This window comes from Pseudomonas sp. NS1(2017) (assembly GCF_002269425.1).
GTDB lineage: Bacteria > Pseudomonadota > Gammaproteobacteria > Pseudomonadales > Pseudomonadaceae > Aquipseudomonas > Aquipseudomonas reactans.
In genome coordinates, this window is sequence record NZ_CP022960.1 from 218,031 (window position 1) to 274,928 (window position 56,898).

Below are 56,898 nucleotides of genomic sequence, written 5' to 3' on the forward strand. Positions count from 1 at the left end.
AAAACCGTGTCCGGGATGAGTTGACCACTACAGAGAGACTCCGCAGCCGCTGCAGATGGGATTGCCGGCGCTGGATGCCTTTCCGACCAAGTTATGGAACCGACTGGCTTACCGTGCTCTGCGCCACTCTCCCATCGACGGTTTGATTTACCCTGATGCGAGAGGACATGTTTCTTTGCGCAACGCAGTCGCGGGTTATCTGGGTGTTTCGCGCGGAATTAGCTGTTCACCTGGACAGGTTTTCATTGTCGCGGGCTACCGAGCTTGCCTCGATTTGATCTGTAGAAGCCTGCTACACAGTGGAGATAGCTGCTGGGTCGAAGACCCCGGTTACTTTGCGACCCACCATTTCCTGCGCGAAGCTGGAGCAAACCTTGTTTCGGTTCCCGTCGATAATGAAGGGATGATTGTTCAGTCAGGTATACAACGAGGCAGCGACGCCCGTTTTGCAGTAGTAACCCCGACCCACCAAAGTCCGTTGTGTGTTCCAATGTCGATGCCTCGCCGGCAAAGTCTACTGGCTTGGGCCCACCACCAACAAAGCTGGATTATCGAAGATGACTATGACAGCGAATACCGCTATCTAGGCCGCCCCCTACCAGCCTTAAAAAGCCTGGATACCTACGATCGAGTCTTGTATTGCGGCACCTTCAGTAAAGTGCTGTTGCCGAGTCTGCGTCTCGCCTACCTAGTGGTACCAGAAAATCTTGTTTCCCGATTCGCTCAGATCGCGGACACCATGCATAGTCATTGCCCTCAGCTATGGCAGGTCACCACAGCCAACTTCATCAATGAAGGCCACTTCGCACGTCATTTGAAGAAAATGCGCGACCTTTATTCAACTCGACGAGGCTTGCTCGTGGATGCGTTGACCAGCGTCCTTGGCTCACGCCTATCGATCGACCATCAAGTCGGAGGGATGCACTTGGTGACACGTCTGGCTGAAGGCAAGGATGATCGTGCCATAATCGCTAAAGCAAAAAGCGCTGGATTGAGTGTTCACGCGCTCACTAACTGGTACTTAGACGCGCCATCTGAGTCGGGCTTGCTGTTAGGTTTCACCAACGTGAAAGACAGGGAGCAAGCCTTATTCTTGGCCACAAAGCTTGGCCAAACGATAGAAAACTGACTAAATTGTTCCAGTAGACGCCCCTCCCCTAAAACTACCTTTTGGGAATTTTATCAAGGGATCTTGTGGACCGGATTTGTAGCCCGAGAATCGGCCACAATCGCACTGAAAACACAGCGTTTAACGTGAGTAGAGCACCAAAAATCAAGTTGGCATCAACCTCTCTGTCTCTAAATCTGATCATCGACCGCATCAGCGGTTTTGAATGAAGGCAGCCTGCTCGTTTCTTCGCGTAACCATACGGTGAACGAATGCGTGTAGAGATTTTATTCGAATATACTCTTGGCGGTTTCGCGAAGGCATTTTATGAAGTTTTTGCAAGCGGGATTAACATCTTTATCGGCGCGAATTGAGAACCCCACCTCACCAAAATTAGCACTCTTTGTTAAGTCGAGGACGACTATCAATCCAGCCTTGACGAATTGTAGTGCTGCTGCTCGAGGCATCAACGCAATCATATCAGTTTCCAACAGCAAGCCTATGTTGGTCAGAATAGATAGAGAATTGACATGATGCGGAGGCAGACCCAGTTTCGAATCACGAAAAAATTTTTCGACGGCATTGTAGGAGGGTGATTCCTGAAGTGGGAAGATCCACTCTTCAGTCATCAAGTCAGCGATGCTCAAACCTTTGCTGTCAGCCAGTGGGTGGTCGCATCCGACCACCGCACAAAAAGATTCATGGAACAAAACTTCGTGTTTGAGCGGGAACGCATGGGATAGAGGCAATTCCTGCTCAGGGAGGCGTCCTACGACGATATCTAGATCTCCTGTCGCCAGCGCCGGAAACATTTGCGCCGTTGTTCCTTCGCGAACCGTGATCAACACGCCAGGAGTGGCTTTGCGCAATGCCACGATTGCCCGAGGTAATAACTTAGCAGAGGCCGATATTAGCGTTCCGACAATCACATGCCCTGCTTCACCGGTCCTGAATGCGTTGACCTCCTCAGTCATATAACGCGTCTCGGCAATCAATGACTTGACTCGCCGTCCCAGCATAACACCGAACTCGGTGGGTGTTACTCCTCTATTAGACCGCTCAAACAACGGGCTGCCAAAAAACAACTCAAGATCGTATATAGCTTTTGTTATGGCCGGTTGCGTAAGACTCATTGCATTTGCAGCCCGCACGAATGATCCTGATTCCAGCACCAACTCAAATATCATCAGTTGGTGAAACTTCAATTTGCGGCTTAAGGTGATCGTCGATATAGGTGAAGTTTCCATAACCCTCCTCATGTGAGGTCGATGGTTGCGTCCACAGAACGCCTCAGCCGACAGTATAGCGTGTTCACTCACATCGTTCCTAGGACGATCTCCTCACCGGGAAAAGGTGCCGAAATTGATCGCAAACCCAAGAAATCGACCTGTTAGTGTGCAGGCAAACACCGACACCCTTACGCTTGCCGCTGGGGGCCAGGCGGGTTCGAATATCAATCGCACAGCCCTCACACACCTGTTGCAAAAAGCTCCGAGGTCAGGATGAGCCCCACCGAATGCTACTCGTCCTCTTACCTTTCTAGCTCCCTTTGTGCTGAGGTGAGGGAAGACTCATGACTAAGGGGCCTAATACGTCCGCTAAAGCATCCAGCTTGCTTCGCTAATCCTCATGATTCTGGCGCAGCTACGCAAAGAACGCGTTTGGCTTTCGGCGTAAAGCTCAAGTTCATTAAGCGTCTTCCTACCAAGCGCTGAGTGAAACTTTTTCTGATTTGAGTTTGCCGAATAGTGTGGTGGAGCATCGCCACCCAAATTGGACTGAAAAATCCCTGCTGCGCTTACAGGCAGAAAGTCCTCATAAACTATCGGTTCAAACCTGATCCAACCCTCATCAACAAGCTGATTCAAGCTTTTCATCTGCAAATTATTACCCGAAGCTTCCATTGCCCTTTCGGCTGGAAAATACCGGAAATATGCGAGTCCCAGCGAACGCATCTCCTCATAATTGTCGGGAAATGCTTGAAAAGCCTTTTCCAGAATACGAACGTATTCAGCAGCGTTTGCCTCGTTTGGAACCTCGCCCAACTCGTTCCGAGCAACGCTTAAACGCTCGTCATAGAGAGCTCGCCCCTTAGGCGTGAGAGCAACGCCACGTTGTTCAATTTCCCCGAAGCGAGCAGAGTGACTACCTGACTCTCCTACCTCTTGCCCCACAAAGCTGATGGATTCCTCAAGCGCCTTAAAACTGGTTTGACGTAGGAGGATCGGGCATTTCCTTCGAGGCGGACCTTCAATCACCGCTTTCGGAACAATTCCCTTCATAAACATACCTCGCTGAACGGCATCGATGTCCATAGTACGAGGGGTCAGGTGATTGATATGGGGGCCTTTGAAGGCGACGACATCGGCGATCAAACGGTGCTGAGCACTCAGTTTCATGTATTGGTCAAGAGAGACAGTAGCTATGTTATGCCAGCGGAAGGTTTCGAGAGCACGGTCAACAAACTCCGAAGCGTCCGCAGCAGATAGTCCGCCTGCAGCTTCGCATTGCTCAATTAGTTCTAAAGCTCGAGGAGTAAAAATCTTGCGCTGACAGAGCAAATGCTGAGCGATCGCTCGGAGCTCCGTATCGTCTATCAATTCGACTCTGAGCAGAGAAGTAAATACTCTGAACGGGCAAGTGTTGAGTGCAGCGTCTTCAATTGCCCGAAATGCTGTGGAATGAACAGGGACCCCAGCGGGGGCCAGATCGTAGTACCCGACAGGTTCCATTCCCATCACAGCAAACAACCTACACAACATTGACAACTCTGCATCTGTGCCTACACGAATTGCGCCGTGCCGCTCGTTATGTAAGCGGTGAATTTCACCAGTCTGCGCCAGTTTTTTGAACAGTTCGGGGTCTGCGCTTATGACTTCCCTATTCACCTCGGAAACCAGTTCCATCAAAATACCATAGAGAGGCACTTCATCCCTGTACATCTGTGACATTGCATGGGAAAACGCTGACCTAATCTCGTCCGTACTCGAAAAATTAGAAGCATTCATCGAATGTGTTCTCCTCACAAAATACAACTGCGACGTTAAACCTTGATGGCACCTCAACATGCCTCTCAGCCAGCGTTGGGTAGCAACAAAATACTAGAATCCAATGCCACACCGTAAGAAAGAAAAACTCGATAGGTCTATCGATGTGCATTTCGTAATCCCTTGCAAGAGCAGGTTTGTTATTGATGAAGACCTGTAAAGCACAGGCTGGCTTCATCGCCGACAAGCCCGCTCCTACGAGACTCATGATCCATAGTGGGAGCAGCCTTGCCGGTGAAGCCATGGAGTGCTTTAACTTCTTGTGGACTCCGCGGTACTAACACTGGTCTGGCGACCAGGTGTGCGCAGCGAAATTTTCCCCATCATGTGATCAACACCTTTCTCGGCAACGGCCATTGCTGTCGCGTTGGTGTTGGCGCTGATGATTATCGGCATCATTGAACAGTCAAACACACGAACGTTTTGCACGCCTTTGACCTTCAGATCGGGGGTCAGGACAGACATTGGATCGTCTTCCTGGCCCATCCGGCAAGTACCAACGGGGTGGTAGTTACTTTCCGTAGTCTGGTGGATGTAGTCCAGCAGTGCTTCGTCGGACTGTATCTGGTTGACCGGCGAGAAAATCTCATCGATGACCGAGGAAAACGGAGCTGTCGCGACGATCTCTCTCAGGTATTTGAGCGACTGCAACATGCGGCGACGGTCCGAAGGATCGCTAAGCCAGCGAAGATCAACTTCAGGATGGTCGGCAGGGTTTGCCGAACGCAGCTTCACCGTGCCCCGCGAAAGCGGCTTGACTAGGTTCGCCATCAGAGTCACGGCGTCGGTTGGGCCACGCTTCACCGTTGGCCACATAGCGCCGATGCAATAAATCTGGATATCTGGATCGGCCTCGGGATCGTCGAGGTTAACGAATGCCATAGTTTCCGAGCCTGTGGAACCGATAGGTCCACTGTTTTTGAACGCAAAATACTGAATCGCGTTTTTAAGCGCTTTCAAGCCAGTATCTTCACCAAAGTAACCAATGGGACGTTTCGTGGTGGCCGAGAGAATCGCGACATGGTGGTCTTGCAGGTTCTGACCGACTCCAGGCGAATCGACCAGAGTCTTGATGCCGTGCTCCTCCAGATGTTTGCAAGGACCAATGCCCGACAACATGAGCAGTTGTGGTGAAACAAAGGCGCCTGCTGTCAGGATGACCTCACCAGTGGTTGAGGCCTGATGAGTAATGTCGTCAACCACATATTCCACACCCACCGCGCGAGTGCCCTCAAACAGAATTCGATTCACGCGCGCCGAGGTCACCAAGGTCAAGCGAGGATCGTTAAGGATCGGGCTTAAGAAGGCGTCCGCGGAACTGCAACGTCTCCCGCGATAAACCGTAGATTGCGTAAGACCAACACCATGGAGATTGCCGGAGTTGAAATCATCGGTATATGGAATGTTGAGATTTTGCATAGTACGCAGGAACAAGCTGTCAGCTTCGATGAGGTACGGAGCATCCGACACCTTCAATGGCCCCTCACTACCGTGCGCCTCATTCTGCAATCGCTGATTGCCTTCCTGACGGCGGAAATAGGGAATCAGATCATCCCATCCCCATCCGGCGCCACCTGTCGCTTTATCCCATAAATCATAATCAAGTCGGGAGCCTCGCGCATAAAGCATGACGTTGACCGAACTTCCTCCGCCGACAACGTTGCCTTGGGCGACATCGATGGCACGGCCGCCGAGTGACGGCTGGGGCATAGACCTTATGCGCTTAACAAAAGGTGTTTTACCGTAGATCATCTTCAAAGTGCCAGCGGGCATCTTAATGATCTGATTGTTGTTGCTAGGGCCCGCCTCCAATAAAAGAACGCGTGCGCCGTGTTCGAGAACCAACCTATTCACTGTAACACAACCGGAACTTCCGGCTCCAACAACGATAAAATCGAAACTATCTTTCATTATTCTTATCCTGATGATTAGTCGAGCACAACGCATCGCCGGTTAGGCAACATGATGATGGTGCGACGCAAGGCGCTATCACTTAATTAACAACAATAGTGCTAATATCTTTATTTGGTAGCAATAACTTGCACGCTGCAATAAGACTTCAACCCTTCAATGCCAAACTCAACGCCGAAACCTGATTCCTTATGACCACCGAACGGTAGATCACCAGCCAAACTAGCGTGCTGATTAATCCAGACCGTACCGGACTTCAACTGGCTAGCAACTTCTACTAATTGTTTAGTGTCAGTACCCCAGACTGATGAACCGAGTCCATAACTGGTGTCATTGGCACGACGAATTACGTCGTCTAAATCCGTGTATTTCATGACGGAGCGGATAGGACCGAACACTTCTTTTTTCACAAAGGAAGCATCGTCCGCGGGATTATCGAGCATCGTCACAGGAAAGAAATATCCCTGATCAGGTGCCTCACCTTGATACAGAACTTTCGTTCCGCTGCTCTCTATTTCTGCCCAGGTCGCCTGGATCTGTTGAAATTGCATCTTGTTTTGCACAGGTCCCAGCGCCGAATCTGGCGCATAGCCATCGCCAGTCTTAATTTGAGTGGCGTAGGAAATGAGCGCCTGAGTCACTGCCGGGTAAATCGACTCATGAATATAAAGACGCTTAAGACTGATGCATGCGTGTCCATTGAGCATAAACATGCTCCAGAACAGTGACTCGGCTATCTTTTCTGGATCAGCATCTGGAAGCACAATAGCAGGATCGTTACCGCCCAACTCCAGAGTCAAGCGCTTGAGAGTTGTCGCCACTGAGTTCATTACCCGCTTGCCAGTCTGAGTCGAACCGGTGAAGGTTACCTTGTCGAACCCTGGGTGCGCCGTCATCAGCGGACCAAGAGTATCGCCACCGGTGATGATGTTCAGCACGCCTGGTGGTAGCAGATCAATTCCGTAATCCGCGATGCGTAGCACTGTCAAAGGTGCGTACGGTGAAGGTTTCAGAACGATGGTATTGCCGGTCACCAGCGCTGCCAAAACTTTCAGAAAGGATAAAAGTACTGGTGCGTTCCATGGACTAATGGCGCAGACAACGCCTAGCGGAGTATATCGCTTGATCACATGGCCCATTGTTTTCGTATCGCTTTCTTCTGAAGGCAATTCCAGATTAATCAATGCCGGACCGTATTCATCTGTGAGCGTTTGCAGTTCCCAAGTGGATGTCGATAGCGGACGGCCATGCTCTGCCGTTAGCAGCGCTATCAGGTCCGGTTCGTGCTCCTTGATCCGAGCAATAAAGGAGCTCAGGAGCCCTCGCCGCTCGGCGTATGGAGTTGCTGCCCATGCAGGAAAAGCGCCGCGAGCAGCGGCAACCGCTTGATCCAATCCTTCCTGGCCCACGTCAGGGACCGAGGCGATAGCCTCCCCCGTGGCCGGATTCACAACATCCAGGGTGCCGCCGAGAGAAACCCGTTTGCCCCCTATGAAGTTGAAGAAACCAGCCTCCAGATTAGCCCTCTTTAACAACGACGCGCGAGTGGATTGTTCTTTTTGAAACTCAGCAGACATTTCGCTCATGGTTAATCTCTCGATGTGGTTTTCAGGCGTTGCAGCAGGTGCAGAACGCTCATGCTCGAAACGCAGTTCTAAAATCTATCGAGTAAATTGGCGCTTTAGTAATCAAAAAATCATGAGCGTCTATTACAAGATGGAATATCTTAAATCTAACCGTACTTGTATATCCGTTTAAAAATAATATAACCTTCATGACAGTTGACATTTTGAACTCATGTGCTGCATCCTGCTATAGCAGCTGGTACCTAGCGCCGGACTTAATAACTTCCTTAGAGTTTCCGAGAAAAAATCAGAGTTATCAATACTGCATCAATTAACACGACTGTGTTTTGCGAGAGATACCATGACGCACTCATCCGTTACACCCTCTGAATTTCGCCGTCTCTTACTTTCTGACGAACATCTCTTTTTGTGTACCGATGATCGTACCGAAGCAAATCGAGTGATATCCACACTATTTGGCCCATTCCGGAGCTATGCACCGTCCGGACTGAGGGATGCTGGGCCCGTTCTTGTCCATACGGTCAATTGGGGCACACTTAATATTTCCACAGTCAACTACGGCAGTGACGTGAATATTGAACCTGATGATCTGGGGGGATGGCTAATCGTTACGACGGTGATCGCGGGGCGCATTCGAGTTGTGACAGCCGGCAACAGTTACGATGTCGTCGCTGGTGCTACATTACTTACCGTCGATGAGGATCATTCCCGCTTCGAGTACGCGGCGGGCTCGACCGCATTCAAATTGCGGATTCCACGTAGACGTGTGGAGTCGTTGTGCTGGCGGATGATAGGTAGGCAGGGAAGAAGGCCATTGAAATTCGCCGTGGTCATGGATGGACTTCAAGTCAGTTGGCGCTGGTTGTCCTTGCTGGAATTTGTGGTAAGCACGCTTGAAAGAGGTGGTGATCGTCTCTTCCGTGAGCAGTTCGCACCCGCGACTGAGGAGCTGTTGATGATGACGCTGTTGTCGTGTCAGCCTCACAATTACCCGCCAGCGTTGGCGGAGCAGGCTACGACCATCGCTCCGAGCCAATGGCATCGCGCGGTGGCGTACATGGAGCATCATATTAGTGATGCTCTGACCCTTGCCGATATTGCCAATTCAGCCAGCTGCAGTATTCGTTCCCTAACCCGTACCTTCAAGGAGTTCAAGGGTACCACTGCGATGCGTTATCTAGTTGAACTGAGGCTTGATCGTGTGCATACGCAATTGTTGCCCGGCAACGATTCCGCGACAACGATCGAGTCCATCGCATCGCAGTGGGGATTTACCCACTTGGGAACCTTCTACCAGCAATACAAATCCCGCTTCGGCGAGTCGCCCTCCCAGACTCGCCGAACTCGGTTATCACGGGTCGATGTTCCAACCTCACGAGCTTAGTCAATCCCCTATGCCGAACAGCAGTCTTGGCTGCTTCAACTTTATAGCGAACTCCCGACCAGAAGCATTTTGAACAACGCCCTAGCTGGCCTTCTCCGCAGGTAAGCCCACTCACGCAATCGATTTATGCTTAGTACAAAGTCTGTAACCCTAGCGCTGTACGAAGTTAGCCAGATTCCGTATTCGCTGGCTACCTGCCGTTCTAGATAAGCCACGACGGTTCGCTACCTTGCTTTACGTTCGCCAAGATGCGACCGCAACTCGCACAGGCAGCGAAAGCGCTAAATAAAAATAATAAGGCTAATTCAATGAACATCCCGAGCATTCGTTTGGCAATAGGATTTGCTGCTTGCATGGCAGGAAATCTGGCAGTCGCAACTGAAAATGGTGCCGATACTTTTGCCCTTGGTGCCGAGGGCTTCACCACAGGCAATCTTCCTCCTCCTGGCGTTTACCTGCTGGCATACTATCAGAATTATCACGCGTCTCGCTTTAATGACAAACATGGTAAATCCCTGATTCCTGGTTTTGGAATAAATCTGGATGCGATTATTCCGCGCCTAATCTGGATGACTGAAACAAAGATCATGGGAGGACAATTAGGCTTTAGTGCAGCTCAACCGATACTGGATCTACGTGTCAGCCAGGGCGGAATGACCGATCAACGCCAAGCGATGGCAGACCTAGTCCTGGCAGTATTCCTCTCTTGGCACAATGGGTATCACCATTGGGTGACAGCCATGGAGGCGGCAGTTCCAACTGGCACCTACGACAAAAACCAGATGGCGAATGCCGGCAAAAACTACTACACCTTGCGACCGCTCATTCTATATAGCTACCACCAACCTAACGGATGGGACCTTTCCACTGAAGTGACCTACGGCTTCAACTCAACCAATCACGCCACTAACTACCACTCTGGCCAGTATTTCGCTGCAAACTATGCTGCGGGCTATGAGATCAGCCCACACTGGACGATTGGCCTTCAGGGGGATGCCTTCAAGCAACTAACATCCGATCGAGTAGACGGCTCCGATATAGGATTTCGAGGGCAGGAAGTCGCATACGGACCAGGTTTACATTACCAAGGGCAAGGCTGGTCTTTAGAGGCGAAATATCTAAAATAAGCCTTAGTAGAAAACAGACCAGAAGGGACGACGACCTTGGTCAAACTTGTCTGGTCGTTCTAGGCCAATAAAGCTTCGTAGGCCTGCTCTCCAGATGAATGAGACCGGTTCAATGGCTACTTATGGTTGCTTTTATATAAGCTTCATCGTGTATATAAACCGTAATGGCAGGCCTGCGAAAGAACTATGAATTAATGAAAGCAGGACTTGCCTGTGAATACTGTCTAAATATCAAAGCGATTTGAAAGTGCGAACAACCTAGTTGACTCGACACCAACAAACTTGGCTGATCGACAAGATACTCAAACATCAGTCCACACGGAACTACGTCTCTGATGTTGCTTTTCAAACAAGAACCCTAGCAGTGCGGAAGTCCTGGGACCAGACACAATAGGAGACATAAAAATTATCAAGTAGGCAGAACCGTCGGAAAGCAAAATCGTTTCACAAGCTCCTCCGACGTACAGACATCGGCGGTTGATTGTTTGAGTATTATCAGCGAAGTCTGTTGTACTTGCGAGGCAGACAATGCACCCCAGCCGGCATCCGGATGATCACGAGTAGCGCAGCAATCGGCAATAACGAAAGTACGGTAGTCACGAAACAGCGCATCCCTCGCTGTGGCATGAACACAGTTCTCGGTAGTGACACCCACAACCACCACGTTCTGGATCCACCGCTCTTTAAGAATCTGCTGCAGTTCAGTTTCAAAAAAAGCGCTGTAACGATGTTTTTTGATCAGTCGATCACCCTTCTTTGGTGCGCATTCTGGATAGATCTCGGCCCCAAGGCTGCCTTCAACCAACGCCTCTCCTCGGCCGCTTGGCGGATGGATTTCCCCATAACGTCCAATATCCGTACCGTCTTCCTTGTGTACATGGGCGGTGTAGATGATAGTGGCACCTCTGTCGCGCAAGGCGTCGACCAGTTTATTCAGTATCGGAATCAATGCTCGACCGGTAGACGTTTCCAACGGCGCACCGACGGCGATGAAGTCATTCTGCATGTCGATGACCAGAACCGCGGTCCTTATTGGATCGAAGATTTTGATGTCGTAGCCCATGTTGTCACCTCGTGTAATGCTCAAAACGGCTGCGTCAACAGCCGCCATGAACGTCTGACTTCCAGTCGAGCCTCAAAAAATGTTTAGCGGGTATTCCGTGATGATCCGAATTTCGTCGATCTCACCGCCTCTATCGGAACTGCGGTACGAAGCGTGGCGTAGCCGGAAACTCAAATTTTTTGCGGGGCCTTCTTGCACCACATACTTGGATTCGATATCTCGTTCCCAGGCATGGCCGTTATTGGTCGCCGCGGTATCGAATCCGGTGCCCTTTACGTATCGGGTCATAAAGGTCAAGCCCGGTATTCCGTAAGGCGCCAGATTCATGTCATAACGGACCTGCCAGGATTTTTCGTCTTGGTAGTTGAAGTCGGAATACTGGATCGAGTTGCCCACATACACCGTACTCAAACCATCGATACCATATTGGTAATCACCACGCCCGGACACACGCTGGTGACCAATCAAGAATCGATGCGCGCCCAAGGTGTAGGCGGCCGACAAACTCCATATCCGGTTATCCAATTCACCTGCCCGAGCTTCGCCACTGCTCTTGGTGTCGTAGATATTGAAGTCAAAATTCAAGGCCTGGGTCTTGGTGAGCGGGATAGCGTAGGTGGTGCTGCCATAGTATTTGCGCCAGTAATCTTCGACTTTTTGATAAAACAAACTGCCGGTCAAGCGATCGCTGAACTTGTAAAACCCGCCGACGTAGTCGAGGCTGGTGAGCCGGGCGCTGTCGGGCTTGCTGTCATTGCGATTGTTGAGGCCGGTGAAATGCCCCGCCGAAAACGTCAGATTTTTTATTTCGTTACTGGTCAGCGACAATCCAGTGGCTGACTCGGGCAACAGCCGCGCGTCGGAGGTAGAAAGGATCGGCAACGACATAAGCTGATTGCCGTACTTAAGCACACTGTTGGAGACCTGAACCTTTAGAGCGCCACCGAGTTTTGAGTAATTGTCTTTGGCGCCATCTTTGTCCTGTTCCAATAGGCCGGTACCACCGCCGGTGCGGCCATCGCCGGTGTCCAGTTTCATACCGAACTGGCCAAGCACGTCGACACCGAAGCCGACCGTCCCTTGCGTAAAACCTGACTGGAAAGTACCGATAAAACCTTGGGCCCATTCTTCACCGAAACTCTGTGGCGCACTGGATTGACGGAAGTTGCGATTCATGAACATGTTGCGGATGTTGATGGATGCTTTCGAACCTTCAACAAATCCGGTGGCATCCGACTGTTGGCTGGCCAGTACCGGCTGTATTGCTCCAGTTGTCACCATCAAAGCGACAGCATTTATTGTTTTTATGCGCATAGTAAGCTCCGTTAAAAGTCACTGATTGGCTTAAAGGGGCAAAATATTTTTATTATTGTGATACGCACAGCATAGTGCCGCTCGGTCACAGCTGTTCATTGTTGTTATATGCTGTTTAACACTTGCGACTTAGTCGGCGAATGAATTCAATACAGCAAGCGACGCTGATTATCCAGTCGCTCTGTACTTGGATTTGCAAAACACCAAAAAAGACACACTCTCTTTTTAGGCCATCCAAAAAACAAATGCCAATCAATATCCCCTCATCGTCCATTACCGTTAGTAATAGACAATCCGATAGGCGCCATCAAATTACGTGCCTGAAAACCAGACAAACGAAGGAGAATAGAATGAAAGGTGGTCCGATCAAGAGTGACGGAACAGGGGGATTACGCTCAGGGAAGAGGGTTATTCAAATATTCCCATGGCGGCCTCACGAAGACACTTAATAAAATTTTTACAGGCAGGGTTAACGTCTTTGTCAGCCCGTATCGAAAAACCGACTTGGCCAAAATTGGCGGTGCTGGTCATATCAAGGATGGCCAACAAGCCAGCTTTCAAGAATTGCAATGCAGCCGCACGGGGCATCAGCGCGATCATATCGGTTTCCAACAACAAGCCAATATTAGTCAGCGTCGAAAGAGAATGTACATGATGAGGCGGCAGGCCTAACCCGCCATCCCGGAAAAACTTAGCGACAGCATTGTAGGACGGGGACTCCTGCAACGGAAATATCCACTCCTCGCACATCAACTCGGCAACGTTCAGACCTTTTCGATCCGACAGTGCATGACCTTTTCCCACTACCGCGCAAAAGGATTCATCAAACAAGACCTCGTGCTTGAGCGCAAACGCATGCGCCAGCTCTTGCTCCGGAAGCCGACCGACCACAATGTCAAGGTCCCCAGTGGCCAAAGCGGGAAACATTTGTGCCGTTGTACCTTCACGGACCGTGATCGAAACACCTGGCGTAGCCTTGCGTAATTTCACTATGGCACGCGGTAAAAGCTTCGCCGACGCGGAGATAAGTGTACCGACAATAACGTGCCCGGCATCCCCTGTGCGGAAAGCGTTGACTTCTTCAGTCATGTAACGAGTTTCAGCAATCAATGACTTTACGCGACGACCTAACATGATGCCGAATTCGGTGGGCGTCACCCCTCGATTGGAGCGATCAAACAAAGGACCGCCAAAAAAAGACTCCAGATCGTAAATAGCTTTAGTGATCGCTGGCTGAGTAAGGCCCATGGTATTGGCAGCTCTTACAAATGAACCTGACTCCAGCACCAGCTCAAATATCATGAGCTGGTTGAATTTCAATTTTCGACTTAACGTGATTGCCGATATGGGTAAGATTTCCATAACGCTCCAGGTATAAAATCGACATTAGTGCCCATCGAATGCTAAAAACAGAGTATAACGCGATGGGCCATCCGATCCTCAGGAAAAGACTGATTTCCAGACTAAATACCTACAAATTTTCTTGCCAGTAAGCCCCGCTTACTTACCAGCGCTCTTGAACTTTCAGAACGGCGCGCTAGCAAATTCAGAGTGCTTATCGCGCCTTTTAAATAGAACGCTTTTATGTTTGCCGTCCTGATTTTCAGTAATAGGAAATGGTGTATCAGTACTGCTGACTACAGCGGAATGTTGAAAAACTGGCTGGCGTTGCCCGACAGAATCTTTTTCTTGGTTGACTCCTCAAAATCACTGGTCAAAATCAAGTCACCTATTTTTTGCTCCCCCAATGGGAATGGGTAATCGGACCCCAACATGACACGATCCTCGCCCATCACACTGACCAACAGCTCCAGTGCCGCCGGGTTAAATACCGCACTGTCGACAAAAAATCGGTCGGCGTATTCGGACGGCAGGCGCGGGCAGTCTTCGCGCACGATATCGCGATGTCGCCAAGCGTTATCAACGCGCCCTAGCAGAAATGCAAAACTGCCCCCGCCGTGCCCGAAGCAAATTTTCAGCGACTTTGGAATTCGCTCGAATGCACCGGACAATATCAGCGATAAAATCGCAAGCTGTGTTTCCGCCGGCATGGCAACCAACCACGGCAACATCCACTTCTTCATCCGCTGTCCACCCATCATGTCCCACGGATGAACCAGAATTGGGATGTTCTCGTTGGCACAGTGGGTCAAAAAGGATTCGAGTGTCGCATCGTCGAGATCCTTGTCTCCCAAATGGTTGCCAATCTGTACACCAAGATGCCCCGATGCCACAGCACGCGATGCTTCTCTACACGCCAAATCCAGATCTTGCAAGGGTACCTGAGCCAGAACTTTGAGACGCTGGGGGTTGTGACCGGCAAACTCTAAGGCCAAATCATTCATTCGCGCAGCCCATTGCGCCGTTTTTTTGGCCTCCCATGTGTAGCCGAACATCACAGGCGTGGCGCAAGTCACCTGGACATCCACGCCCTGCGCGTCCATTTCTTCAATCCGGACAGCGGGATCCCATAGAGCCTGGTAAACCGGACGGAAATTATTCTTGCCCATCATAATTGAACCGGTATCACCTTTAGCGCTTACTTGTAGCCAAGGTGCCTGTGCCGAATCGAACTCCGCAGCTTCTTGTTCCGAAATCCGTGGAAAAAAGTGCGAATGCATATCGATATGTGGACTTTTCAAGATTTTTCTCCACGCGCCATTGCATCAATCGCCGCCTTACCCGGGTGAACCTGGCCGCATTGCGGGCACTTGCGTAAGTTCTCATTGGCATAAAACACATCGAACAACGGGGGCAAATCGGTGACGATATTTTTAAGTTGTACTTCAACACGATGGACAAGCCCGTTACAGTTCAAGCAGTACCATTCAAAACCATCGATCGTGCCTTGTGGCCGTTGGCGTTCAATGACCAAACAGCGACTTTCCGGATCAGGCCGTTGCGGTGAGTGACGCAAATGTGGGGGCAAAAGAAAGATCGCACCCTCTTCCAGTTCAAGACGCTCCAACTGCCCCCGGTCCATGATGTTCAAGTAAGCGTTGCCCTTAAACTGATAGAAGAACTCTTCCATCGGGTCATCATGAAAATCGGTACGAAAATTAGGCCCTCCCACTACCGTTACCAAAAAATCGGCATCCTTCCACACTTGCTGGTTGCCAACTGGCGGTTTAAGCAAGTCTTTGTGATCGTCAAGCCAGCGCTGAAAATTCAATGGTTTACCGTATGTAAACATCGTCAAACTCCCTTCTGTGACAACGGTTTATAGGCGACAGCTTTAATTTCGATAACCAAGTGTGGGTGCGGCAACTGGTGCACGGCGACGGTGGTTCGCGCCGGGCCTTCATAACCGAAATACGTGCCGTAAACTTGATTGTAACCGGCGAAGTCGTTCATGTTGACCAAGTACGTCGATATTTCGACCACGTCGTCTAACGTCGCGTCAACACTGCCAAGAATGTCTCGAATATTCTCGATGACCGCAGTGGTTTGCGCCACGATATCGAGATGCGTGGTCCCCATTTCATCCACTTCGACACCGACTAACGTATTGTCCGGGCGACGGGAACTTGTGCCTGAAACAAAAAGAAAATCGCCAGCACGCTTTACGTGGGGAAACTTTCCACGGGGCAGGGCTTTTCCTTCAACCAATTTCGCTTCAGTACTCATGCTCGCGCTCCCGTATAAAACTCGACACGTCCCAGAGAAGTAACTTCTGCGCTGACATGGGTGCCGGCGGTCAACGCCTGAGCGGCGGTGGCAGCGCCCGCCATAATCAAGGACCCCGCTGGGAGTACCATTTCTGCGCGTGCAGCCAAACGCGAGGCCTGCACGACACTGCGCAGCGGATCACCCAGGATGGCGCCGGTGCTGCCTATCTGCATGGGCCTGCCGTTGAAACGCATCGCCACTCCCAAGTTGGCCAAATCGGTGAGATTGCGCGACATGGCACCGATCACCAGGCCGGCGGAGGAGCAGTTATCAGCGACTACGTCTTCCAGCGTGAATTTAAAATTGCGGTAACGGGAATCGATAATTTCAATCGCTGGGGCAACACCTTCGAGGTAGGACGAGGCTTCCAGTAACGTCAGAGGTCGGTCGATGTCACGCTTGGTCAAAAAGCAGACTTCGGGTTCAGCACGCGGATGGATGAAGTCAGACAGGTCAATCACTGCTCCTTCTTCATACAACATCGCGTCGGTGAGAAGACCCCAAATCAGGCTGTCGACGCCCATCTGAATCATCTTCGCGCGGCTGGTGAAGCCCAGTTTGATGCCGACCGGCAATTCGCCGCGAGCATGACGCAAAGCAATCGACGTCCGCTGAATCTCATATGCTTCATTCAGATTGAACCCATGGACCGGGGTCAGCGGATCAATTTCTTCACGGTATCTGGCTGCGTTATCAAGCGCCGTTGAAATGGCATAAATGTCCAGGTTGCTCATCACTTACCCCCTCCTTTGCTCAGTAAATCCAGGGCGACATCAACGATCATGTCTTCCTGCCCCCCCACCATGCGCCGATTGCCCAGCTCGACCAGGATGTCGACGGCCGAAACGCCATAACGCGCCGAAGCTGCTTCTGCATGACGCAAAAAGCTTGAGTAGACACCGGCGTAACCCAGCGCGAGAGTTTCACGGTCTACCCGTACCGGGCGGTCCTGCAGGGGACGTACCAGATCGTCAGCGGCGTCCATCAAGGTGAACAGGTCAGTGCCATGGTTCCAGCCCAACTTGTCGATGGCGGCGATGAAGACTTCCAGCGGGGCGTTACCTGCCCCGGCACCCATACCGGCCAGCGAGGCGTCGACCCGGTCACAACCGTTTTCCACGGCGACAATCGAGTTTGCGACCCCCAACGACAGATTGTGGTGCGCATGCATGCCGGTTTGGGTCGAGGGGTCAAGGACGTCTTTGAAGGCTTTGAAGCGCTCGGCAATACCCTGCATCGACAAGGCGCCGCCCGAGTCCACGACGTACACACATTCAGCGCCGTAACCTTCCATGAGCTTGGCTTGCTCCGCGAGCTTCTGCGGAGTCGCCATGTGCGACATCATCAGAAAACCAACCGTGTCCATGCCCAATTTGCGAGCATGCTCAATGTGCTGGCGAGAGATATCGGCTTCCGTGCAATGGGTCGCAACCCTGACGGTGCGCACGCCTGCCTTGAACGCAGCATCAAGGTCATGAAGAGTGCCAATGCCTGGCAGCAGCAAGGTCGCGAGCTTGGCGTACTTGAGCACCGAGGCGGTCGCTTCAATCCACTCCAGATCGCTGTGGGCACCAAAGCCATAATTGAAGCTTGAACCGGCGAGCCCGTCGCCGTGAGCCACTTCGATGCTATCGACCTTCGCCACGTCGAGTGCTTTGGCAATGGACATGACGTGATCAAGCGAATACTGGTGACGAATTGCATGCATGCCGTCACGCAGGGTGACGTCCTGGATAAAGATTTTCTTGGCGCTATTCATAGTCATACCCCTACCCGGCCGCGATCATGTTGGCGGCAATCTGCTCAGCAGCGGCGAGCGCGGCAGACGTCATGATGTCGAGATTGCCTGCGTACGCGGGTAGGTAATGCGCCGCGCCTTCAATTTCCAGAAACACCGACACCTTGATGCCGGAGACCAGGCCAACGCCCGGAATATTGATGGGCTTGTCAGCGGGAATCGTGTCGAATTGCACGTCCTGTTTCATGCGGTAGCCCGGCACGTAAGCCGCTACGTCTTTAACCATCTGTTCGATGGATTCGCGGATCGCATTAGTGTCGGCATCGCCTTCGGCCAGGCACAGAACGGTGTCGCGCATCATCAACGGTGGTTCGGCCGGGTTTAGCACAATGATCGCTTTACCGTGTTCGGCACCGCCCACACTGACGATCGCATGGGAGGTGGTTTCGGTGAACTCATCGATATTGGCGCGGGTACCAGGGCCTGCAGATTTACTGGCAATCGAGGCCACGATTTCGGCGTAACGAACCCGAGTGACCCGCGATATGGCGCGCACCACAGGAATCGTTGCCTGACCACCGCAAGTCACCATGTTGATGTTGGTGCTCGCCAGGTGATCCCTCAGATTGACCACAGGCACCACGTAAGGACCGATAGCGGCAGGTGTTAGATCAATGACCTTGATCCCGTGCTGCTGCAGTATTTCGTTGTGCTTGGCGTGTGCACCGGCCGAGGTCGCGTCGAACACGATACGAATCTGCTCGAATCCTGTCAGGTTAACCAAACCGTTGATGCCTTCGTGAGTGGTGGCAACACCCATCCGTGCAGCGCGAGCCAAGCCATCGGAAGCTGCATCGATGCCCACCATTGCGCCCATCGCCAAGTGTTTTGAATTACGCAAGACCTTGATCATCAAATCGGTGCCGATGTTTCCGGAGCCGATAATGGCAACTTGTAGCCGAGTGTTCTGGTCCATGTCTGTTACTCCTCCGCAGGGGCGAAGGAGGCGCGAACGCGACCCAGGCCTTGGATATTGGCTTCAAAAATATCGCCAGAAGCCGCAGCAACCATAGGCCCGAGGGCCCCGGTCATGATGATGTCGCCTGGTTGCAGCGGTTGCCCAAGACGCGCCATGGTGTCGGCCAGCCAAACGGCAGCCAGCAGCGGATTGCCCATGCAGGCCGCACCCATTCCAACGCTGACCTGATCGCCACGGCGTTCCATGACCATGCCGCAGGCGACGATGTCGAATGCATCCAGCTTGACCGGACGCGAGCCCAGCACAAACAGTCCGCTGGACGCGTTATCGGCAATGGTATCGGTGAGTTTGATGTCCCAGTTCGCGACACGGCTGCCGACGATCTCTATGGCCGGAAGAGCAAATGCAGTAGCGCGGATAATGTCAGCGATCGTGTGTTTGCCCTGGTCCAGAGGACGCTCGATGACCAGCGCAATTTCCGCCTCGACCTTAGCTTGCAGCACCCGGCGGTTAGCGATTTCTTCGCCATCAGCCAGACACATGTCAGCGAACAACATGCCGAAATCCGGCTGGTCGACACCGAGCTGCTGCTGGACGACCTTGGAAGTGAGGCCGATTTTGCGACCGACCAGACGCCGACCCTCTTTGAGCCGACGCTCGGTGTTGATCTGCTGCACGGCATACGCCAGCTCAACGTCGTCAATCCCGATCAAGTCGCGGACAGGCTCGCAAGGTATTCCGTCCAGCTCCGCCTGCCATAACCTCGACGCGGCGAGTTCAATATTATTTTTCATGGCTTCTTGATCACTGTGATGATTTAACGAAGGAAAATTCAATTTCGACACTGGCACCCAAAGGCAGCGCACTGACGCCGACACTGGTCCTTGCCGGCGGTATCAAACCGCCGGAAAACAAGGTTTCCCAGGCCGCGTTGATCTCGGCGAATGCGTCAAAACGGGTGGTGTAGATTCGAGCGATAAGTAGATCGCCCAAGGTCAATCCATAATCAGGCAACGCACTTTGCAGATTCGCGAGGATGCGGCTGGTTTGCGCGCCGGGACCACCCTCGACCAATTGACCGGAGGCAGGATCCAACGCAATCATTCCGGAGACCTGATAGGTGCTACCGATCGCCACACAGGGCGAATAGTGAAAACGAGGTGCAGCAATGGCGCTCGATTGCAGGGTTCGACGCATGTCCATGCCCCTTAAAGCTTGATGCAGATGTTGGCGATGTCGGAGTAGAAGTCCATCGAGAAACGACCGCCTTCACGGCCCAGACCGGACAGCTTCACTCCGCCAAAAGGCGTGCGCAGGTCACGCAGGTACCAGGTATTAACCCAGACCAGGCCGACATGGATTTGCCGGGAAACACGATGAGCGCGGGAAAGATTGGTGGTCCAGATGGCGCAGGCGAGTCCGTAGTCGCTATCGTTGACGCGGCCAATGACTTCGTCCTCGTCATCAAACGGCGAGATGTGGCACACCGGGCCGAAGATCTCCTCGGTAACGCAGCGCGCCTGGTCTGACAGCCCGGTCCAGATCGTCGGCAACACGTAAGCGCCTTGATCGCGCTCATCGTTGAACTGAGGAACCCCACCGCCCGTGACAATCGTGGCGCCCTCTTCAACCGCCAATTGGTAGTACGACAGCACCTTGTCGCGATGCCCGTGGGAAATCAGAGGGCCCATACTGACGCCTTCTTGATCCGGATAACCCACAATCAATTTCTCAGTTTCAATCTTGAGTGCCGCGACAAACTTGTCGAAGATCGAACGATGAACGTACACACGCTCTGAACACAGGCAGACTTGTCCCGAGTTGGTAAAGGAAGAGCGCAAAACACCCGCTACAGCGGCATCAAAATCGGCGTCGGCAAAGACCACGGCGGCGTTCTTTCCGCCCAATTCGAACGACACCTCCTTGACACCATCGGCCACCGATTTCATGATCGCCGAACCGGTTTTCGACTCACCAGTAAAGGTCAAGGCACTGATACCGGGATGTTGTGTCAGAAACTCACCGGCCGAATCTTTACCAAATCCGTGAATCAAGTTGAATACGCCAGGTGGAACACCGGCGTCATGCATGACTTCGGCCAATAAAGTGGCAGACGACGGCGATTCTTCCGACGGCTTTGCGACCACGGTATTACCGCAGGCAAGAGCCGGCGCAACTTTCCAGGTAAACAACAGCAGCGGCAAGTTCCAGGGCGAGATAATCCCAATCACACCCAACGGCTTGCGCACGGTGTAGTTCAGCGCGCCCGCACCGTCCGCTGTAGCCATCTCAAACAAGTCGGTGTTGCTGGTCTTCGCCAAATCGGCAAAGGTCCGGAAGTTGGCGATGGCACGTGGAATATCGAGGGTCCGCGCCTGATGAACCGGACGACCAGTGTCGGCCACTTCCGCCGCCACGAACTCCTCGAATCGAGCTTGGATGCCATCAGCGATTTTGTGAATCACCGCCGCACGGTCATGGACGCTCAGCTTCCCCCACGGGCCTTTCAGCGCTTTTTGCGCAGCAACAACAGCATCGCTGACCTGCTTCGCATCCGCCTCGAACACATTGGAAACAAGTTCGCCATTCACCGGATTAATATTGGCGAAACTCGAGACAGAAGTAACAAAGTTACCGTCGACATAATTAAGCAGTTGACAAGGCACGGTGCCAGGCACAACACGTGATGCTTGATTCGATAAGGTATTCATAGTTTTCTGCTCTGCAGGGGGTTGCAAGATGGTTTTATTTTATCGATATGCGTAGAAAACCAAATTCAAAAGATCACGGTCATTTATTCGTGAAAGTAATAGCCACCTAAAAAAAAGCGAAGCTGGCCCAGGAGCAACCCTCTGGCCAACTCCACTAAAATAGAACTATTGATGGTATCTAGACGCCTAAATATCGCTGCCAAAGGCCTTTGTCCAGACTCAGTTCCTTTGAAGAACCCTGCCAGGCGACTTGGCCCTTTTCGATAATGGTGTGATGGTCAGCCAGAGCAATTAGCTTCTCGACGTATTTGTCGATCACCAGCACGGTCTGCCCGCTTTTTTTCAACGCGTGGAGACAAGCCCAGATTTCATCTCGAATCAGCGGTGCCAGGCCCTCAGTCGCTTCGTCCAGTATCAACAAGTAAGGATTAGTCATCAGCGCACGGCCGATGGCCAACATTTGTTGTTCGCCACCAGACAGCTGCGAACCCATGTTGCGCTCGCGCTCAGCCAGCCGTGGGAAAAAGTTGTAGACCTTGTCCAGCGTCCATGGCTCAGAGGATTTGTTGCGATTACAGGCAAAGGCCACCAGGTTTTCTTTCACCGTCAGGTTCGGAAAGATATGCCGCCCTTCTGGCACCACCGCAATACCCTTGCGCCCAATGGCGTCCGCCGATTTGCGCTCGATCAATTCACCGCGAAAACGAATTGATCCCGAGTTGACCGGCGTCAGTCCCAAAATAGAGCGCACGCTGGTAGTCTTGCCCATGCCGTTGCGGCCGAGCAAGGTCGACATTTCACCTTCCCTGATCTTCAAACTCACGCCAAACAGAATCTGGCTCTCGCCGTAAGAAGTTTCTACGTTGCTGACTTCAAGGATCGCACTCATACCGCCTCCTCGCCAAGGTAAGCTCTTTTGACTTCAGGGTCTTCCCGCACAGCGTTCGGCACACCGGTGGCAATGACTCGACCATAAACCAGCGCGGACATTCGGTCGGCGAGCCGGAACACCGCAGCCATATCGTGCTCGATGAGCAGCACGGTCGATTTACCCTTAAGCGCCATGAGCAACTCCACCATTTTTTCCGAGTCTTCAGGGCCCATACCGGCCATGGGTTCATCGAGCAATAACAATTTTGGGCGGGTCCCGAGTGTGATGCCCAATTCCAGTTGCCGTTGCTCACCGTGGGCCAGACTGCCGGCGATGGTTTTGGCCTTCGACGATAAACCAACCTGTTCGAGGATCTGGTGGGCTTCGTTAAATAACGCAGCCTCGGAAATAGCCGCTCGCCAAAACCGAAAACTGCTGCCACTGCGTGCCTGCACCGACAGCGCAACGTTATCCAACACCGTCAGTTTTTTAAAAATACTGGTGATCTGATAAGACCGAGCCAAACCAGCCGCCACGCGTTTGTGCATGGGCATGTCGAATATGTCGACACCGTCGAAAATCATCGTCCCTTCATCGGAGTTCAGCGCCCCGGAAATCTGATGAATGAGTGTGGTCTTGCCGGCACCGTTCGGGCCGATGAGTGCATGGATTTCACCGCTATGGATGGATAGGTTGGTGCCGTTGGTGGCGACCAGGCCACCAAAGCGTTTTACCAAATTGCGGATTTCCAGGAGCGGCTGGTTCATGAGGACACCTTCCTGCTAAATATTCCGGCGATGCCGGTTTGTGCAAACAGCACGACCAGCAGAAGAATGACGCCTAATGGCAATTGCCAATGAATTGTGTAGTTGGACAGCGTCTCCTCCAATATTAATAGCAACGCTGCACCGAAAACACCGCCATACAAATAACCCACCCCCCCCATAATCACCATAATCATCAGCGTACCGGACTGGGTCCAAAGCATCAGGTTAGGACTGATGAAGCCATTCTGGTTGGCGACCAGCGCACCGGCCAAACCTGCCAGTGCGCCGGACAAGGTGAAGGCCACCAGCTTGAAGCGAAACACCGGATAGCCGATGGATTCCATTCGCGATTCGTTTTCGCGAATCGACTGCAGTACCCGTCCAAAGCGCGCGTTGACCGTACGTTGCACGGCGAACATCACCACCACCGAGATCAATAACACGACGTAGTAGAAAGTGACGTCAGATGATAGATCAAGTCCCAGTGGCAGGGTCGAACGCCCAGCCAGGGACATGCCGTCATCACCACCAAATGCGGCCAGAGATTGAAAGATGTAGTACAGCATCTGGGCGAACGACAAGGTGATCATGATGAAATACACGCCGCGGGTGCGTAGTGAAATCAGCCCAATCAGCAGCGCGCACGCGGCGCTAATCGCCACTGCGGCCGGCCACGCAGTCCAGGCGGAACTGATGCCCATGTCCATCAAAATGGCCACTGTATAAGCGCCAATCCCGAAAAAACCGGCGTGCCCGAACGCCACTAGACCGCCGAAACCCAGGACCAGATTGAGGCTGGTGGCGGCCAGGGCAAAGATCATGATCCGAGTGGCGAACGTCATGTAAAACGTCTGATCCAGCACACTGGCTACCCAAGGTAATACCAGCAAAATAAGTAGCGCCACGGCAGCCACGCCGAGCCGAACGCTGTGGTGAAGGGTCGAGGTCATAGGGTCACCCACGCGCAGGGAACAGGCCTTGTGGCTTCCAGAACAAAACGGCAGCCATAAGAACATAAATGATGATGGAGGCCACGGCTGCACCAATCGAGGAGGTCACCGCCGGCGACAGAAACTTGCTCAGTAACAGCGGTAGCAACGAGCGACTCAGGGTATCGACCGCACCGATCAGTAGGGCACCGACAAATGCCCCCCTAATCGAGCCGATACCTCCGATGACCACCACCACGAAGGCCAAAATCAGAATGCTTTCACCCATCCCGACCTGCACCGCCAACAATGGACCGAGCATTGCGCCCGCCAAGGCGCACAGCGCTGCACCGATGCCGAACACGGCGGTGAACAACCATTTGATGTTCACACCCATGCTGGTCGCCATTTCGCGATTCGAAGCCCCAGCCCGTACCCACATACCCAAGCGGGTTTTGGCCACTAGGAAGTACATGGCAACCGCGACCACCAATCCCACACCGATAATCATTAATCGCTGCGCCGGGTACTGCAGGCCGGGCATCAATTCGACAGGATGCGTAAAGGCAACCGGCGTATTGAGTGGGATCGGCTGAGCCCCCCAGATCATCCGTACCGATTCGTTACAGATCAGAATCAGAGCGAAGGTCGCCAGCACCTGGGACAAGTGATCCCGTCGGTACAGCCTTCGGAACAGGCTCACCTCCAGTACCATTCCGATGATCGCAGTTGCCACCAGCGCCACAGGTACGCCGATGAAGTAAGAACCGCTCGCGTCAGTCACAGTCGCGGTCAAATAAGCCCCAATCATGTATAGCGAGCCGTGGGCCAGGTTGATCATGTCCATGATCCCGAACACCAAGGTCAACCCCGCTGCCAGCAGAAAAAGCATGAGTCCGAACTGCAATCCATTCAGCGCTTCCTCAATGATCAGGGTGCTCATCGCTCAACCTTGGACGCGTCAGTATTCGGGTGCAGTTTCGCGACTAGACCAATGAGATTCGACGTAAATTGATCGACCAGCTTCGCAGTGTTGGAATCGACAAAGGCGTCCGTCGGATCGAACGCGTTTTGCGCAGAAGCGATCGCGACGTCTTCGGCCAAAACCACAGCGCCCATTTTCGCCATAATTCCACGCAAGTCGATGATCCCACGCAGGCCGCCGAATGGGCTGAGCGACGCCGCCATCAAGCCAACCGCTTTACCGCGAAACGGCGCCAGACCTTCGACGCCGTTGGCAGGCCTGGAACACCAGTCCAGGGTGTTCTTCAACAGTGCACTCACCGATCCGTTATATTCCGGCGACGCAATTAGCAACCCGTCGTGGGTCAGCAGGAGTTCGCGCAATTGTACGGCGTTCTCCGGGACCCCCGATGTCGCTTCCAGATCGCCGTCATAGATCGGCAGCGGAAATTCACGCAAATCGATGTGCGTGACCTGCGCGCCGTGTTCCTGCGCGGCGGCCACGGCGAGATTCAGTAATTTAACGTTAAACGAGGCTTTTCGGGTACTGCCGGAAAACGCCAATATTTTATTTGTTGGTTTCATAAGGTTCTTTCCGTTTAGTCAAGGTGTACTGAATGAAGCGTCACTGATGACGGGGCTAAAGCTTGCAGGCACCGACATAGGCGTCAGCGTGATTGTCGAAAATCGTCGCGATAGTTCTGTTAGTGATCAGCCCGGCATTGTCTTTCTGCACCTCGCGCAGATAGAAGGTGTCCATGGGGAACTGATTGGTATTAAATTTGAAATTGCCACGAAGCGATTTGAAATCAGTGGTCATCAAGGCGGTGTGCAGTGCTTCTTTATCAGTCAAATTGCCTTTGACGTCTCTCACAGCACTGTCCAGAAGCCGGACCACGTCATAGCCTTGAAAGGCGTACATGGTCGGGATTCGGCCATAGGCTTTTTTGAAGTCTGCAACGAAGGCATCATTTTGTGGGTTTTTCAAATCCCAGGCCCAGTGCGAAGCGTTTTTGAGACCAACGATGGGGGCACCCACGGCAGCAATCACGTCTTCATCAGCCGAGTGACCCGTCGAGAAATAGGGAATTTCCTTATCCAGGCCGGCACCCACATACTGTTTGATGAAGTTGATGCCCATACCACTTGGCAGATAGAAAAACACCGCATCCGGTTTGGTCGAGCGAATTTGTGCGAGCTCCGAGGCGAAGTCCAACTGCCCCAACTTCACATAAACCTCTGCAGCGACATCACCCTTGAAGAAACGCTTGAACCCTTCGAGGTTTTCTTTGCCGCCCGTGTAGTTTGGCGCAATAATGAATACTTTCTTATAGTGATTGGTAGTCATGTAGTTGCCCACCGCCTCACTCTGCCCATCGTTCTGCCAAGACAAACCAAAGAAGTACTTATTGCAACGCTCACCGGCAAACGCCGCCGGCCCCGCTGCCGCACTGATATAAAAGGTTTTAGATGCAAAGGCAGGCGGCCCCACGGCCAGCATGACGTTCGAATAAACAATACCGGTCAAGAAATCAACCTTATCTCGTTTGATCATTTTGTCGGCTAATTGCTTGCCAACATCGGGACTCGCCTGATCATCACCTTCCACTACTTCAACGGGTATTCCGCCGATTTTGTTCCCGCTCGTCTTTAACGCCAGATTAAAGCCATCACGGATCTCAAGCCCAAACCCAGAAAGAGGGCCGGACAGCGTACTGACAAAACCAATTTTTACGCTGTCAGCCGCCTGCACGGTCATGGTCATGGTCATGGTCATGGTCAACACAGAGAGTAACGCGAACGCCGCGAACTTATTCATCACCTGTCCTTCTTTTATAATTATTGGGAGGCTATTAAATAAAATTATTACTTATGCCGTGGGGGATCCATGTATTCAATTTCTCCACCTGGGAGAAAGAACAGCATTGTGACTTTGCCACCTTTAACTGTTGGAAAATGCTGGCTGCCGGGTGCGAACACTTTCCATCCTGCACCGTTGCCACAGAAGGTTGCACCATCGTCCTCCGGTCCGATCATGTTGATCTCGCCTTGGGGGTGAAGGTGATAGTTGCCCAACACGTTCTTCAACATGCCGGTCTCTACGCTGTAACCATTAGCGTTCTCAGTCGACTTGGCCAGTTGCCCGCGGCGATAGTCCGGACCGTCGATTTCGGCGTAGCAGGCCCAGCCTTCCTCTATACCCACGCGCAACAGCCGAAGCAGCTCTGAATACACCTCAGAGGTTGCACCGAAACGCTGATTGAGCTCGATTTCCAACTGCTCATCCAACGGCTTGTCTTTAAGAAAGGACAATACCGAGGCGACTGCCGCCATCATCTCGGGCTTACTCGGCCCTGATGGCAGAACGTCCCCTTTTTCCTGCGAGCTTGGCATTGTCACTGGGGAAATGGACATAATGACTCCTTGCATTAAAAAGATTACCTTGCCATTAAAAGCTTTGTACATAAGGTTCCATGCAACGGTAAAGACAAAGGCAATTAGGCTGGCGAAATTCAGTTTATGGCGTTAAAAAAACAAGGACAAATCAAGATGTCGTGACCTACCATTACCAATGGTAATAGCCAGACCGCCTTTCACCATCAATGCACACAAATGAATCAAAATCACCAACCTGAGAATGCGCATACCGTAGCGCATGCGATACTTCTGACACGACAGAATCCATCACCCATGCCAATCATCAAAAAGGTAAGAATGATTTTCGATTGGACCAAAACTCCGGAGTGGCGATGAGAACGACGCCAGATGCGCTCCGCAGCCATCGACCAGGGGCAGAATCAGCACACTGATTTCATCTACCAGCCCGGCGTTCACGTACGAGCCACTGACGTGCGGACCGCCTTCGACGGTCAGGCGCTTGATGCCGACTCCAAACCTAGGCCTACCCAGACCGAAGGAACCCATCTCTGCTATTACCAATGGCTATATCAACTCCCTGCATTCTCATTGGAATTTGTAATATTCAAAAGCTAAAATCCAACCTAGTTGGTAATGTTGCTTCTTACAATAATTAGTTGATCGTGTGGCGCGAGAGCGCGAAACTGGAGATACGCATGACGCACATAGCCATGTCGGAACTGACCAATATGCAAAAATATTGGCTGATTACCGGGAGCGTGGGCCCCCGCCCCATTGCGCTGGTGACAAGTTTGAACAGCGAAGGGTTGTGCAATGCGGCACCTTATAGTGCCTTCAATTATATGGGCGAAGATCCCCCTCTGTTTGTTATTGCTGTCGATCACTATGGTGAGGAGAGTCATCGCCCAGGTGAAAAGAAAGACACTCTGAAAAATATCATCGAGCGCGAGCAATTCGTAGTCAACATGGTTGACGAGACCATCGCCGAACGAATGGTATTGTGCGGCAGTGATTTTCCCTCTCACATCTCAGAAGCAGACACGGTAGGTTTTGGCTTGACTCCTTCTACCTCGATTGATGTACCGCGCATCACCGATGCTCCCATCGCTTGGGAATGCAAGCTGTATAAAATTCTCGAGTTTTCGACACGGCGCTCCATCGTATTTGGTGAAATTGTCGCGATGTATTTTCGTGAAGACTTAATCGACGAAGAGAAACTTAGGGTTCGAGTGGATCGCTTTGAACCGTACGGACGGCTCGGCGGACCAAACTACTGCCGAACTACTGATCGTGTACGTCTAACCGTACCAACATTCTTGCCTTCAGCCGGTAAACCGAGAGAGTGACACCAGTCGTAAGTTTTTCGTCCAAAGTACCCGAACCGCATTACGCACCTTTTATCTTGCCCCTCTCTTGGCAAATACCTGATCCTACGCAGACTAAAGGCATTCTCAATACAACCTAAGAGTACCTTTTGTCTGCGTATCTCAAGAATACAACGGGCAACGACCTGCATGGGTTGGCTGCCCCTAGCCAGACTACAAATGATACGAACAGCGCCTAATGACTACGTCAACTATGCTCTCAACGGCCGTTGTAGCGGTTTTTTCCGATCAAGCAACCCGCATATAATTGATATTTTATCTCACCCATGTTCAGGTTTCATTAAACCGTATCCTTTTGGTTTTCGGTACTATCCTGTTGGTGTTGACCTCATGTCACAGGGGAAACACACGTTACACATACCACTATTACCAATAGTTATACACGACACCAGCCTTAGAATTGGAACATGTCAAATTTTTAGGATAACCTGCTACTGCTCATATTCCGTGCAACATAGACATCGGGCCGTGTCTAAAATGTCACCATTGGAATACTCATAAATCAAGCCCATCTTTAAGATCCCGATTCTTCATGTGAACATTACTTAAAATCGAATTGTTGTGTAAGTAAGAAACCAGAAAAAACATACTGCCTTTAAGAGGTTACGTCTGCCTGCATGCTGTGTCAGGGAAATTCAGCCCAGTCTCACCTCCAATACTGTTAGTCGCTGGCATCCCAAAATACAAGAAGATTAGCTCAACAGGAGATTTGACGTGCACATTGGTGTTCCTCTCGAAACCCAGACGGGTGAAACACGGGTTGCTGCAACCCCAGAAACCATCAAGAAGCTGATCGGCCAGGGTCATAAGGTCACTGTGCAAAGCGGCGCCGGCATTAACGCCAGCGTTGTCGACAGTGCCTATGAAGCGGCAGGCGCAACCATTGGCAGTGCCACTGATACCTTCGGCGCCGAGCTGATTCTCAAGGTCGTCGCCCCCAGCGACAGCGAGCTGACCCAGATCAAGAGCGGCACGATTGTCGTCGGCATGCTTAATCCGTTCAACAACGAGACCATCGGCAAAATGGCCGAGTGTGGAATTACCGCATTCGCCCTGGAAGCCGCGCCGCGCACCTCGCGCGCGCAGAGCCTCGATGTGCTGTCCTCGCAAGCCAACATCGCCGGCTATAAAGCCGTGCTGCTCGGCGCCCATCACTATCCGCGCTTCATGCCGATGCTGATGACGGCTGCGGGCACGGTGAAGGCAGCTCGCGTGCTGATTCTGGGTGCCGGTGTAGCGGGGCTGCAGGCCATCGCCACCGCCAAGCGTCTGGGCGCGGTGATCGAAGCCTCGGATGTGCGTCCTGCGGTGAAAGAACAGATTGAATCCCTGGGTGCCAAGTTCGTCGACGTGCCTTACGAAACCGACGAAGAGCGCGAGGCTGCGGTGGGTGTCGGCGGTTACGCCCGGCCCATGCCTGCCAGCTGGATGCAGCGCCAGGCAGTCGCGGTTCACGAGCGCGCCAAATTGGCTGACATCGTGATCACTACGGCGTTGATCCCCGGTCGAAAGGCCCCGGTCCTGCTCAGTGCCGAAACCGTTGCGCAGATGAAGCCAGGCTCGGTGGTGATCGATCTGGCGGCCGCGCAAGGCGGCAACTGTCCGCTGACCGTAGCTGATCAAGTGGTGATCGAGCATGGCGTGACCATCATCGGTCATACCAACCTGCCGGCCATGGTCGCCGCAGATGCGTCCGCGCTGTACGCGCGCAACCTGTTGGACTTCATGAAGCTGCTGTTCACCCCTGAAGGGCAGCTGCAGATCAACCTCGAAGACGACATCGTCGCCGCGTGCCTGATGTGCCGCGACGGCCAAGTCATCCGCAAGAACGCCTAAACAGGGATTCAGACGATGGAAGAGCTTATCTCCCCCGGTATCTACAACCTGATCATCTTCGTGCTGGCGATTTATGTCGGTTATCACGTGGTCTGGAACGTTACACCTGCACTGCACACGCCGTTGATGGCGGTAACCAATGCGATTTCGGCAATCGTGATCGTCGGCGCCATGCTGGCGGCGGCTTTGACCGTGACGCCACTGGGCAAGACCATGGGCACCCTGGCGGTGGCTCTGGCGGCGGTGAACGTGTTTGGTGGCTTCCTGGTCACCCGCAGAATGCTTGAGATGTTCAAGAAAAAAGCTCCGAAAGTAAAAGAAGAGGCGCCGAAGTAATGAGCATGAACCTCGTAACGACGCTCTACTTGATCGCGTCGATCTGCTTCATCCAGGCCCTCAAAGGCCTGTCGCACCCAACCACGTCGCGGCGCGGCAACCTGTTTGGCATGCTCGGCATGGGCCTGGCGATTCTCACCACCGTGGGCCTCATCTATAAGCTGGGCGCTGAGCTCGCGACTGCCGGGATCGGCTACGTCATCGTCGGCCTGCTGATCGGCGGCACCGCCGGTTCGATCATGGCCAAGCGCGTTGAAATGACCAAGATGCCGGAACTGGTCGCTTTCATGCACAGCATGATCGGTCTGGCGGCGGTGTTCATTGCGATTGCTGCTGTTGTCGAGCCTCAATCCCTGGGCATCGTCAAGCAGCTGGGCGATTCGATTCCGGCGGGCAATCGTCTGGAGCTGTTCCTTGGCGCGGCCATCGGCGCAATCACCTTCTCCGGTTCGGTGATCGCCTTCGGCAAGCTCTCGGGCAAGTACAAGTTCCGCCTGTTCCAGGGCGCACCGGTACAGTTCAGCGGTCAGCACAAGCTCAACCTGCTGCTGGGTCTGGCGACGCTGGCCCTGGGCATCACCTTCATGTTGACCGGCAACCTCAGTGCCTTCGCGCTGATGCTGGCCCTGGCCTTCGTGATGGGCGTGCTGATCATCATCCCGATCGGCGGCGCGGACATGCCGGTGGTGGTGTCGATGCTCAACAGCTATTCCGGCTGGGCAGCGGCGGGTATCGGCTTCTCGCTGAACAACTCGATGCTGATCATCGCCGGCTCGCTGGTGGGTTCGTCCGGTGCGATTCTCTCCTACATCATGTGCAAGGCGATGAACCGATCGTTCTTCAATGTGCTGCTCGGCGGCTTCGGCAACACAGTCGATGCAGGTCCTGCCGGCGCCAAGGAAGCCCGTCCGGTGAAATTCGGTTCAGCTGACGACGCGACCTTCCTGCTGACCAACGCTGACACTGTGATCATCGTTCCGGGTTACGGCCTCGCGGTTGCTCGCGCGCAACATGCGCTCAAGGAACTGACCGAGAAGCTCACCCACCGTGGTATCACCGTGAAGTACGCGATCCACCCGGTGGCCGGGCGGATGCCAGGGCACATGAACGTATTGCTGGCCGAGGCCGAAGTGCCTTACGACCAGGTGTTCGAGATGGAAGACATCAACTCCGAGTTCGGTCAGGCCGATGTAGTGCTGGTGCTCGGGGCCAACGACGTGGTCAACCCGGCCGCGAAGAACGATCCGAAATCACCGATTGCCGGTATGCCGATCCTTGAAGCGTTCAAGGCCAAGACCATCATCGTCAACAAGCGCTCGATGGCCAGCGGCTATGCCGGTCTGGACAACGAACTGTTCTACCTCGACAAAACCATGATGGTCTTCGGCGACGCGAAGAAAGTCATCGAAGACATGGTCAAAGCCGTCGAGTAAATAACCTCTGCTTCATTTTCGCCCGATTTGTCGGGCGATATGAGGCCGATCTGCTTTCTTGAAAATCTCATTGGAGATGGTAGTAGCTTAGGTATCCCAGGCAGGTATGATCTATGGTACCGCCAACTGATTTGCGTATGCGCCGTCGACATTCTGGAGCTCCTCTGATCGGTTTGGTTTTTTTCATGCCATTCGATGAGACTCTGACTCCTACTGGCTGCATAAACCTGTTCGGCCCCGGTGGCGCGGTTATTCGCCACTCACTAAGGCGTCGGCTGACTTCTGCACCTTAAACAAGGAAGATAACTGGTACTGTCAATGGATGGGGACAATCAGGCCAACAAGAAACTTTTCTATCGTCCCATCGAGATTGCGATCAGATGGTGCGAAATGATGCCCGTCGAAGCAAAAATTCTTAGCAAAATCGAAGATTTGCTTCCTTTGGAACGGACGTTAGCATCATGGCCTGGCCTTTTAGAAAAATTAGAATTGCTAAACGATGCAATCCGTAACCAGGAGCTAGCTTATGGATGTATGGGGGTGACGGTTAGTTCAGGTGAAACGATAGAGCAGCCGCTACTGACAATTCGACATAATGATCTCAAACGTTGGCTTATCGAATACCATCCAGCAGAACAGCCGAACTTCATCTTTGACGAATCCGAAAAACAGTCAGTCTCACCGCACACCATCGAAGTTTATAAGGCGTTGCTCGTTGAGTTAGACATCTGTAAAGCTGAGCGTGAACGCACACGAGGCCTCCTCCAAGAATTAACGAAAGAGCGTGATTTGTTGCGTCGTGAAAACGCAAAATTAATACTGCACCGCAAAAGTGCCATGGAACCAAATGAACGATCTGAGCGTTCTTACCTGCGTCTCATCGGCGCGCTCATCAGCCTACTACTAGGTAAATCCCCAGGCGGCAAGTCTTACTCCAGCTTCGTCAGCCAAGCTTCCATTATTTCTGTTCTCACAGCACGAAATGAAGGCAAACCTGGGTTTAACAAGCGCACTCTTGAAGAAAGATTCGCAGCAGCCAGACGCACCGATGAAAACAACGATTAGGCACCGAAAATTGCGGTCCTGCTTATCGTAATTCGCGGTGCTTTTCATCTCATTGTGATTTTGAATGCCACTCACATCCTCATCAAGCCAATATTTGCTATGGAGTGTTTGTCATGAAAGATCCGTTGGTAACGTCCCCCAGTAGCGCCTCAGCTAGTACTGAACGCCACATTATGCGCCGAGACGAGGTGGAGCGAAAAACCGGCTTCAAGCGTGCGCACATTTACAATCTGATGAAGGAAGGCAAATTTCCTCAAGCCAAACGTATTGGCATGCGCGCAGTCGGCTGGGACTCAGAGGAGATCGAGCAGTGGATTGTTGAACGCTTAGGTCACCAGGCCTGATGCCATGCGTGTGGTATCGGTGGTTTCCACCAAAGGGGGCGTGGGTAAAACCACAGTAGCCGCCAATCTCGGCGGTCTATTGGCTGATGCCGGCGTCCGCGTCCTGCTGCTCGATCTGGATAGCCAACCCACCCTCTCCAGCTATTACGCCTTGAGCCAGAAGGCTGATGCAGGTGCGTACGAGCTCATCGCACTCAACCTAAGAACTCCTGCCCAGATTATTTCCAGGACAGTAATTGCAGGGCTCGATCTGATCCTCTCCAACGACGATCAAGGCCGACTGAATACATTGCTGCTGCACGCCCCCGACGGGCGATTACGTCTGCGCAATCTGCTCGACAATCTCCGTCTCAATTATGACCTGCTTTTGATTGACACTCAGGGCGCACGTAGCGTGCTGCTGGAGATGGCCATCCTCGCCTCCGATCTCGCCCTCTCTCCCATCACGCCGGAAATGCTCGCCGCTCGCGAACTGCACCGCGGCACCTTGAAGCTGCTCAGTGAGCTCGAACCGTTCCGCCTCCTGGGAATTACACCGCCCCCATTGCGACTGCTCTTGAACCAAGTGAATGCCATTCGAGTCGACAACCGGATGATCATCCGTGGCCTGCGCAAGACTTTCGCTGGGGCTACCAATATCTCGGTGCTAGACACCGTAATCCCGGACCGAGTGGCGTATCTCAATGCCGCTTCCCTCGGTTTGCCGGTCCACCGAATCGAGACGCGCCGATCACGTGAACGACGCTCGCCATCAGCGCTGGAAACCATGCAAGCGCTGGCCATTGAGTTGTTTCCGAAATGGCGCGAGGCGATCTCTACGATGACCAGATGCGCGGAGGCTCAGTGAGACGAAGCACCAGGCTGGCATTTCTCGCCAAGTCATTTTGTTTGTTCGACCTTGAGGCCAACAGCGGTTGGCTAGGAGTCTTTTAATGTTGGGTCAACTTCCCATCATCGTTCAACCATCTATTCGACCACACCCCTCACCTTGCGAGGAGTACTGCACTGTGGTCTTTCGCCTGCAGCGTGGACACTCGGCTATGGGTTGGTTCCTCGCAGAGCTTTCCCGACATTTCGAAGGTTCGGGGACTGCCGAGATCGTGAAATTCGAGGTCAGTGACCATTTGCGTAACTGGCGTTAACTGAGGCAGTTCAAATGAAGAAGCTCAGTCAGGAGGAAATCACCGACAAGCTGCACCAGGACCACTTCCCTCCGGGTCCAGAACTGGAGCGGCTGTCCGATCCAGTAATTGAGACACCTATGCTGGTCACCCTGGAGCAGTTGCGGCCCTACGAACACAACCCGCGTTTCATCCGTAATCCGCTTTACGACGATATCAAGGCCTCGATCCGTGAACGCGGGCTGGACCAACCGCCACCGATTACCCGTCGCCCGGGTGAAACCTATTTCATCATCCGCAATGGCGGTAATACCCGCTTGGCGATCCTCGGCGAACTGTGGCAGGAAACCCACGACGAGCGCTTCTTCCGCATTCATTGCCTGTTCCGGCCTTGGAGCAATGAAATCACCGCCCTACTCGGCCATCTGGCCGAAAGCGATCTGCACGGCCAACTCACCTTCATCGAACGGGCTCTGGCGGTGGCCAAACTCAAAACAATGCTCGAAGCAGATGGCGCTATGCTCTCGCAACGTGAACTGGCACGACGTCTTGCCGCTGGGGGTTACCCTATTTCACAGTCGCACATCAGCCGGATGCTCGACACCCTCGAACACTTATTGCCCGCCATTCCACAAACCCTGTATGCCGGTTTGGGCAAGCCCCAGATCGAACGCCTAATCGGTCTGCGAAGCCAGGCCGAACGAACCTGGAACCGTTATTCAACCGCTACCGTTGCGTTCGCCGATTTTTGGCTCGATACCCTGTGCTATTTCGATACCGACCCCGAGTCCTTCGACCTTGAGCAAATCCAGGATGAACTGCTGGAGCGCATGAGCCACTTGCTCGGACAGTCCTACCGTATGTTGGTCCTGGATCTGAGCGATACCCAGCGGGTCATCTCGACGCCGGCCGTTGTCCTCACCAAGCCCTCGGAGAACAGCCATCTGCCGAGCATTGATGTCGCCACGGCAGGAGCTCCCTCCTCCGAGCCCCATTCCCAATCAACGGATGCCAGACCCCAGACCGAACCAACGCGAGAGGAATTGCTTACACCGACTGGAACGAACGTCGTATCAGCGGTCAGTCCTCCATCACGCGTTCAACAGATTCGTGAACAGATCGATCGCGAGACAGCCACCGACACAGCATCTCCGGTCGACACCTATGCGATCGACGACATCTGGACCATCGCACCAGCACTGGATAGCCCCGAACAACTGCGATCCGCCATTGCCACACTGGCGCGGGAAATGGCCTCTTATGCCGGAGACCCCGAGAGCATCATCGGTCAGCCGCTTGGCTTGGGCTTCGCCCTCAACATCGAGCGAGTTGATCTTGGCACGCCTCGCGCAACCAGCGTTCACCTTCTGCTCCTGGCCCTGTCGCGCGCTCAAGACGACGTCAACTGGGAGGATCGCAAACAATTGCCCTCAGCCCTGTTCGGCCAGCTGTTGTTGGGGGTCTATCAACTCCCGCTGCCTGATCGTCCCCCTGTGGATGTGGGACTGGAACGACTGCCCGACGGTCTTCTCATCAAACTGTATCGGTTAATTCGTTTGGCCCGGCGCCTGATCGACTTAACGCTTACCCCTGAAGATGACTCGCCGAAGGAGCTGCCATGAACCTGTCCTTCAATGTGCTCAACCAGGCCATGCTGACCCAGGTGCTGCATGAGCTACGCCTGGGTAACCTGCAGCGCTGCAAGGCACTCGGCCTGGGTGAAGACGACATCTACTTGTTGCAATCCTTACCGCCCACCACCCTGTCGCGCCTGGCCCATGCCACCGTACCTTGGGTTGAGGTCAAGATTGACTCGCCGGTGCTGCACCGGTTGATTGAGCAAGCCGAACGTGACGAACAGAATGAGCGCTTGATCAACCGGGCGCTCAAGCTAGGCGCCAGCAGCACCATCATGTATCAGTGCTTCGGCTTGGCGCATTCGGAAACTGCCCTGCGCCGACGTCTGCTCAAGATAGAAACCCGTAAGGGCCGCCCTCAGCATTTGAGCGAAGCGCAGGAACATGCGCTCTGGCAGCGATGGTGCCAGCTACGCGCTCACTACGGTACCGAGGATCAGCTCGACGCCATGATGATGCTAGCGGAGGAGCAACAGATCAGCTTGACCATCGTGTGGCAGCAGATCGACCATTACAGCAACGAAACATGAACACTGTCCCTTCCGGCCGCTGGCAGCGTGTCCTGCAGCAATGCACCCAGCAGTTGAGTGAACGCTGGCCCGCACGCCCTACCGCCGAACCACCGTCTAACCAGGCTCTGCAGGCTGGCTTTATGTTCAGTGGCCAATCTCACGAAGTCGTGCCACGTCGCCTGCTGTTGGACAATCGGCTGACGCCGTTGGAACGGAATGCCTGGCAAGTGTTTCGCCTCATGCTGCAAGGCCAAGGCGTGGTCACGCCGCGCTATGAGGATTTGCAGCCCTACCTGTCGAGCGTGCCCTACAGTGCGTCATCCTCCCGTGAAACCATTGCTCGCGTGTTGACGATGCTCAGGTTGACACGCTGGCTCAGCTTGGTGAGTCGCGGACGCGATAAGCTCAGCGGACGCCTTCAAGGTTCTCTGTACGTTCTGCACGATGAGCCGTTAACCCCCGCCGAAGCCATGGAACTGGATCAGGATTACCTGGCGCTGGTCGGACATGCCCTCGGCCATGCAACCAAGGCTGTGCGCATTGTCGCCCAGCACATTATGGAAGAAATCCGCCAGGACACGGACATCGAGCAGGGTCGACTACCGACACGGCTCGACAGCTGGGGCGAACACTGGACGCAGCCAGAATTGGATCAGGCGACCGATGCCGCTCTGCACGATTCCGAACGGGGGGAAGATGCCCTCGTTCGGAATCGTGCAGGCCCTCGTTCGGATTCCGAACCGAGTCTGAACGCCAGTGTTTCCCGCACCGTTCGGAATCCGAACGCCGCCTGTACTGTATTAAAAGAAAGTATTTGTACTGTACCGCGCGCGACCCCAGCGGTGGATAACCTGCACTGGCCCGCTGCACTGCACCTGAACCCAAGCGAGCGTCAGGCCGTCGCCGTGGCGCTGAACAAGCTCAAACCCGCGGATCGTCAGGCGGTGCTCAACGAAGCGGGAGCACGCTGTTTGGCCGGCGGTATCCGCAAGCCAGCGGCGTATCTGATGGGCCTGATCCAGCGTGCGCTGAAAGGTGACTTTCGTCCTTGGGCAGGTCAGGCCGAACCGTCACCCATTGCAGAACCACCCCCACCCGCCCCCTCGCGGCCATCTCGACGACAGGGCGAACCCGCGTCAGCCCTGGCCCAAGCGTGCCTGAATGAACTGCGCCAACTGCGTGGCAAACACGGTGGACGTCAGTAGATTTGATGCCAGTGGCATCAAATCCATGGAGGTCCACTCTACGAACATGTCGGACCAAACTATGAAACTCTTCGGGAGAAGCTGAAACATCTCCTCCCACTGACGCCTCCATAGTTAGCCTTCTCAAACCAAACCGAACAGACCTCATTCAGCTTTTTGGCTGCCCTTAACCCTCATCTGTCGCAACGTTTCCGTCCAAGCCGATGCGAGGACACCACCGTGGCCGATCACTATCAACTCAATCTGGGTTCATTGCGCAGCAGCATCACCCTGACCCTGCACACTCACCACGCCGCGCGTATCTGGCAAGGTCGGGCCGCACGTGAAGGCGTCCACTCGATCATGGGCATGGCCGGCTACATCAGTGTCACCAACCTGATCAAACAAACCGCGGCCCAGGACGATCCCTATGCGGACTGGGCCATCGTGCAACTCGAAGAAAAACTGATGCAGGCCAAGGCTGGGATGCTGGAGCTGACCCAACAGCTGGACCGAATCAGACAGGACCTGCCGACACAGATCGACATGAGCGACAACCTCAACATCCACCCCGTCACCTTGCCGTTGTACATCGGCAGCCAGCTGGGTTTTCTGGCGGTCTACCTGCTGACCGACTACGACACCCTGGTGCGTCGTGCCCTGTTGTCTCATCACACCGCGTTGATCGGTCGCAGGGACATGGAAGCCTGGATCGATGATGGCGCCCATCTGCTGCGCAGCCTATTCGGCCAGGCCCAGCGCTATCGGCATGCCGGCGTCACACGCGATGACATGGCGGCGAACAACGCCCGAGCCATTGCGGCCATCGAGAAGATGGGTTTGCCCCCGATGGACATCCTGGAGGGTCATCGCCGCTCCCAGTTCGCGCCGCCAATCACTCGCCGTAGTGCGGTGGCAGTGGATGACGCCGACGCGTTGGCAGAGGACGTGGGAGCGTCGTCTGCGACAGTCAATGAGCCGGAGGACGACGCATGAATCCCATGATCCCGGCTCAACCAATGCCCTTCAAAGCGTTAACACCGGATGCCTATCGACAGCTCGAACACGCAGCCTCCCTAAAAGGCCTTTTAAAACCTTTTAAGGGTAAGGGGGAGTTGGAGCACCTGGCGCAGGTCGCGAGGGAAATCGAGGCGCAGTTACGTCACCTGATGGAGGCTGTGGTGCAGCAGGCCGGACAGCCCCCTTACTCGCTGCTGGACATTCGTTTAGTGCTGCAGAACACCAGCGCAGGCAGCACCTTTTTGCGTTGGCGCACCCGTGACTTTGCCCGTATGGGGGTGGCGGTCTGGGAACGCCAGGTGAGCAACAACGCCCTGCCGCTGGCCGTACACGAAGGATTGTACCGTTTCGAATGCAACCGCATTGCACTGAACCTGCAGATGAGCGTGGTGCATTCGCTCTACCGCCAGGCCTCGACCTGCGCGATCAATATGGCCAGTGCCGAACGGCTGCTGCGCCAGTTCACACCCGCAGTGGAGGTATCACAATGAGTACTTTTTTCGTTGGCGAAGGCAATATCGGCAGTGCGCCAGAGTTCCAGGAATTCGCCTCAGGCAATGACGAGCCACGGCGTTTGCTACGGCTGAATGTGTACTTCGACAACCCTATCCCACGCGAGGGCAGCTATGAAGATCGAGGCGGTTATTGGGCGCCGGTTGAGCTCTGGCACCGTGAGGCTGAACACTGGAGCACGCTGTACCAGAAAGGCATGCGCGTGCTGGTCGAAGGTCGTACCGTGCGCGATGAGTGGGAGGACAGCGAAGACAACGCGCGGGTAACCTTCAAGATCGAGGCCCGTCGAGTCGGTATTCTGCCTCACCGGGTACACGGCGTGGTCATGCGCGAGCGTTCCAGTGAACCGGCGGCCTCTCAAAATACAGAGCCGACCAGTTCACCGGCGTCGAAATCCAAGAAACGCAGGGGGCCGCCTACGTCTGACGGACAGACTCAGGCATAAAAATTGCACCTTTGCGCGAAGTTGCTGACCCGTCATTACACTCTGCTCGTGAAGCGCCATACTGCCGGTCAGTTGCAATGGGCTAGCAGCCTCGACCATTTAAGGCTGCCCTCTCCGACTAATATGAGGAACCTGCCATTCAGGTTTCTCATATCTCGCCACTGCTGTTTCCAATAACGCTGCTCCGAACTCAATCTGGAGCAGTTCTATGCTTCTCTTCCTCTGCGAGAAACCTTCCCAAGGTCGGGACATTGCCAAAGTACTCGGAGCCACCCGGCGCGGTGATGGTTGCCTGATCGGCGCCGACTCCACTGTCACCTGGTGTATTGGCCACTTGCTGGAGACAGCCCCACCTGAAGCTTATAGTGATCAGTACAAATCCTGGTCGCTGGATCATCTACCGATCATTCCCGTGCATTGGCAGGTCGAGGTCAAACCCAAGACAGCGGCACAGTTCAAGGTCATCAAACGCCTGCTCAGTGACGCTACCACCGTCATCATCGCGACCGACGCCGACCGCGAAGGTGAAATGATTGCCCGCGAATTGATGGAGCTTTGCAGGTATCGAGGACCCGTTCAGCGCCTCTGGTTGTCCGCCCTCAACGAGGCGTCGATTCGCAAAGCATTGTCCTCGCTGAAATCAGGTCAGGAGACCTTCCCGCTTTATCACTCCGCCCTCGCCCGCAGCCGCGCCGACTGGCTGATTGGCATGAACCTCAGTCGTTTATTTACCTTTCTCGGTCGGCGGGCAGGCTACGATGGCGTATTGTCAGTGGGACGCGTCCAGACACCCACTTTACGTCTGGTGGTCGATCGGGATCGTGCCATTGCCAGTTTCGTCCCGGTACCTTACTGGAATGTTGAAGTGCACCTATCGTCGAATGGCCAGCGATTCATCGCGTCGTGGTTACCGCCATGTTCAGGACGGGACGAGGCAGGTCGTTGCCTGCAGCAGGCGCTTGCCAGTCAGGCCGTCCAAGCGATCTCTAGCAGTAAGACCGCCACAGTGGTCTCGCTCCAGACTGAGCACTCCCGCGAACCGCCGCCCCTGCCCTTCGACTTGAGCACACTGCAAGAAGTCTGCTCACGCAAGCTGGGACTCGGCGCTCAGGAAACCCTGAACATCGCCCAAACCCTGTATGAAACCCACAAAGCCACCACCTACCCCCGCAGCGATTGCCGCTATTTGCCAGAGAATATGTTCAACGAGGCACCCACGGTACTTGATGCCCTGCTTAAAACGGATCCTGCACTCAGAACTGCATTTGGGTGCCTGGATCGATCATTACGCTCCCGCGTATGGAACGATACCAAGGTCACCGCGCACCACGGCATCATTCCCACCACCGAGCCGGCAAATCTGGTGCGGATGTCCGAACAAGAACGCCATGTCTACGAACTGATCCGTAGCCACTACCTCGCGCAGTTTCTTCCGCACCATGAGTTTGATCGTACCCAGGTCGAACTGGAGTGTGGCAAAGAGCGATTGGCTGCTGTCGGCAAACAAATCCTGGTCCAGGGCTGGAAAGGCTTGCTCACCGAAAACATCGAGGAGGATGAGCCCAGTCAAAAATCCCAAGTATTACCCATCTTGAAGCAGGGCACGCACTGCGCAGTGGACGATGTCGAACTCAAGTCCATGCGCACTGCCGCTCCCAAACCTCTTACCGAAGGCGATCTGATCAAGGCGATGAAAAACGTGGCCAAGCTGGTCAACGACCCACGCCTGAAACAAAAACTTCGGGACACCACCGGTATCGGTACCGAAGCCACGCGAGCCGGCATCATCAAGGGGTTGATTGAACGCGGCTATTTGCTGAAGAAAAAACGCGCTTTAATGGCCTCCGCAGCGGCCCATACTCTGATCGAGGCGGTACCCGCTGCAGTCGCGGATCCTGGTATGACCGCGATCTGGGAACAGGCGCTGGACGAAATCGAAGCGGGACGTCTGACCCTGGATGCGTTCGTCGCCAAGCAGGCGAACTGGATTGCGCAATTGGTCGCACACTACCGCTCGCTCACTTTGGCGGTACCGGTCGAAGCCGGCCCGGGCTGCCCCATGTGCAACGCCTCAATGCTTAGGCGAAAGGGAAAATCAGGGCCGTTCTGGTCATGCTCCCGCTATCCAGATTGCAAGGGCACTGTGTCGATCAGTAAAGATACGCGTCGCTCATGATGTGCCATGGGACGATCATCAGGAGAACGGTGAGTTCTCTGCCTTGACGTCGTCCCACCCTCTCTGCTGTAGTGCCCCAGGATCATCGCCAACGGCGACCCAAGACCGAATCGCTCCGGGCAGCTCGGTTGGACTCCTAGAGTTCGGAGCCTTCTTTTCTGCGGAATTTAATTCCCGTTTTGTGCTCGACCTGATCGTGGTGGCGGATGACCGCTGTTGCCTCTACCCGGCAATAGCGGTCATCCGCTTCGGCGATCGTATTCAGTCCCGGAGCCCACCGGGGAAACACGGGGCACCCTTTGTGCGCGGATGCGTGCCAGCATGTTCCGACCCAGGCCACGACAAGGGTCGGTTGGCGAATCATCGCGCAGTTAAACCAAGTTTTGCGAGGAGCTTGTGACTGCGTAAGACCGTCAAAGGTGGCTTTTCTGTTCCTCGCCTGGCGCCTCGCCAGGCCTACTCTTCATTTTTTCATTCCAGTGACTGCTACCGTATTCCAGGCGTAAAAAATCGGGTGGCAGCGCCTTGACGCTCCCCTGTGACAGGCTTATATAAAGGGCGTGGTTCGCTGTCGTTGACAGCCCAGCCCAGGTAGCTTGAACCTTCAAGGCTACGCCACGTTCGTGGTGGTTTACCCAAGTGCGATCAGCGTTCGGAAGCTCGCGCGATTACCGCTTCAGCGGTGATGAATGCCCACTACCCATGCCTGCGGATCACCACCGCAGACGCTCCTCTGCTGCACAGCTATTCCTCCAGACGCATCGTTCGGATCGTCATCGGCTTGCCGGTAGCGAGTCGTTCATTGCTCACCTTCACCTTACCCACCCTGACGGGGGCTCACTTCCCTGTTAGGGATTGTGCGTCGCCGTTTTCCCTTGAAACAGGAGAACCACCATGGCCCACGCCAACCACTCCCAAGAAGCGACCACTTACTTCAACCTTCACACCGTCGGTATCGGCTACCTCAATCGTGTTCGTGAAGTACAGGTCCGCCGCGGCCAACCCTTCATGGCCTGCGATATCGCCGCACTGCACGGAGCCACCGATGCGGTGGAGTACACCCGTTTCGACTGCAAAGTCGCTGGGGGTGAAGCTGAACGCTTGATTCGTCTCTATATGGACGCCGTCAAAGCCGAGAAAAAGGTCTTGCTGTCGTTCCGTATCGGCGATCTGTGGATCGATCCGTTTCTCTACGAGAAAGGCGATAAACAAGGCCAACCGGGCGCCAGCCTGAAAGGTCGTTTGCTGTTCATCGACTGGATCAAGGTCAGCGGCACGCTCGAGTACAAAGCACCCGCCAGGCAGGAAGCAACAGCACCTGCTGAGCAGGCGCCAAACAGTGAGCCATCCCCAACGTCGGCCGAAGCCGAAGCTGAGGAGATCGAAAGCACAACTGAGGCCCAGGTAGAACCTGACTCTCCACCCGCTCCCCGCACGGCCCGCCGTGATGCCTCCCGTACCGATCAGTCCGTCTGAACGGCCCACGATGTTCCTCATCAAGGCGCTCCCTCGAGCGCCTTTTCTTCAATCAGCACAGGAGAACCAACATGGAATCCTTCTGGCTTTGCGACGACTGCCTGTTCGCGGCTGCTTACGAGGACTACAGCACGTTATCGCTCTACTACACGACGGATGAAATCGAGAAACGCATCGCCGGTATCCATCGTGGACTGGTTCGGTTAATGCCCATCAGTGCCGACTTCGATCCCGAAACCGGCTGGGGAATAAAAGCCTTTTCCCCATTGCCCTGCGACGGTTGTGGTTCACACCTACACGGTCAACGCTACCGATTCACGCGGCTGTAACAGCGCGTCACCTGCTAACGCCCACAACTCTATACCTACCTCGGGGATACCACTCCCCTCGGGCGTGTACCCCCGATTGTTCCCTTCGGAGGTACCACCATGAGCACCCCACTCACTCTGATTGAGACCTCGGATTTCGAGGCTAATCGTATCGTCCAAGAAAACCAGGTCATCGACGAAGCACTGCATATTCTGGATCGTCGGCTGTTCGCCCGCGGCCCTAACCTGACGTCGCCTGACGCCGTGGCTTCATACCTAAAGCTGCATCTTGTGCAACAAGAGCATGAAGTCTTCGGTGTGATATTTCTCGATGCCAAGCACCGGGTGTTGGCGTTCGAAGCCCTCTTTCACGGCAGCATTGATGGCGCCAGCGTTTACCCCCGCCAAGTCGTTAAGCGTTCCCTAGCGCATAACGCTGCGGCGGCCATTTTTGTGCACAACCACCCTTCGGGGTGTACAGAACCCAGCCAGGCGGATCACGTCTTGACGGCACGGCTGAAAGAGGTCTTGGCCTTGATCGAAGTGCGCGTACTGGATCACTTCATCGTGGGTGAAGGTCGTCCACTTTCTCTTGCCGAACATGGCTGGCTTTAACCCTCACAGGCGTCTTCGGGCGCCTTGTCCATTATCATTCTGGAGAACCTTCATGAACCCCACACACCAAGCTGCAGCCCTGCTGACGGCCTCCAACCCATTTGCTCGCGGTTACGACAACCTTCATATCGAACGGCTGCTACTGATCACCTACGAAGACGACTGTCCTCCCTGCTGTCGACCCGTACACGACGCACAGGCCCATCTGCCCGACGACGAGCTGCAGCTGTTCCCCTGCCTGTTCAATGACGATTTCGCCGTGATCAGCGAAGGCCAATCCATTTCGGATGATTTGGATGAACGCTGCCAGTCCACCGGGCTAGTGCGCCAAGTAATCTACGCTGTGACGGGAGAAATGCTCAACGAGCGGCATCACCTCGGTGATCTGTACTCCCTGGAAGAGGCACAAGCCATGGTCCATCGCTTGAGCTTCGAAACGGGACACTACAGTCGAGCCTGGGAGATCAGTACCGCACACCTTCCTGAAGAAGCGATGCTTTATCTGGAGGGGTGGATCAGTCACTCCGCTCCGAGGCAAACCGGCCTCTTGTTCGAGTTTTTTACACTGCATGATTGCTCAGGCATAGGTTGCAAACTGATCGGCACGCCCTGGACCGACGATAACTTAGTAAAGATCGAGGGCCGTCCTTACTCATCACTGCGGCAAGACCAACTCGACGCCGGCACACCGGAAGCCTTGGTCAACGTACTGTATCTGGCGGCATTGGCGGATGTGCGCTTGTTGATCTTCGACCCCGACGCTGCCGTTTTGGATGGGCTCGCCATTTTTGATGAGTAGCAACGTGTTCAGCGTTAACACGACCCACGTTGAATCAACTTTCTCACTGAATCGCTCCTTCACCTCATGTCAGGTTCTGCACTGAATCTGACATGAGGTTTTTTCCATGGAGCGTTTTTTCACGCCTGTCTGCCTGCTGGGTTTGTTGAGCGCCTGCACCGCGCAAATCCCCAACCCTTTGCCGACCCATCCAGCGATCGACAGTGGCTCCAATCGGGCCCAGCACCCGAGGGGCATAGCCGAAGAAAGCCATCCGGCAGAGCTTCGTTATGGCCGCTACACGCTGGTCAGCACCGAGCCCACCACGGAACAACGCGATCTTCTTGCCCAAATCATCGAAGTGAACATCCCGTCCAGCCTGCACCCCTCGGTGCAGGATGCGTTGCAGTACGTGCTGCTGCGCTCTGGTTATGCGCTTTGCCCTGTTACTGCGTCGGTGAAGGTGCTGTTTACCCGGCCTCTGCCTGCAGCCCATTACCGGCTTGGTCCAATCCCTTTGCGCAGCGCGCTACAAGTGCTGGCTGGCCCCGCTTGGCAACTCACGACCGATGAAGTCAGCCGTTCGGTCTGCTTCGAACAGCAGAAAACGGAGGCCGGTGTCGCGCTGAACACACCCGTCGTGCCCCATCAATCGGAGACGCGGCCATGAAAGCCTCAACGTATCAAACCCTCATCATTGGGCTGCTTTGCCTGGCGGACGCCGGTCTGAGCGGTGGTTTGTATAACCAGTATCAGCGCGTGGCCGAACTACAGAGCACAAACACCCAACGCCTACAAACTCTGGACTCCCTGCAACGTGATTCAAGCGCCCTCAAGGACGCCCAGGAGAAGCTGCAGTACGCGCTGAAAGACCTGAAGCAGATGGTCGATACTGGTGAGCAACAGGCCAATACCCTCGATCCCATGCTGGATCAGTGGGCGCAAGAAATACAGGCGCTGCGCGATGGTCTGGCAGCCCGCGCCACCGTGGCAGACCTGACAGCGCTGCGCGCACGCCTTGAACAGGTCGAGCAGCAGTTCCAGGAGCACAAGACCCAGCCATCACCCCCACCGCCATCGCCTTCCGCGACCAAACCTAAACAGACCGCCCGCCCCAAGCCCGTCCCGCTCTCGCCACCGTTCTCGGTGTTGGGGGTCGAATCCCGTGGTGGTGAGCGTTTTTTGGCAGTCGCACCTCATGACAGTCGCTCTCTCATAGAAGTTCGGCTGCTGCATAGCGGCGAGCAGCTCGGAGCCTGGCACCTGAAAGTGCTGGAGCCGAACTCAGCCATCTTCGCGGTGGCCGCTCAGCCAGACCAGACCGTGCACCTCCCTTGAGAAACGATCATGAACAGAGCGCTACTGCCCACCGTCGTCTATCTCGCTTCGCTACTGGCCATGGGCGCTGCGATGGGCGACCCCATCACGACACAGTCACGGTTCCAGGACACGCAGTCCGCGCCCCTGGGACGCTCTGACTCTGAACAGGCTGCGAGCTGGGGGTTGACGGAACAGGAGTGGACGCGCTTCGAACAGATCCAAGCCGGCCCGCGTGGTTTCTGGAGCCCGAACCTCGATCCGTTGACTGCACTTGGAGTCGAGGCCCAGACCGACCAAGAGCGCCAGCGCTATGCCGAATTACAGGTAGCGCTGGAAGCCAAACGCGCCGAGCGTGAATTGGCCTACCAAAACGCTTACACCGCGGCCTGGACCAAGCTGTTTCCCGGGCTGCTGCCGATCCAAGGCATGGCATCTTCGTCCCCTACCAGCTCATCGGTCGCGCCGCGCCCAGCCCTTTTTGTGGAGGACCACTGCCCTGCATGCACCGCTGAAGCACAACGTTTGCAAAACAGTGATACGGCGTTCGATATCTACCTGGTGGGCAGCCAAGGCGAGGATGAACGCGTCCGTAGCTGGGCTCGGCAAGCGGACATCGATCCGGCCAAGATGCAACGACGGCAGATCACCCTGAACCATGACCGTGGTCGCTGGTTCAGCCTGGGTGCCCCGGGGCCATTGCCTGCCACATTTCAACAGGTGAACGGACAATGGCAACGCCTCGACTGAGTAGTCTTGCGCTGATGTTGGCGATGCTGGCGGCTCAGGCCGAGGAGCTCCCGCCTCCTGCCTATCAATTGGCGGCGCATGACGCCGACATCCCTTCGACGGTGCTGTTCGCGATTGCCCTGCAGGAGAGTGGTATCCGCGTCCGTGGTCGACTGCTGCCCTGGCCATGGACCCTGAACATCGCCGGTGGTCCTTACCGCTTCGCCACTCGACAGGCTGCCTGTCACGCCTTGCTTCAGGCGCTCGTTCGGCATGATGCCAAGCGGGTCGATGTCGGTCTCGGGCAAACCAACCTGGGTTACCACGGGCAACGTTTTTCCAGTCCTTGCGAAGCCCTCGACCCCTACCGAAATCTCGCCGTGACCGCCGCGCTGCTGCAGGAGCATCACGCCACCACCGGTGATTGGGTGTTGGCTGCAGGACGTTATCACCGTCCGGCAGGAGGCGCGCCGGCCGCACATTACCGCGCAGGTTTTTCCCGGCAACTTGAACGGCTGCTGACTTCCTTCGAACAGGGCACACCACCATGAAGCGAATCTCCGTTGTCTGTTATTGCACCCTGCTCTTGGTACCGTTCGCTCAGCCGGAACTGAGCGTAGCTGGGGATCGGCCTAGCGACTTCAACCGACCCCATTTTCAGGTTGCCAGGCCGCCAATCAACAACAAGATCCGGCCTGATCGGGCCATGCATGCGGACCTGTCCACGTTTACCGATGAAGCCTGGATACTGCCCATCCGCAGCTCCTACTTGAGCCCCGGCCAGATCACGTCTCGCGCCCTGAACATGCCGGGCTTGCGGCCATTTTTTCTGGTCGGTGACGATCCCCAGTCTCTGACTTGGCTGCGTCAACGCGCGGCTGAACTGCAGGAACTGGGTGCAGCCGGCCTCGCCGTCGAGGTGGCCGATACTGAAGCTTTGGCCCGGATTCGAGCAGCCGCTCCGGACATCACCATCCTGCCGGTCAACGGCAACGACATCGCCACCCGCCTGCAGATTGAGCACTACCCCGTCTTGATCACCGCCACCTTATTGGAACAGTGAGTCGGGTCATGGCCGAGCATGCGATGGAGTCCAAGCTGCGGCCAGCGGTGGAGCTGTACACGGTAGCGATCTGCGTCGCTGCCGCAGTGTTGTGCGTGTACTCGCCCTGGGCCGTGGCCCTGTCACCGGAGATCGGTCTGATTGCGGCGCTGGCCTATACCCTGTTCGGCCTGATCCGCCTGCGACAAGCCTGGGAGGTGCTGCGCTATCGGCGCAATATCCGACGGCTCCCCCGCTACGAACTGACCAGCCGGCAGGTTCCGGTTAGCCGTAAGCGCCTGTTCATGGGCCGCGGCTTTCGCTGGACCCGCCTGCACACCCAGCGCCTGGTCGAAGCCCAGGATCCGGCGGTCGCCCACTATGTCGACCAACCGACCTGTTACCGCTTGGCCCGTGGACTCGAACGTCGTCTGGAGCATGTACCGTTTCCTCTCTCTACATTGGCGCGTGTCACCGCTTGGGACAGTGCCTTCAATCCGTTACGTCCTTTACCCCCAGTCGGTGGCTCGCCGCTGTTGCATGGGGTCGAGCCCAATGAAACAGAAGTCAGTCTGCCGCTGGGCGAACGGGTCGGACACACCCTGGTGCTAGGCACTACTCGTGTCGGCAAGACGCGACTCGCCGAGGTGTACATCACCCAGGACATTCACCGCGTCGAACATGAAGTGGTCATCGTCTTCGATCCGAAGGGCGATGCCGACCTGCTCAAGCGCATGTACGTCGAAGCCAAACGCGCTGGTCGGGAGAAAGAGTTTTATGTCTTCCATCTGGGGTGGCCAGAAATCTCGGCCCGCTACAATGCGGTAGGACGCTTCGGGCGTATCTCGGAAGTGGCGTCACGCATCGCCGGGCAGCTCAGCGGCGAAGGTAACTCCGCGGCCTTTCGCGAGTTTGCCTGGCGTTTCGTCAACATCATCGCCCGTGCCCTGATCGAGTTAGGCCGGCGCCCGGACTACCTGCAAATCCAACGGCATGTTGTCAACATCGACGCGCTGTTCATCGAATACGCCCAGCAGTTTTTCGCCAAAACCGATCCGAAAGCCTGGGAAGTGATCGTCCAACTGGAAGGCAAGCTCACCGAGAAGAACATTCCCCGGCATATGGTGGGCCGCGAAAAACGCGTGGTGGCCATCGAGCAGTACCTGGCGGTGAAACGGGTATTTGATCCGGTAATGGACGGACTGCGTTCGGCGGTGCGGTATGACCGTACTTACTTCGACAAAATCGTTGCCTCGTTACTACCGCTGCTGGAGAAACTTACCACCGGCAAGACCGCCCAGTTACTGGCTCCTAACTACACCGACCTGGATGACCCGCGGCCAATCTTCGACTGGATGCAGATCATCCGAAAACGCGGCATCGTCTATGTCGGCCTGGATGCGCTGACCGATGCCGAGGTCGCTGCCGCCGTAGGTAACTCCATGTTCGCCGACTTGGTCTCGGTCGCCGGACACATCTACAAACACGGCGTCGACCATGGCCTGCCCCAATCAGGTAACTACAGTGACAAGTTGCCGATCAACCTGCACGCCGACGAGTTCAACGAGTTGATGGGCGATGAGTTCATTCCGCTGATCAACAAGGGTGGCGGTGCCGGTATCCAGGTAACCGCCTACACCCAGACCCTTAGCGATATCGAAGCGCGAATCGGTAACCGCGCCAAGGCCGGCCAGGTGATCGGCAATTTCAACACCCTGCAGATGCTCCGCGTGCGCGAAACCGCCACCGCTGAACTGCTCACCCAGCAGTTACCCAAGGTCAATGTGCTGACCAAAACCCTAGTGTCGGGCGCCACCGACACCTCCGATCCTGAGGCCAATACCGACTTCACTTCGTCCTCGCAGGATCGCGTCAGCAGCACCAGTGTGCCGTTGATCGAGCCCGCTCACATCGTCAGTTTGCCCAAGGGGCAAATGTTCTCCTTCCAGGCCGGTGGCCAGCTCTGGAAAGTCCGTATGCCTTTGCCAAAACCCTCCAATGACGACGCCATGCCCAAAGACCTGCAGGAACTCACTCAACGCATGCGGGCGATCTACAACACGCAGGCGGGGCAGTGGTGGAGCGCCAGTGGTGGCGGCCCAACTCCCAACTTCGATTTAGATCAGGTGGGGTAGCCCTACCCTGATGGTTTCGATTCAGCAAAACATATACAGAAGGCGCGTTAACGCCATCAGCCATGTGGCACTAATGGAGTGAATGATGGTGACTTCCGTACAGAACACGCCGCCACAACCGATCCAGCATCCGGGGATGATCGTCTCGGCCATCAGCCTGGTCCTGCGCATCATCGGCTTGCTGGTTGCCTCACTGCTGTTCTCGATTCTGATTGAGTTCGCCGGTTTGCTGCTGTTCTGGAGCGATCAGGGCTGGCGGCACAGCCAAGCCATGCTGAATAGCGAATTGAGCTGGCTCAGCGAACACTTCAAATATTCACTTATCATCCAACAACCCGGACAGGCGATTGTCCAGTGGCTGGATTTCCTAAATCAGTGGCTGTTGGTCAAGACTGGATTTGCGGATTTTGCCCGGCAGGCGCGGGTATCGAGCCAAGGCAACGGCTTCTGGAGCTGGGCCAATCAGGTCTACGTGAGCATCGAAAATTTCGTGCTGGCCGCGGTCTACGTCACCTTCACCTTTGTGGTGCGGCTGATAATTCTGGTCCTAGCCTTGCCGCTGTTCTTGCTGAGTATGTTCACTGGCTTTGTCGATGGCTTGATACGCCGCGACCTTCGCAAATTTGGCGCGGGGCGAGAAAGCAGCTTCGTCTACCACCGCGCTAAGCGAGCTGTATTACCACTGCTGCTCGTACCCTGGATTATTTACCTATCCCTACCGTTTTCGCTCAACCCCATGGCGGTTTTTTTGCCTTGTGCAGTGATACTTGGAATAGCAACCGCTATCACCGCTGCGACGTTCAAAAAATACATTTGATAGAGCGCACTGCTGGCGTGCTAAACCATTCCGGTAAATTTAGCCAACACTGCGACGATATAACCGCCAATGATAGACAAACCAACGATACCCCACGGCCGCTGCCACCAATCACCGTTGGACGATTGCGGCATTGATTGCTGGTAAAAATTGATGTGGCCGATCTGGTTTGCGTTGACTTGGGTTGCGGCTCCATTCTGCATCGAGTTGCGCCACTGGGCCTCCTCAAGACGTTCGAGCTGGGCCTGAACACGCCCTCTGAGATGTCTAGCTGAAAGCAGCAATTGCTTTCCAACAATCATCACACCCAGCAACCCGAGAAACAGCAAATTCCCATAGCTGAGTGGTTTTTCCTGATTGAGAGTAGGCGCGTTGTTCCATACAAAACCGATGAAGGGCGATGTGATTTGATAAATATCAGCTACCAAGTTTTGCATCAGCCCACCCAGATGCCCAAAAATCTCTGACTCAGCGAGTTTCTCCGCTTGACGGTGTAGAGAAATCAACAACGAGACAAAATAAAATAACGCACCGAAGACCATCAATGAGAAGCCCACGCCCTGCCGAATACGATACCGCCGAATTGCTTGTTGAATGTTCACTCTTTGCACTCACTCTTCGTTAACTGATTCCGTTGGAGCTTATCTGCGCCCCGCTAGCGACGTTGTTAGCGGAATCAAACGTTAACGGCCACCGATCGTTTTTCATGAGCAATCGAGACAGTGCTTGCAGTGTAATCGCGTCACTTTTCCGTTTTTATAGCCTTCGATACGGTGCCCCAAAGAGCTGTGTCGAAATAAATGACGCAGCGTGTTTCATATTTCTTACTGCTGAGCCCTGGAGGTTAGTTGAATGCTGGCTCCATCTCCAAATGGGCTACCCACATGTCAACCAAATTTTTCAGAATCTGCCCACTGGTCGTACTGATGACGTTCCATAGGGGCAGCTATGCCGCCTCTACTCATGAGCAAGATCAGTTCAGTTTAATTCTGCAGCAACTCGACACTATCGAACGCCTTGCGACACGGGCCGAGACAGCCAACACGGCTGAATCAGTCGAGCGCTATCGGTTCGACTATCCCCGTCTGTCGCAAGACATCCAACGCATCCGCCACGGAGTGCAGGGCTACCTGTCTCCCTCCCGCGCTCAGCCCCGAGATCCCAGTGAATTAGTCGGCGATTACCGCCTCGACACGCCGCCCACGGAGCCGTCGCCATGAGCATGACCGACGCGCAGAGCGCTGCCTTTCAAAACGCTTCCGGCTTCTCGCCGCATAGCAGTTCGACGCTGTGGCAGTCCCTGGTTCTCGTTCTGGCGTTGCTTTGGTGTGCCTGGGTGATGTGGACGGCTTACCGAGGTTGGGCCACTGGCAGTGTGCGCTTTGGAGCCTTCGGCGGCAGCGCCGCCCGCGTGCTGCTCGCCTTGCTGGTTCTGATGTTCTTCACCCTGTCCTAACACCGGAGATCACCATCATGCTCAAGTGCCTTGCCCCCCTGAAAAACAACCTGCGTAATCGTGCCAGCCAGCGCTTGATCGGGCTGCTCCTGGTGCTCGGTCCAAGCCTGGCTTTTGCCGAGCTCCCCACCATGGAAGCACCTTCTCGTGGTGAAGGTTCCGGGTTGATCGAAACGATCAAAAACTACGCCTACGACGGCGGCATCCTGCTCGGTCTGCTGATTGCCCTGCTCGCTTTTTTAGGAGTGGCCTGGCATTCGCTGACGGTGTATGCCGACGTGCAGAACCAACGCAAGACCTGGAAAGACTTGGGTGCGGTGGTCGGTATCGGTGCTCTGTTGGTGGTGATCATCATCTGGTTCCTGACCAAGGCTGCCGCGATTCTGTGAGGTTGGCATGAACAACGCTATCGAACGCCTTGCCGACGGCACCTTGGTCTTTCTGCCGGAGCGACTCAATCGTGATCCCGCCGTACTGCGCGGGTTGACCAATGATGAGATGTGGATGGCGCTCGGTGCCGGCGCAATCATTGGACTACTGCTGGGCGTTCCTCTGGTGATCGCCACCGCCTCCATTGCCGTAGCGCCGACCAGCATGATCGCAGGCATGACGGTGGTGCTATTTGCCGGTGGCACACTACTGCGTCGGGCCAAACGGGCCCGCCCCGAGACCTGGCTGTACCGCAAACTCGAATGGATACTCGCCAGCCGTTGGCGCCTGGGTCGCGGCAGTCTGATTCTCCACTCCGGCGCCTGGACGGTTCGCCGTTCGCGTCGACTGCGCCCTGCCCTGTCTCGGTGGAAGTCATGAGCCGATTTCGAAACAAGGTCGATGCCCAACAGGCCCACATCTTCAGCCTGCGCCTGGCGGTAATGATCCTTGCCCTGGTCTGTGCCGGGCTCTGGTACGGCTGGCGTTCGGCACCGACCGATCTGACCGTGCATGTACCACCGGATCTGCGTTCGGGCAGCACTCGCAAGTGGTGGGATATCCCCTCAGAGAATGTCTATGCCTTTGCCCTCTACATCTTTGGCCAACTCAACCGCTGGCCCTCGGATGGCGAGCAGGATTATCGCCGCGCCATCTATGGCTTGCAGTCCTACCTGACCCCCGCCTGCAAGGCCTTCCTCGACGGCGACTACGAGTACCGCAAGGCCGCCGGCGAACTACGCCAGCGGGTGCGTGGCGTCTACGAAATTCTGGGCCGAGGTTACAGCGAAGATCCGGAGCTCAGGGTCAAGCAACTCGACCGCGACAGCTGGCTGGTCAAGCTCGACCTCAACGCCGATGAGTATTACGCCGCCGAACCGGTGAAGCGGGTGGTGGTGCGTTATCCATTACGCGTGGTGCGTTTTGATCTTGATCCCGAACGCAACAAGTGGGGACTGGCACTCGATTGTTATCAGGGCACTCCGCAAAAAATCTCCCTGCCTGGAGGTGAGCCATGAAGCGGATGTCTACCCTGGGACTCACCGTCGTAATGATGCTATGGGGAGTTGCGGCGCAGGCCGTCGAGCTGATGCACTGGGAACGCCTACCCCTCGCGATCCCTCTGATGATCAATCAGGAACGAGTGGTCTTTATCGATGAGGATGTTCGAGTCGGCGTGCCCTCAACCCTGACAGGTAAGCTGCGCGTGCAATCAACTGGTGGCACGCTGTACCTGCGCGCGTCGGAAGCCATTGCACCGACCCGACTGCAACTGCAATCAGTCACGACGGGCGAGATCATCCTTCTAGATATCGCGGCCACACCCGGCGATCAACCGCTGGAGCCCGTGCGTATTCTCAAAAATGCTCCGGTGCAGACTACCGAGACGGAATCTAGCACCGTCCCTGCTCCAGATCGTACGCCAATCCCAGTCGTTTTGACGCGCTACGCCGCACAGAGCCTATACGCGCCGCTGCGCACTGTAGAATCCCTGCCCGGCGTACGCCGCGTATCGCTCAAGCTGCGCACCGAACTGCCAACCCTGCTGCCGACCGAAAACGTATCCAGCACACCTATCGCCGCCTGGCGGCTCGGTGATTACTGGGTGACGGCGGTGAAGTTGCGCAATCGTGGTTCAGAGACGGTACAACTCGATCCGCGTCGGCTTCAGGCCAAGCTGTTCGCTGCGGCTTTCCAGCATGTTTTTCTCGGACCGGTCGGCAGTGCTGAAGACACCACGATCGCCTACCTCGTCACTCGCGGTGCCGGCCTCGAGCACGTCGTGCTGCTCTCACCCGTTGATCGAGGTGCGGACGATGAAAGCTAACGCCTTGCTCAAATGGCTGGTACCGGCTGCGCTGCTGGCCGTGGTGTTGATCATCCTGAAAACCTGGGTCGCGGGTGGCAGCACGCCTTCTCCAGAAAACCCAGTTGATCAGGACAACCTTCAATTATCCACCGAGCAAGCCAAGTCGCTCGGCATTGCTGGCGATACTCCCCGGGATACGGTCGCCACCCTGGTCGGCCAGGTGAAAGCCATGCGCAGTGACATGCTCGGTTTGAAGAAACACAATGACTCATTGCAGACGGAAAACAACCGCCTTCGCGAGCGGGAAAACAGTGTCGATTCGCGTATCCAGACTGCGCTTGGCAGCGTAACCCAGCAGGTCGACGAAGGCCGCCGCCAAGTCAACGAGGCCCGACTCAAAGCGGAACAAGACAGTCGTCAGGCTCGCGGCCTGCTGACGCAATTGCAGGAACAGTTGTCGGGGCTGACCGGCAAAAGCAAGGACATGCCGATCGGATTGGGGCTTGAGCCCGACGACGGCGCTCAGTTTGAAGGGCGACACTCTACCAATGATGCGCTGCAGTGGATTGAACCCTCGGACGTTCCGTCCACAGATGCCCAAGGCAAAACCAAGACCTCCCGAGCATTGAGTCTGCCTACTACCTTCAACTCACTGGAAGGCATGAAAGATAACGCCATTGATCGCAGCCAGAAACAACTACGTGCAGCAATCCAGGGTGAACGTGACCTGACGAGATCCGTGGATCGTACCGAAGGCGCGAAGCCGGTCTACACGATCCCCGAAAACGCGACGCTGATGGGCTCGGTCGCCATGACCGCGCTGATCGGCCGAGTCCCGGTGGACGGCACCGTGAATGACCCCTATCCCTTCAAGGTGCTGGTCGGCCCGGAGAACCTGACTGCCAACGGCATCGACCTGCCGGACGTCGCGGGGGCCGTGATGAGCGGCACGGCGTCCGGGGACTGGACCCTGTCTTGCGTACGCGGACAGGTCGAGTCAATCACCTTTGTGTTTACCGATGGCACCATCCGTACTGTGCCTCAGCCGAAGGCGGTAGCCAGCCGCAATGCCTCCACCACCCAGAGCTCGAACACCGACAAGATCCGCGGTGGACTCGGTTATCTGTCCGATCCGTATGGCATCCCGTGCATCGCTGGCGAGCGCCGCTCGAACGCCCAGCAGTACCTCGGCAGCCAGAGCCTGATCACTGCGGCCGGCACCGGTGTCGCCGCCTTGCTCGGGGATGAGCAGAACAACAGCAGCGTGATCAGTTCGGGCGGCAGTACGCTCGGGGTCACCAGCAGCACGGGCAACAGCGCGCTGAACTCAATCCTCAGTGGTGGGGTCAGCGACATCCGCGAGTGGATCAACAAGCTGTATGGCGAGGCCTTTGCTGCCGTGTACGTGCCACCGGCCGCACAGGTCGCACTGC

General features: G+C 54.9%; 60 protein-coding genes and 1 pseudogene (1 of these 61 cut by a window edge). 36 read left to right on the plus strand and 25 right to left on the minus strand.

Translation table 11 applies throughout. The annotated features are described in order from the left end of the window. Window positions 1-25 precede the first annotated feature (25 nt). Window positions 26-1,129: pseudogene (locus CI807_RS01070) on the plus strand (PLP-dependent aminotransferase family protein); the annotation flags it as partial. Window positions 1,130-1,395: 266 nt separating this feature from the next. On the opposite strand, the gene CI807_RS01075 reads toward CI807_RS01070, so the two are convergent. From CI807_RS01075 to CI807_RS01090, 4 genes are all read right to left on the minus strand, one after another. After that, on the minus strand, window positions 1,396-2,355 hold the full coding sequence (locus CI807_RS01075) for a LysR family transcriptional regulator (protein WP_016976858.1): 960 nt from the start codon (window positions 2,353-2,355) through the stop codon (window positions 1,396-1,398). 351 nt (window positions 2,356-2,706) lie between these two features. Continuing rightward, window positions 2,707-4,116, minus strand: coding sequence for a VOC family protein (locus CI807_RS01080; protein WP_038845905.1), 1,410 nt, complete (start codon window positions 4,114-4,116; stop codon window positions 2,707-2,709). Window positions 4,117-4,407: 291 nt separating this feature from the next. After that, complete coding sequence (locus tag CI807_RS01085; RefSeq protein WP_016978831.1) at window positions 4,408-6,066, minus strand: GMC family oxidoreductase; 1,659 nt, start codon at window positions 6,064-6,066, stop codon at window positions 4,408-4,410. Window positions 6,067-6,176: 110 nt separating this feature from the next. After that, window positions 6,177-7,652, minus strand: coding sequence for an aldehyde dehydrogenase family protein (locus tag CI807_RS01090; RefSeq protein WP_080642367.1), 1,476 nt, complete (start codon window positions 7,650-7,652; stop codon window positions 6,177-6,179). Window positions 7,653-7,992: 340 nt separating this feature from the next. Between CI807_RS01090 and CI807_RS01095 the strand changes: the two genes are divergently transcribed. Both CI807_RS01095 and CI807_RS01100 read left to right on the plus strand, forming a co-directional pair. Next, complete coding sequence (locus CI807_RS01095) at window positions 7,993-9,036, plus strand: AraC family transcriptional regulator (RefSeq protein WP_080589276.1); 1,044 nt, start codon at window positions 7,993-7,995, stop codon at window positions 9,034-9,036. Between the two features lie 308 nt (window positions 9,037-9,344). Beyond that, window positions 9,345-10,163 (plus strand): transporter, encoded by an 819-nt coding sequence (locus CI807_RS01100; RefSeq protein WP_016978834.1) that lies wholly within the window; start codon window positions 9,345-9,347, stop codon window positions 10,161-10,163. Window positions 10,164-10,572: 409 nt separating this feature from the next. Here the strand turns inward: CI807_RS01100 and CI807_RS01105 are convergent, their stop codons facing one another. From CI807_RS01105 to CI807_RS01200, 20 genes are all read right to left on the minus strand, one after another. Then, window positions 10,573-11,226 carry a cysteine hydrolase family protein gene (locus tag CI807_RS01105; RefSeq protein WP_025999931.1) on the minus strand — a complete coding sequence of 218 codons (654 nt, stop codon included), beginning with the start codon at window positions 11,224-11,226 and terminating at the stop codon, window positions 10,573-10,575. 72 nt (window positions 11,227-11,298) lie between these two features. Beyond that, entirely contained in the window at window positions 11,299-12,540 is a 1,242-nt protein-coding gene (locus CI807_RS01110; RefSeq protein ID WP_025999932.1) for an OprD family porin, read from the minus strand. A gap of 408 nt (window positions 12,541-12,948) precedes the next feature. Beyond that, the gene (locus CI807_RS01115; protein WP_016978837.1) at window positions 12,949-13,902 is read right to left on the minus strand and encodes a LysR family transcriptional regulator; all 954 of its coding nucleotides are present in this window, start codon (window positions 13,900-13,902) and stop codon (window positions 12,949-12,951) included. A gap of 275 nt (window positions 13,903-14,177) precedes the next feature. Next, window positions 14,178-15,182, minus strand: a complete 1,005-nt coding sequence (locus tag CI807_RS01120) for an amidohydrolase family protein (protein ID WP_235165410.1) — start codon at window positions 15,180-15,182, stop codon at window positions 14,178-14,180. Continuing rightward, window positions 15,179-15,733 (minus strand): 3-hydroxyanthranilate 3,4-dioxygenase, encoded by a 555-nt coding sequence (locus tag CI807_RS01125; protein WP_016978839.1) that lies wholly within the window; start codon window positions 15,731-15,733, stop codon window positions 15,179-15,181. The genes CI807_RS01120 and CI807_RS01125 overlap by 4 nt, the downstream gene beginning before the upstream one ends. Window positions 15,734-15,735: 2 nt before the next feature. Further along, window positions 15,736-16,167, minus strand: coding sequence for a RidA family protein (locus tag CI807_RS01130; RefSeq protein WP_016978840.1), 432 nt, complete (start codon window positions 16,165-16,167; stop codon window positions 15,736-15,738). Next, window positions 16,164-16,943 carry a 2-keto-4-pentenoate hydratase gene (locus CI807_RS01135; RefSeq protein WP_016978841.1) on the minus strand — a complete coding sequence of 260 codons (780 nt, stop codon included), beginning with the start codon at window positions 16,941-16,943 and terminating at the stop codon, window positions 16,164-16,166. Before CI807_RS01135 ends, CI807_RS01130 begins: the two co-directional genes overlap by 4 nt. Then, window positions 16,943-17,974, minus strand: a complete 1,032-nt coding sequence (gene dmpG, locus CI807_RS01140; RefSeq protein WP_200864481.1) for a 4-hydroxy-2-oxovalerate aldolase — start codon at window positions 17,972-17,974, stop codon at window positions 16,943-16,945. The genes CI807_RS01135 and dmpG overlap by 1 nt, the downstream gene beginning before the upstream one ends. A 4-nt stretch (window positions 17,975-17,978) precedes the next feature. Continuing rightward, window positions 17,979-18,923 carry an acetaldehyde dehydrogenase (acetylating) gene (locus CI807_RS01145; protein ID WP_016978843.1) on the minus strand — a complete coding sequence of 315 codons (945 nt, stop codon included), beginning with the start codon at window positions 18,921-18,923 and terminating at the stop codon, window positions 17,979-17,981. Between the two features lie 5 nt (window positions 18,924-18,928). Continuing rightward, window positions 18,929-19,720 (minus strand): 2-keto-4-pentenoate hydratase, encoded by a 792-nt coding sequence (locus CI807_RS01150; RefSeq protein WP_025999934.1) that lies wholly within the window; start codon window positions 19,718-19,720, stop codon window positions 18,929-18,931. Between the two features lie 10 nt (window positions 19,721-19,730). Beyond that, the gene (locus tag CI807_RS01155; protein WP_200864483.1) at window positions 19,731-20,123 is read right to left on the minus strand and encodes a RidA family protein; all 393 of its coding nucleotides are present in this window, start codon (window positions 20,121-20,123) and stop codon (window positions 19,731-19,733) included. Window positions 20,124-20,134: 11 nt separating this feature from the next. After that, complete coding sequence (locus CI807_RS01160; protein ID WP_050572400.1) at window positions 20,135-21,637, minus strand: 2-hydroxymuconic semialdehyde dehydrogenase; 1,503 nt, start codon at window positions 21,635-21,637, stop codon at window positions 20,135-20,137. A 178-nt stretch (window positions 21,638-21,815) separates the two neighbouring features. After that, window positions 21,816-22,526, minus strand: coding sequence for an ABC transporter ATP-binding protein (locus CI807_RS01165; protein WP_016978847.1), 711 nt, complete (start codon window positions 22,524-22,526; stop codon window positions 21,816-21,818). Next, entirely contained in the window at window positions 22,523-23,275 is a 753-nt protein-coding gene (locus CI807_RS01170; protein ID WP_016978848.1) for an ABC transporter ATP-binding protein, read from the minus strand. The genes CI807_RS01165 and CI807_RS01170 overlap by 4 nt, the downstream gene beginning before the upstream one ends. Continuing rightward, window positions 23,272-24,225 (minus strand): branched-chain amino acid ABC transporter permease, encoded by a 954-nt coding sequence (locus tag CI807_RS01175; protein WP_050572401.1) that lies wholly within the window; start codon window positions 24,223-24,225, stop codon window positions 23,272-23,274. Before CI807_RS01175 ends, CI807_RS01170 begins: the two co-directional genes overlap by 4 nt. Window positions 24,226-24,229: 4 nt before the next feature. After that, complete coding sequence (locus tag CI807_RS01180; RefSeq protein ID WP_038844280.1) at window positions 24,230-25,147, minus strand: branched-chain amino acid ABC transporter permease; 918 nt, start codon at window positions 25,145-25,147, stop codon at window positions 24,230-24,232. Then, the gene (locus tag CI807_RS01185) at window positions 25,144-25,752 is read right to left on the minus strand and encodes an NADPH-dependent FMN reductase (RefSeq protein WP_025999937.1); all 609 of its coding nucleotides are present in this window, start codon (window positions 25,750-25,752) and stop codon (window positions 25,144-25,146) included. Before CI807_RS01185 ends, CI807_RS01180 begins: the two co-directional genes overlap by 4 nt. A gap of 55 nt (window positions 25,753-25,807) precedes the next feature. Further along, entirely contained in the window at window positions 25,808-26,986 is a 1,179-nt protein-coding gene (locus tag CI807_RS01190) for an ABC transporter substrate-binding protein (RefSeq protein ID WP_016978851.1), read from the minus strand. A gap of 47 nt (window positions 26,987-27,033) precedes the next feature. Next, window positions 27,034-27,633: a DUF4863 family protein gene (locus CI807_RS01195; protein WP_016978852.1), complete on the minus strand. Its 600-nt coding sequence runs from the start codon at window positions 27,631-27,633 to the stop codon at window positions 27,034-27,036. Between the two features lie 219 nt (window positions 27,634-27,852). Continuing rightward, window positions 27,853-28,092, minus strand: a complete 240-nt coding sequence (locus CI807_RS01200; protein WP_256262539.1) for a dihydrofolate reductase family protein — start codon at window positions 28,090-28,092, stop codon at window positions 27,853-27,855. 149 nt (window positions 28,093-28,241) lie between these two features. Here CI807_RS01200 and CI807_RS01205 point away from each other — a divergent pair, with 149 nt between their 5' ends. From CI807_RS01205 to CI807_RS01330, 26 genes are all read left to right on the plus strand, one after another. After that, window positions 28,242-28,892 carry a flavin reductase family protein gene (locus tag CI807_RS01205; protein WP_016978854.1) on the plus strand — a complete coding sequence of 217 codons (651 nt, stop codon included), beginning with the start codon at window positions 28,242-28,244 and terminating at the stop codon, window positions 28,890-28,892. A 753-nt stretch (window positions 28,893-29,645) separates the two neighbouring features. Continuing rightward, window positions 29,646-30,767: a Re/Si-specific NAD(P)(+) transhydrogenase subunit alpha gene (locus tag CI807_RS01210; protein ID WP_016978855.1), complete on the plus strand. Its 1,122-nt coding sequence runs from the start codon at window positions 29,646-29,648 to the stop codon at window positions 30,765-30,767. A gap of 15 nt (window positions 30,768-30,782) precedes the next feature. Next, window positions 30,783-31,103: an NAD(P) transhydrogenase subunit alpha gene (locus CI807_RS01215; RefSeq protein WP_003187417.1), complete on the plus strand. Its 321-nt coding sequence runs from the start codon at window positions 30,783-30,785 to the stop codon at window positions 31,101-31,103. Then, window positions 31,103-32,536 carry an NAD(P)(+) transhydrogenase (Re/Si-specific) subunit beta gene (locus CI807_RS01220; protein ID WP_016978857.1) on the plus strand — a complete coding sequence of 478 codons (1,434 nt, stop codon included), beginning with the start codon at window positions 31,103-31,105 and terminating at the stop codon, window positions 32,534-32,536. Before CI807_RS01215 ends, CI807_RS01220 begins: the two co-directional genes overlap by 1 nt. A 318-nt stretch (window positions 32,537-32,854) precedes the next feature. After that, complete coding sequence (locus CI807_RS01225) at window positions 32,855-33,601, plus strand: hypothetical protein (protein ID WP_016978858.1); 747 nt, start codon at window positions 32,855-32,857, stop codon at window positions 33,599-33,601. Window positions 33,602-33,714: 113 nt separating this feature from the next. Further along, complete coding sequence (locus tag CI807_RS01230; protein WP_016978859.1) at window positions 33,715-33,945, plus strand: AlpA family transcriptional regulator; 231 nt, start codon at window positions 33,715-33,717, stop codon at window positions 33,943-33,945. Window positions 33,946-33,949: 4 nt separating this feature from the next. Next, entirely contained in the window at window positions 33,950-34,792 is an 843-nt protein-coding gene (locus CI807_RS01235; protein WP_016978860.1) for a ParA family protein, read from the plus strand. An 85-nt stretch (window positions 34,793-34,877) separates the two neighbouring features. Continuing rightward, entirely contained in the window at window positions 34,878-35,087 is a 210-nt protein-coding gene (locus tag CI807_RS32050) for a hypothetical protein (protein WP_080589277.1), read from the plus strand. Between the two features lie 14 nt (window positions 35,088-35,101). Then, window positions 35,102-36,688: a ParB family protein gene (locus tag CI807_RS01245; RefSeq protein ID WP_095013549.1), complete on the plus strand. Its 1,587-nt coding sequence runs from the start codon at window positions 35,102-35,104 to the stop codon at window positions 36,686-36,688. Further along, entirely contained in the window at window positions 36,685-37,233 is a 549-nt protein-coding gene (locus CI807_RS01250; protein WP_016978862.1) for a DUF2857 domain-containing protein, read from the plus strand. Before CI807_RS01245 ends, CI807_RS01250 begins: the two co-directional genes overlap by 4 nt. Beyond that, window positions 37,230-38,420, plus strand: a complete 1,191-nt coding sequence (locus CI807_RS01255) for an STY4528 family pathogenicity island replication protein (protein WP_016978863.1) — start codon at window positions 37,230-37,232, stop codon at window positions 38,418-38,420. Before CI807_RS01250 ends, CI807_RS01255 begins: the two co-directional genes overlap by 4 nt. A gap of 219 nt (window positions 38,421-38,639) precedes the next feature. Next, the gene (locus CI807_RS01260) at window positions 38,640-39,395 is read left to right on the plus strand and encodes a PFL_4669 family integrating conjugative element protein (RefSeq protein WP_016978864.1); all 756 of its coding nucleotides are present in this window, start codon (window positions 38,640-38,642) and stop codon (window positions 39,393-39,395) included. Further along, entirely contained in the window at window positions 39,392-39,910 is a 519-nt protein-coding gene (locus CI807_RS01265) for a DUF3158 family protein (protein ID WP_016978865.1), read from the plus strand. Before CI807_RS01260 ends, CI807_RS01265 begins: the two co-directional genes overlap by 4 nt. Continuing rightward, entirely contained in the window at window positions 39,907-40,377 is a 471-nt protein-coding gene (locus CI807_RS01270; RefSeq protein ID WP_016978866.1) for a single-stranded DNA-binding protein, read from the plus strand. The genes CI807_RS01265 and CI807_RS01270 overlap by 4 nt, the downstream gene beginning before the upstream one ends. A gap of 208 nt (window positions 40,378-40,585) precedes the next feature. Beyond that, entirely contained in the window at window positions 40,586-42,553 is a 1,968-nt protein-coding gene (locus tag CI807_RS01275; RefSeq protein ID WP_016978867.1) for a DNA topoisomerase III, read from the plus strand. Window positions 42,554-43,447: 894 nt separating this feature from the next. Continuing rightward, entirely contained in the window at window positions 43,448-44,029 is a 582-nt protein-coding gene (locus CI807_RS01280; protein ID WP_016978868.1) for an STY4534 family ICE replication protein, read from the plus strand. A gap of 71 nt (window positions 44,030-44,100) precedes the next feature. Beyond that, a complete protein-coding gene (locus CI807_RS01285; protein WP_016978869.1) occupies window positions 44,101-44,358 on the plus strand; it encodes a hypothetical protein in 258 nt (85 codons plus the stop codon). A gap of 99 nt (window positions 44,359-44,457) precedes the next feature. Next, complete coding sequence (gene radC / locus CI807_RS01290) at window positions 44,458-44,952, plus strand: DNA repair protein RadC (RefSeq protein WP_016978870.1); 495 nt, start codon at window positions 44,458-44,460, stop codon at window positions 44,950-44,952. A 52-nt stretch (window positions 44,953-45,004) separates the two neighbouring features. Next, a complete protein-coding gene (locus tag CI807_RS01295; RefSeq protein ID WP_016978871.1) occupies window positions 45,005-45,751 on the plus strand; it encodes a hypothetical protein in 747 nt (248 codons plus the stop codon). A 106-nt stretch (window positions 45,752-45,857) separates the two neighbouring features. Continuing rightward, window positions 45,858-46,400 carry a PilL N-terminal domain-containing protein gene (locus CI807_RS01300; protein WP_016978872.1) on the plus strand — a complete coding sequence of 181 codons (543 nt, stop codon included), beginning with the start codon at window positions 45,858-45,860 and terminating at the stop codon, window positions 46,398-46,400. Further along, window positions 46,397-47,068, plus strand: a complete 672-nt coding sequence (locus CI807_RS01305; protein ID WP_016978874.1) for a hypothetical protein — start codon at window positions 46,397-46,399, stop codon at window positions 47,066-47,068. Before CI807_RS01300 ends, CI807_RS01305 begins: the two co-directional genes overlap by 4 nt. Before the next feature lie 9 nt (window positions 47,069-47,077). Next, window positions 47,078-47,797 (plus strand): TIGR03759 family integrating conjugative element protein, encoded by a 720-nt coding sequence (locus CI807_RS01310; RefSeq protein WP_016978875.1) that lies wholly within the window; start codon window positions 47,078-47,080, stop codon window positions 47,795-47,797. Further along, complete coding sequence (locus CI807_RS01315; RefSeq protein WP_016978876.1) at window positions 47,779-48,327, plus strand: lytic transglycosylase; 549 nt, start codon at window positions 47,779-47,781, stop codon at window positions 48,325-48,327. Before CI807_RS01310 ends, CI807_RS01315 begins: the two co-directional genes overlap by 19 nt. Further along, a complete protein-coding gene (locus tag CI807_RS01320) occupies window positions 48,324-48,839 on the plus strand; it encodes an integrating conjugative element protein (protein ID WP_025999940.1) in 516 nt (171 codons plus the stop codon). Before CI807_RS01315 ends, CI807_RS01320 begins: the two co-directional genes overlap by 4 nt. An 8-nt stretch (window positions 48,840-48,847) precedes the next feature. Next, entirely contained in the window at window positions 48,848-50,953 is a 2,106-nt protein-coding gene (gene traD / locus CI807_RS01325) for a type IV conjugative transfer system coupling protein TraD (protein WP_016978878.1), read from the plus strand. An 85-nt stretch (window positions 50,954-51,038) separates the two neighbouring features. Beyond that, complete coding sequence (locus CI807_RS01330; protein WP_038848945.1) at window positions 51,039-51,770, plus strand: TIGR03747 family integrating conjugative element membrane protein; 732 nt, start codon at window positions 51,039-51,041, stop codon at window positions 51,768-51,770. A 20-nt stretch (window positions 51,771-51,790) separates the two neighbouring features. Here the strand turns inward: CI807_RS01330 and CI807_RS01335 are convergent, their stop codons facing one another. Next, a complete protein-coding gene (locus tag CI807_RS01335) occupies window positions 51,791-52,372 on the minus strand; it encodes a YniB family protein (RefSeq protein ID WP_025999941.1) in 582 nt (193 codons plus the stop codon). 282 nt (window positions 52,373-52,654) lie between these two features. Between CI807_RS01335 and CI807_RS01340 the strand changes: the two genes are divergently transcribed. The 7 genes in view from CI807_RS01340 to CI807_RS01370 are tightly spaced (at most 17 nt apart) and all read left to right on the plus strand, a layout consistent with a single transcriptional unit that may run on beyond the window. Continuing rightward, a complete protein-coding gene (locus tag CI807_RS01340; RefSeq protein ID WP_025999942.1) occupies window positions 52,655-52,990 on the plus strand; it encodes an RAQPRD family integrative conjugative element protein in 336 nt (111 codons plus the stop codon). Continuing rightward, complete coding sequence (locus tag CI807_RS01345; RefSeq protein ID WP_016978882.1) at window positions 52,987-53,226, plus strand: TIGR03758 family integrating conjugative element protein; 240 nt, start codon at window positions 52,987-52,989, stop codon at window positions 53,224-53,226. Before CI807_RS01340 ends, CI807_RS01345 begins: the two co-directional genes overlap by 4 nt. 17 nt (window positions 53,227-53,243) lie before the next feature. After that, window positions 53,244-53,615, plus strand: a complete 372-nt coding sequence (locus tag CI807_RS01350; RefSeq protein WP_016978883.1) for a TIGR03745 family integrating conjugative element membrane protein — start codon at window positions 53,244-53,246, stop codon at window positions 53,613-53,615. Between the two features lie 7 nt (window positions 53,616-53,622). Further along, the gene (locus tag CI807_RS01355; protein WP_016978884.1) at window positions 53,623-54,036 is read left to right on the plus strand and encodes a TIGR03750 family conjugal transfer protein; all 414 of its coding nucleotides are present in this window, start codon (window positions 53,623-53,625) and stop codon (window positions 54,034-54,036) included. After that, on the plus strand, window positions 54,033-54,674 hold the full coding sequence (locus CI807_RS01360; RefSeq protein WP_016978885.1) for a PFL_4703 family integrating conjugative element protein: 642 nt from the start codon (window positions 54,033-54,035) through the stop codon (window positions 54,672-54,674). Before CI807_RS01355 ends, CI807_RS01360 begins: the two co-directional genes overlap by 4 nt. After that, entirely contained in the window at window positions 54,671-55,483 is an 813-nt protein-coding gene (locus tag CI807_RS01365) for a TIGR03749 family integrating conjugative element protein (protein WP_016978886.1), read from the plus strand. The genes CI807_RS01360 and CI807_RS01365 overlap by 4 nt, the downstream gene beginning before the upstream one ends. Beyond that, window positions 55,473-56,898, plus strand: the 5' portion of a protein-coding gene (locus CI807_RS01370; protein ID WP_016978887.1) for a TIGR03752 family integrating conjugative element protein. 92 nt of this gene lie beyond the right edge of the window; the window shows 1,426 of its 1,518 coding nt (coding positions 1-1,426); the start codon lies at window positions 55,473-55,475; its stop codon lies off the right edge, out of view. Before CI807_RS01365 ends, CI807_RS01370 begins: the two co-directional genes overlap by 11 nt.

Coding starts and splice junctions, on each gene's coding strand:
- CI807_RS01365 (WP_016978886.1), top strand. CDS start 54,671: ATGAAGCGGATGTCTACCCTGGGACTCACCGTCGTAATGATGCTATGG.
- CI807_RS01340 (WP_025999942.1), top strand. CDS start 52,655: ATGTCAACCAAATTTTTCAGAATCTGCCCACTGGTCGTACTGATGACG.
- CI807_RS01345 (WP_016978882.1), top strand. CDS start 52,987: ATGAGCATGACCGACGCGCAGAGCGCTGCCTTTCAAAACGCTTCCGGC.
- CI807_RS01105 (WP_025999931.1), bottom strand. CDS start 11,226: ATGGGCTACGACATCAAAATCTTCGATCCAATAAGGACCGCGGTTCTG.
- CI807_RS01265 (WP_016978865.1), top strand. CDS start 39,392: ATGAATCCCATGATCCCGGCTCAACCAATGCCCTTCAAAGCGTTAACA.
- radC (WP_016978870.1), top strand. CDS start 44,458: ATGAGCACCCCACTCACTCTGATTGAGACCTCGGATTTCGAGGCTAAT.
- CI807_RS01320 (WP_025999940.1), top strand. CDS start 48,324: ATGAAGCGAATCTCCGTTGTCTGTTATTGCACCCTGCTCTTGGTACCG.
- CI807_RS01180 (WP_038844280.1), bottom strand. CDS start 25,147: ATGAGCACCCTGATCATTGAGGAAGCGCTGAATGGATTGCAGTTCGGA.
- CI807_RS01100 (WP_016978834.1), top strand. CDS start 9,345: ATGAACATCCCGAGCATTCGTTTGGCAATAGGATTTGCTGCTTGCATG.
- CI807_RS01315 (WP_016978876.1), top strand. CDS start 47,779: ATGGCAACGCCTCGACTGAGTAGTCTTGCGCTGATGTTGGCGATGCTG.
- CI807_RS01155 (WP_200864483.1), bottom strand. CDS start 20,123: ATGCGTCGAACCCTGCAATCGAGCGCCATTGCTGCACCTCGTTTTCAC.
- CI807_RS01205 (WP_016978854.1), top strand. CDS start 28,242: ATGACGCACATAGCCATGTCGGAACTGACCAATATGCAAAAATATTGG.
- CI807_RS01280 (WP_016978868.1), top strand. CDS start 43,448: ATGGCCCACGCCAACCACTCCCAAGAAGCGACCACTTACTTCAACCTT.
- CI807_RS01085 (WP_016978831.1), bottom strand. CDS start 6,066: ATGAAAGATAGTTTCGATTTTATCGTTGTTGGAGCCGGAAGTTCCGGT.
- CI807_RS01360 (WP_016978885.1), top strand. CDS start 54,033: ATGAGCCGATTTCGAAACAAGGTCGATGCCCAACAGGCCCACATCTTC.
- CI807_RS01220 (WP_016978857.1), top strand. CDS start 31,103: ATGAGCATGAACCTCGTAACGACGCTCTACTTGATCGCGTCGATCTGC.
- CI807_RS01330 (WP_038848945.1), top strand. CDS start 51,039: ATGGTGACTTCCGTACAGAACACGCCGCCACAACCGATCCAGCATCCG.
- CI807_RS01125 (WP_016978839.1), bottom strand. CDS start 15,733: ATGTTTACATACGGTAAACCATTGAATTTTCAGCGCTGGCTTGACGAT.
- dmpG (WP_200864481.1), bottom strand. CDS start 17,974: ATGACTATGAATAGCGCCAAGAAAATCTTTATCCAGGACGTCACCCTG.
- CI807_RS01170 (WP_016978848.1), bottom strand. CDS start 23,275: ATGAACCAGCCGCTCCTGGAAATCCGCAATTTGGTAAAACGCTTTGGT.
- CI807_RS01200 (WP_256262539.1), bottom strand. CDS start 28,092: ATGGGTTCCTTCGGTCTGGGTAGGCCTAGGTTTGGAGTCGGCATCAAG.
- CI807_RS01310 (WP_016978875.1), top strand. CDS start 47,078: ATGAACAGAGCGCTACTGCCCACCGTCGTCTATCTCGCTTCGCTACTG.
- CI807_RS01245 (WP_095013549.1), top strand. CDS start 35,102: ATGAAGAAGCTCAGTCAGGAGGAAATCACCGACAAGCTGCACCAGGAC.
- CI807_RS01295 (WP_016978871.1), top strand. CDS start 45,005: ATGAACCCCACACACCAAGCTGCAGCCCTGCTGACGGCCTCCAACCCA.
- CI807_RS01275 (WP_016978867.1), top strand. CDS start 40,586: ATGCTTCTCTTCCTCTGCGAGAAACCTTCCCAAGGTCGGGACATTGCC.
- CI807_RS01190 (WP_016978851.1), bottom strand. CDS start 26,986: ATGAATAAGTTCGCGGCGTTCGCGTTACTCTCTGTGTTGACCATGACC.
- CI807_RS01110 (WP_025999932.1), bottom strand. CDS start 12,540: ATGCGCATAAAAACAATAAATGCTGTCGCTTTGATGGTGACAACTGGA.
- CI807_RS01235 (WP_016978860.1), top strand. CDS start 33,950: ATGCGTGTGGTATCGGTGGTTTCCACCAAAGGGGGCGTGGGTAAAACC.
- CI807_RS01160 (WP_050572400.1), bottom strand. CDS start 21,637: ATGAATACCTTATCGAATCAAGCATCACGTGTTGTGCCTGGCACCGTG.
- CI807_RS01255 (WP_016978863.1), top strand. CDS start 37,230: ATGAACACTGTCCCTTCCGGCCGCTGGCAGCGTGTCCTGCAGCAATGC.
- CI807_RS01095 (WP_080589276.1), top strand. CDS start 7,993: ATGACGCACTCATCCGTTACACCCTCTGAATTTCGCCGTCTCTTACTT.
- CI807_RS01080 (WP_038845905.1), bottom strand. CDS start 4,116: ATGAATGCTTCTAATTTTTCGAGTACGGACGAGATTAGGTCAGCGTTT.
- CI807_RS01225 (WP_016978858.1), top strand. CDS start 32,855: ATGGATGGGGACAATCAGGCCAACAAGAAACTTTTCTATCGTCCCATC.
- CI807_RS01090 (WP_080642367.1), bottom strand. CDS start 7,652: ATGAGCGAAATGTCTGCTGAGTTTCAAAAAGAACAATCCACTCGCGCG.
- CI807_RS01145 (WP_016978843.1), bottom strand. CDS start 18,923: ATGGACCAGAACACTCGGCTACAAGTTGCCATTATCGGCTCCGGAAAC.
- traD (WP_016978878.1), top strand. CDS start 48,848: ATGGCCGAGCATGCGATGGAGTCCAAGCTGCGGCCAGCGGTGGAGCTG.
- CI807_RS01165 (WP_016978847.1), bottom strand. CDS start 22,526: ATGAGTGCGATCCTTGAAGTCAGCAACGTAGAAACTTCTTACGGCGAG.
- CI807_RS01150 (WP_025999934.1), bottom strand. CDS start 19,720: ATGAAAAATAATATTGAACTCGCCGCGTCGAGGTTATGGCAGGCGGAG.
- CI807_RS01285 (WP_016978869.1), top strand. CDS start 44,101: ATGGAATCCTTCTGGCTTTGCGACGACTGCCTGTTCGCGGCTGCTTAC.
- CI807_RS01350 (WP_016978883.1), top strand. CDS start 53,244: ATGCTCAAGTGCCTTGCCCCCCTGAAAAACAACCTGCGTAATCGTGCC.
- CI807_RS01270 (WP_016978866.1), top strand. CDS start 39,907: ATGAGTACTTTTTTCGTTGGCGAAGGCAATATCGGCAGTGCGCCAGAG.
- CI807_RS01230 (WP_016978859.1), top strand. CDS start 33,715: ATGAAAGATCCGTTGGTAACGTCCCCCAGTAGCGCCTCAGCTAGTACT.
- CI807_RS01355 (WP_016978884.1), top strand. CDS start 53,623: ATGAACAACGCTATCGAACGCCTTGCCGACGGCACCTTGGTCTTTCTG.
- CI807_RS01075 (WP_016976858.1), bottom strand. CDS start 2,355: ATGGAAACTTCACCTATATCGACGATCACCTTAAGCCGCAAATTGAAG.
- CI807_RS01115 (WP_016978837.1), bottom strand. CDS start 13,902: ATGGAAATCTTACCCATATCGGCAATCACGTTAAGTCGAAAATTGAAA.
- CI807_RS01175 (WP_050572401.1), bottom strand. CDS start 24,225: ATGACCTCGACCCTTCACCACAGCGTTCGGCTCGGCGTGGCTGCCGTG.
- CI807_RS01185 (WP_025999937.1), bottom strand. CDS start 25,752: ATGAAACCAACAAATAAAATATTGGCGTTTTCCGGCAGTACCCGAAAA.
- CI807_RS01250 (WP_016978862.1), top strand. CDS start 36,685: ATGAACCTGTCCTTCAATGTGCTCAACCAGGCCATGCTGACCCAGGTG.
- CI807_RS01300 (WP_016978872.1), top strand. CDS start 45,858: ATGGAGCGTTTTTTCACGCCTGTCTGCCTGCTGGGTTTGTTGAGCGCC.
- CI807_RS01135 (WP_016978841.1), bottom strand. CDS start 16,943: ATGAGCAACCTGGACATTTATGCCATTTCAACGGCGCTTGATAACGCA.
- CI807_RS32050 (WP_080589277.1), top strand. CDS start 34,878: ATGTTGGGTCAACTTCCCATCATCGTTCAACCATCTATTCGACCACAC.
- CI807_RS01215 (WP_003187417.1), top strand. CDS start 30,783: ATGGAAGAGCTTATCTCCCCCGGTATCTACAACCTGATCATCTTCGTG.
- CI807_RS01195 (WP_016978852.1), bottom strand. CDS start 27,633: ATGTACAAAGCTTTTAATGGCAAGGTAATCTTTTTAATGCAAGGAGTC.
- CI807_RS01305 (WP_016978874.1), top strand. CDS start 46,397: ATGAAAGCCTCAACGTATCAAACCCTCATCATTGGGCTGCTTTGCCTG.
- CI807_RS01130 (WP_016978840.1), bottom strand. CDS start 16,167: ATGAGTACTGAAGCGAAATTGGTTGAAGGAAAAGCCCTGCCCCGTGGA.